Raw genomic sequence first — 57,671 nt, 5'->3', positions numbered from 1 at the left:
GTCCGAAAACACGTAGCTGGGATTGATGGTGTAGGTGAACTGGTTGCCGAACTGGCTGTGAAGGGTGTACCGCCCGCCGAGCTCCATGTTGAAGCCATGCAGGTCCTTGAGGAACAGGGCTACGTACGGACTGGTGGAATGCTGCTCCCGGGTACGGTATTTCACGTCTTTGAAGTTGGCGGTATCGGTGAGCTCGGACTTCCGGTATTCCGCGCCGGCCATCACCTGGAACCAGCTGGTAATGTCGTAATGACCGTACAGGTCGCCATAATAGGCGCGGCCGTCCGTAAAGGTCTTGCCCCAATCAGTTTCGTCGTCGCGGGTCACTTTCTGGTACGCGAAATTCCCGAAGATGGCGCCTTTCGAAAGGTCATATTGCGCACGGACGCCGGAATGCAGCGCGTTGGATTTGTTCTTGTTGAGCTTGCTGTCCACGAACGGGCCGCCGTCGAAACTGCTTTTATAATCGCTGAAGAACAGGAATGGCTGCAGGCGGAGGTTTTCGGTGGCCTGGATACCTACGGTGGCATTGAGGCCGTTGGATGTGTACCCGTCGCGGTCGAAATCGCCTGTGCCGGTCGTATCTGCCGCTTCGGAAATACCGTCGGTCGTGAAGTGGGTGAAGCTGATGTTGTAGTCTACATTGTCCTGCTTGCCGCGGAGGCCTGCGGAGCCTTTGAGGCTGCGGTTGGAGCCGTATACCAGGTCGCCGTAAACATTAACGGGCTTGGTGCCGCCTTTTTTGGTGATGATGTTGATCACGCCGGCGATGGCATCCGAGCCGTACAGGGTGGTAGACGTTCCCCTGAGGATCTCGATACGTTCTACCTGGTCGATGGGCAGGAAGCGCAGGTCGATGGCGTTCCCAGTAAGCCCGGTAGCGTCCGCTACGGGGATGCCGTCCATGAGGATGGTGGTGTACTGGGAGGTAGCGCCGCGGAAATAGACTTCGCGGTTTTTGCCGGGGTTGGAGAAAGCCCCGCCGATCACGATGCCGGCCTGCTCATTGAGCACGTCTGCCACGGTGCGGCCCGTGTTGTGACCGATGGTCTGGGGCCCGATGACGGTGAGCACTTTACCGGTTTCGGATTGTTTCTTGTTGAACTTGGTGGCGGTTACCACAACCGTGTTGAGTTGGGAAACCTGTGTGGAGTCTTGCGACTGCGCGGTGTGCCCGGCGGCGAGGATGCCGGCGGTCAGGACCAGGTGTGTTTTTTTCATGTAGGCCATAGATTGTAAAAAAATCAGTGGCGCCGGGGAGAATTGAAAAGTACGTATGATGGCAGCAATGCCGCATATGCCCTCCGCTTTTCACCCGAAAGCGCGGATTAAAAATGGTATGCGGCAGGTCTTCTGGCTTCGCCCGCTTCCCGGGAGGCCTTCCCGTTCCGATGTGCCGGAACAGTGGCTGGGGTCCTGGAAAACGTTAAATGCGGGCTTACAGCTACGGGGATAGCTCCGGATTTTCACCGGATTCCCTATTAATGCCGGCCCCGGAAAGGGACCTGGCAACCGTGTACCGGCCGCAAACCTACGCATATTTTGGTAAATACAGCGTTAATCGGTTATCTTGTATATCATGAGCATCAAACCGAAACTCGGGCCGTTCGACCTTACCATGATCGTAGTCGGACTGGTCATCGGGATGGGAATATTCCGCACGCCGGTCAGCGTGGCCCGCGAAACGGGCACGCCGCAATTATTCTATATGGTTTGGGTGCTGGGAGGGCTCGTTACGCTCTGCGGCGCCCTCACCTATGCCGAGATCGGCTCCCGGTTCCCCGTGGCAGGCGGGTTTTATAAAGTACTTTCGGTCGGTTTCCATCCCGCATATTCTTTCATGATCAACTGGACCCTCGTCATTTCAAACGCCGCTTCCATCGCGGCGGTTTGCATCGTGGGAGCGGAATACATCGGCCCCGTCATCCTCCCCGGACCGATGCAGCACGAAGGCGGGCGCAAAACCATCGCCATCACGGCCGTGCTCGTGCTATACATCATTAATATGCTCGGCATCCGTATGAGCGCCAGCTGGCAGAACGTGCTGACGGTTTTTAAAATGACCCTCGTGCTGCTGCTCTGCCTGGCGGCCTTCAGCAGCCATGTGGCGCCACCGGCCATAGCAGGCGTTCCGGTGGCGGAACACAGCTGGGCTTACATTTTCGGGGCCGCGCTCGTGCCGGTTTTCTTCACCTATGGCGGTTACCAGCAAACGATCAACTTCGGGTCAGACGTCCGCGAGCCGTCGAAAAACATGCCGCGCTCCATCCTGCTGGGGATCGGGATCATTTTGCTGTTGTACCTCACGGTCAATTACGCCTATGTGAAAGTGATCGGGTTCGAGCAGCTGAAAACCACCGAAGCCCTCGCCGCCCGGATGGCCGAAGCATTTTTCGGGGAATATGGCTTCAAGGTAACTTCGGTACTGCTGTTCTTGTCGGTACTGGGATACGCCAACGTCAACCTCATGTCGAACCCCCGGATGTATTACGCCATGGCCGAAGATGGCGTGCTGCCGGGCGTTTTCAGGCGGGTCAATGCCAAAACCCAGGTGCAGGAAGTGGCGCTCACCACCTTCGCGCTGCTCATCGTCGGCATGCTGTATTTCCTCAGCAACTTCGACAATATTATCCAATATGTCATGCTTTTTGACTCAATTGGCCTTGCTTCAGCCGCAGCCACGATATTTGTGCTCCGGAAGAAAACGGCGCACCTCGACGGAACGGGCATCTACAAAATGAAGTTCTACCCCGTCGTTCCCGCCATTTTCATCACCGTGTATTTATTCGTCACCGTCAATATTTTTATAAAAGATCTAAACCAGGCGCTCGGAGGGATGTTTTGGTTTGTAGCGGGGCTACCCATTTATTTTTTCATGCGCTATGCCGTACGGCGGCGTAGTTAGCGCTATCAGTTTGACATATGGACCTTTCATTTATAATAAACCAACTGGGTGAAGACCGGGAGCAGTATTTCAATGCCATTGCACCACCCATCATGCAAAGCAGCAACTTTGCGTTCAAATCGGTGGGTGAGATGCGGGATTTGTTGCGGGATGAATACAAAGGATTCCTGTACACGAGGGGCAACAACCCTACCATCGATATTCTGCGGAAGAAGCTGGCGGCGCTGGATGGCGCGGAAGACGCGCTGATCTTCGGCAGCGGTGCGGCGGCCATTTTCGCGGCGGTGCTGTCGCAGGTTCAGCAGGGCGATCATATCGTGTCTGTCCGCGATCCCTACAACTGGGCCGGCCAGCTGTTCACGAGCATCCTGCCCAGGTTCGGGGTTACGACCACGTTCGTGGACGGAACGGATACCGCCAATTTCCGCAACGCCCTCCAGCCCAATACCCGCCTCATCTATCTCGAATCCCCCAATTCCTTCACTTTCGAGCTGCAGGATATTGCCGCCGTTGCCGCGATGGCGAAGGAAAAGGGGATCGTGACCATGATCGACAACAGTTACTGCACGCCCATTTTCCAGCGGCCGCACGAACTGGGCATCGATCTGTGCCTGCAATCGGCCACGAAGTTCATCAGCGGGCATAGCGATACCATGGCCGGGGTGCTCACGGGGCGGGAGGAAATGATCCGGAAGATATTCATGTCGGAACTGCTCAATATCGGCAGCGGTATCGCGCCGTTCAACGCGTGGCTGCTGCTGCGGGGGCTCCGCACGCTGGAAATCCGGCTGGAGCGCAGCGCGGCGAGCACGAAAACGATCTGCGAATGGCTGAAGGAACAGCCTGAAATTGAAAGGGTTATTTTCCCGATGGACCCCGGCTTCCCGCAATATGACCTGGCGAAAAAGCAGATGCACGGCGCCGCCGGGCTCATCACCATCCAGCTGAAAGTGGAAAGGCGGGAGCAGGTGGAGGCGTTCTGTAACGGGCTGCAACGCTTCCTCATGGCGGTTTCCTGGGGCGGCCACGAGTCGCTGGCGTTCCCGGCCTGCGCTTCCCTGGCGGAAAACGAATTCGACCCCGCCATACCGAAACACCGGATGGTAAGGTTGTACATCGGACTGGAAGAGCCGGGCGTCCTCATCAGCGATCTCGCCCAGGCGCTCGGCGCCATCAACTGACATATAAGACCGCTTTTAACGAAAAAGGCCCGGAATGTTCCGGGCCTTTTTATATCGACAGATCGGCTTATGCTTTACGCGTACACTTTGGCAGCTTGAACGTTACTTCAAACGTGCCTTTCACGAGAATGCGGAACGTCCACCGCGGGTTTACGTTGTATTTCTGCTCGTCGGTCGGCGCCACACCGGGGTCCAGCTTTACGAACTGGCTGGGGATACGGTAATACATGAGGTAGCCGTAGCCGGGGTATTCCTTCAGGGGGAACGGCGTTACTTCGTAATTGCAGACCATCGTAGTATCGGTGTATTCCACGGGATGGAACTTCGCGTAGGATTCGAACAGCGGGCGGTCGCCACGCTTGATCAGTTCGCCGGCTTTGGGATTGAATGCGTTACCGTTCTTGTCGGTGATCTTGATCCGCACCTGGTAACCTTCGTCGGAAATCTTTTTAACGGTCATCGAGGGAGAGCCCATGTCGCCGCTGGTAGTGGTGCCGTCGATGAAGTATGCGCAACCGGGGGCGCCTTCCTGCCGGTAAGCCTGGTCGAGCAGCTGGATCACGGAGATGCCTTTAAACGTTTTGGTGCCGCTCTGGTTGGTGACAGACACATCAAAGGCATAGTTGCCCGCGGGAATATTACCGGTCCCTTCGTTGAACATCAGCTGCCCGGATTTTTCCATGAGCTGGAGCGCCGGGATTTCCAGCAACTCGCGTTTCTTGTTCAGCATCGCCACCGTTGTATCGTTCGCAGGATCGAAAAGGGCCGTCCAGACATACACCTTGTTCTTTTTGCTGAACACATCGGTCGCCTTCCCGGTAGCCAGGTCGCGGATCTCCGTCAGCTTTACGGATATCGGATAGTTGGAGCCGTCCAGCTCGAATGCTTTCGGATCGGAGTTCCAGTTGGTGCCGCGCAATACGCGGAAGGTGTCGTTCACGTAACGGATCTGCTCGCTGATGTAGCCTTCCGGGATTTTTTTACAGGAAGATACCATGCCCGTCGTCGCAACGGCGGCAATAGCACATCCCATGATCGTATATTGAAGAATTTTTTTAGCCATGTGGAAAAATTAATTGAGTTCAGCAAAAGTGAAATTGTGATAGTTCGCCAGTACATGCACGACGCCGTTGTTGGTAATCACGCCGGACGTCTGTACCACCACGCGTTTGTCCCGCTCTTCGGTAGGTACGTCGTCGTTGATCAGCGGGTCGAGCGTGCCGATGACTTTCGTGAAGTAGATGTACTGCGGAATGAGAGTGAGGCCGTCGTTGATATATGCACCGCTGGGGTCGTCCCACAGGGTGATGTGACGTTTTTCACCGTCTTTGGACGTGTAATACTGTCCGGTTTTCGTCAATGCTGCGCGCTCGATCCGTTGCGGGAAGAGGTAGGCGCGGAGGGAATCCTTGTATTTGGGGAAATCCAGCTCACCGAATTCGAATTTCAGGTTTTCGTCGTTGGCTTCGAGTTGTTTCCGAACCTGTACCACTTTCTTCACGTAATTCTGGATGGCGTAGTCGGTAGGCGCGAAGAAGGTCCCCGCGGCGTTGACTTCATCCTTCAGCCCGGTTTTATCGATCAGCAGCACGAGCGTGTCGAACAGCGGGTTCGTTTTCAGGAATTCGTATGTGGTACCGTTGAATTTGGGATCGTGGGTGCTGCCGCCGATGAAATAATCGGTTTTCTTGCAGGAAGCGAAAGTGGCTGCCAGCAACAACATCCATATCCATTTTATGTTTGATTGCATGATTGTCGGTTTTGGATTTGAAATTAAAGTCTGCCGTTCCAGTAAGGCGTCTGTTTCATCAGCATGTTGTCTTTGAACAGCACGCGGGGAATGGGCCAGTAGTTTTTGCCGTACCTGTCTGATCCCGGCTCCGTGGCGTTGGCGAATTGGGCGTTGAAATCGTTGACGAACCCTGTGCGAAGGAGGTCCCAGAAAGCATGGCCTTCCGCGAACAGCTCGCGCTGGCGCTCGGTGATGATGAAATAATAAAGGTCATCGCCGGCGGTAGTGCCGTCGAGGGCTTCGAGGCGGGCGCGGGTGCGCACCTTGTTCACCAGGTCGCGCGCTTCGGCTTCCTTGCCGGTTTTGAACAGGGCTTCGGCACGGAGGAGGATAATGTCGGAAAGGCGGAAGACGAGCAGGTTGTTCGACTGCCGGGGGTCTTTCCTTACATCGCCGTCGCGGTAAGTGATGTTGGCATATTTTTTCACCATGTAATTGCCTTCCATGTAGCTGTTGGGATCTTTTTCGAACCAGAGCTGGGCGCGCAGGTCGTTATCTTCCCAGTACACGTTTTCGTAGGTCGTTTTATGCGCCATCCAGGGAACGTTGTCCGGATTGCGGGGCTCGCGGGTGGCGAGGTAGGGAACATACAGCGTTTTGGAACCGATGCCCTGGAACGAACCGTAGATGTCGGGCCCGGAACCTTCGTTCTGTTTTTCGTCGATATTGATTTCGAAAACTGCTTCCATGGAGCGTCCGATGGTGAGGCGGCTGTATTCTGCGGAGTCGGTGATGAATTTCAGTCCATATTTGCCGGGGCTGGCTACGAGGTCGCGGGTGGCTTCTTCGCACTTGGTGAAATCTTTCATCCAGGCGTAGATATGCGCTTTCAGGGCGAGTGCGGAAGCGCGGGAGGCGCGGACGCCGCGGTCGTTGGTCTGAATGGGCGTTTCAGGCAGCAGCTGGATAGCGGATTCCACGTCTTTGAGGCACTGGGCCAGCACTACGCTTTGTTTTTCACGCCCGATGTTTTTGGCCTGGGAGAGGTCTTCAACAGGCTCCAGGATCATTGGAACGTCGCCCCAAACACGGGAGATGTAAAAGTAGAGGAACGCGCGGAGGAAATGGGCCTCCCCGGTATAATAAGCCTTGTTCGCACCAATGGCGAAAGCGTTATCCGGAATGGTAGGGATTTTCTGGACGAGGAGGTTCGCCTGGGCGATGGCTTTGTAGTACAGCGACCAGTTCTGGAGGTTCTCCAGGTAGCCGTAATACACGCCGTCCAGTTCCCCGTTGGCGATCTGGTGGATGGAATAGTCGGAAGAATACGTGACGCGGAACGTGTTGGCGGTAATATCGCCGTACACGAAGAAACGGTTCTCGTCCATAAGTGCTTCGCGGGTGAGGGCGTATCCTCCCATCAAACCGGCCAGCGCATCTTTATCGTTTTTCCAGAAAGAGATGCTGGTAGGCCCGGTTTTGGGCTCCAGCTCCAGGATTCTCTTACAGCTGCCGAATACGATTGCACAGAGCAGTACGGCGGCGATTACATATCTTGATTGTTTCATAATGTCATTTTTAAAGTGGAGCCTAGAATCCGACGTCAATGCCAAGGGTGAATTTCATCGGGATCGGATAACCGTCGCCGGTATATACACCGTAAGCATTTACGGCTTCCGCATCGGGAATATTATTCCGCTGGAAAGTGTACATGTTGTCGATCACCCCGTACAGCCGCAGCCTGCTCAGCTTCAGCCGCTCGATAATGGGCTTCTGGAAATTGTAGCCGAACGTTACGGTTTTGATGCGGACATACGAGCCGTCTTCAATATACATCGTGTTCTTGTCCAGGAAACGGTAGGGAGAACGCTGGTCTCTCACGAGCGAAAGGGTCGGGTATTCCGCAATGTCGCCGGAACGTTTCCAGTAATTGAGTTTGTCCACGTCGAAGATGGCCCTCCGCGAAAATGAGGTCTCACCACCATCGCCGGAACCTTCGAACAGGTACTCCAGCCTGCGGTTCAGGTAGCTGTTCATGATCGAACGGCCGAACGTATAGCTGAGGAACACGCCGAACGTAAAGCCCTTGTACTCGAAGTTGTTGTTCAAACCGCCGTAATACCGCGGGTTGGGATCGCCGCCGATGATCTGGTCCATCGGTTCCTTGATGTCGAAGTTACCATCCTGGTCCACGAGGATCGGGTCGCCGGGATGATATTCATACCCCACGAAGTTGGTCAGCAACCGGCCGGTCAGCAGGTTGAAGGGAATGTCTTTCTGGGTAGAATAAATCCCTCTCGACTCAAACACATAATACTGGTTCGCCGGCCTGCCCACGGTGAGCAGATAATCCAGCCCGTAAACACCGGTGTTGTAGTTGAAAACGATGGAGCGGCCGCCGTTCGGGAGCGACGTGATCGTGTTCTGGTTGTGGGAGAACACGAAGTCAGTATACCATTGCAGTTTGCTTTTCGGATTGAGGTTCCGGGTATTGATCGTCAGTTCCACGCCGGCATTGCGGAGGCCGATGGCGTTCGTCTGCGCTTCGGAATAGCCGCTGGAGTTGGGAAGCAGGTAGCTGAAGAAGCCTTTGGACGTGCTCCGGTTGTACAGGTCTGCGATAATGCGGATGCGGTCTTTGAAGAACCCTGCTTCCAGGCCTACGTTGCCCTGGTGAGATTCTTCCCAGGAAAGGTCTTTCTGCGCGATCCCGTCGAAATAGTTCGGGCGGATAACCGGTACCCCGTTGTAGGAAGTTGCGCCTATACTGCCCTGGAAGGCGGCCTGGTTTACGACATACGTATTGTAGCCAAGGTAGTTCCGCTGCGGCTGGGTGCCCGTAACGCCGTAACTGCCGCGAACTTTCAGGAAGCTCAGCCAACTGAGGTCTTTCATGAAAGGCTCGTCGCTCACGATCCAGCCGGCAGATACCGAGGGGAAGAAGCCCCAGCGGCTGTCTTTACCGAATTTGGACGATGCGTCGAAATTGAATACGGCCGACAACAGGTAGCGGTCGTTGAAAGAATAGTTGATACGGCTGAACAGGCTTTGCATGCCCTCTTCAGTGGTGAGGGAGCTCGTGGTGGAATAGTTCTTGTTCGCTACGTTCACTACCCAGATATAGTCGTTCGGGATGAGGTCCGCGCTGGCGAAGGTGTTCTGGTACTGGGTATATTCCGCGTTTTGGCCGATGATCCCGTTCAGGTCATGCTTGCCGAATTTCTTGGAATATTCGAGGGTGTTATACATGATGATGCCTTCCGTTTTGCTGGAGAAGGCCGCCCCGAACCCGAATGTATTGTTGCGGACCAGGCCCGGCTGGTAGAAGTTGCGCGCCTGGCTTTCGTTGGAATAGGTCAGCGTGGTGTTGAACCGCAGGTTTTTCATGAGGCTGACGTTGAACACGGTGCTGAGTTCCAGCTGGTTGTTGATGTTCTTGTTCTGCCCGCGGTCGTTCCCCAGGAGGTAGTCTCTCGACGCGTCCGTCAGCCCGAAAAACGAAGAAGGCATGGAGTACGTGTCGAATGCGAAGAAGCTGCCGGTGCGTTCGTTAGACGAGCGTGGCCGGTCGGTACGGTTGATCCGGACGCGGGTCTGGTTTTCCAGCCAGGGCGTGAACTTGGCGCCGAGGCGGGCCATCACGGTATAGCGCTTGAACCCGGTCTTTTTGATGATCCCGTCTTCTTTGTAATGGCCGAGGCTTACGCGGTAATTGAAAACGTCGCTGGCGCCAGACATGCTGACATCGTAGTTGTCGATCTGCCCGTTCTGGTAAAACATGCCCTGCCAGTCGGTAGCGTTATTGAAAGCCGGGTTGAGGCTGTCTGTCAGCATCATCGGCAGCGTTTCGTTGTCGATATACCCGTTATAGAGATTGAGGAGTTTCATTTTGAGGCGGCGTTCTTCCGCTCCGCCTACTACTTCGGCGAGTTGCGGCCTGCGGGTGAAGCCGTGGTAGGTGCTGAAGTTGAACTGGGGCTTGCCGAGTTTGGGGGTTTTCGTTTTGATGATGATGATGCCGTTGGAGCCGCGGGAGCCGTAGATGGCGGCGGCGGAGGCGTCTTTGAGGATGTCGATGGACTCGATATCGTTCGGGTTGAGGCCTGCAATGGCGTTGGTGCCTGTGCCGTTGGATTCCATTTCACCCAGTTCCGAGGCGGAGGTGGGGATACCGTCGATCACATACAGCGGGCGGGAAAGGGCGCGGGCTTCGTCGTAACCGCGGAGCACCGAGGTGTTACCGCGTACCACGAGGGTGTTGCGGACACCGGGCTCACCGGTGAAGTTCTGTACGTTCACGCCGCTCACGCGGCCCTGCAGCATCATGTCTACGCTCACGGCGGGGAGGTTCTCGATCGTTTCGCCTTTCACGGTGGCGATGGAGGCGGTGTTTTTGCGGCGGGATACTTCCTGGTAGCCGATCACGACGTAATCGCCGAGGGTTTTGGAGCCCACCTGCAATACGATGTCTACGGCATCTTTTCCGGTGACGTTCACTTCCTGGGGGTCGAAGCCGATGAGGCTGACGATGATCACGTTGCCGGTGCCCTTGAGCGTGAGTGCGAAAGAGCCGTCGGCCGAAGCAACCGTGCCGTTGGTGCGATGGCTCTTTTCAATGATGGTGGCGCCGGGGAGCGGACTGCCGTCTTTTTCCCGGACCTTGCCGGTGATGCGGCGCTCCTGGGCGTATGCGCTCACGCATAGCAGCAACAGCAGGAACTCCAGTAAGAAGATACGCTTGAACATAAAGGTGTTTTTGAGAGTAGTGCCTCTATCTGTCTTTGGACGGCAACTGCGGAATATTTGGGGCATACCTTTCCCTGCCTCGCCTGGCCGGCATGGTGCGCGCTTGAGCGCGAAAGAAAATGTCATGTCCTGTAGCAGGTTCTGATAGCCTGGCGGCGCGAATGAAGTGCTGCTGATGATAATTCCGTAGCGACTAAAATGCGTGTAATTTCCGCTGGCCGGTGGCCATTTGGTTATGAGACGAATGCTGCTGTCCTGATGAATAATTAGCTTACATCAGCTCCAATCTCCGCAGTTTGCAGTGTTTTGACAGAATTTAGCTGGTTATGAATTTTGGTTGAAAGAATAATGCTCTTTTAGAATGTGGTGGCGTTGCAGCGGCATGGCTGTCTCTCTCGATTCTTCAGACAGCGATGCCGGAATTGTCTTTTTTTGATTAGCGACTTAGATATTTTTCCCGTTTCGTTACTACATACATTTTCCCCTTACAAATTCGATTTAGCAATGGGGAATTCACTTTTAACACGCTTTAAATTTAACAAAACTTTTGGTTTTGTCAAGGTCGTTTGTGTTATTTTTTTACGGGGAGCTGACATGTGATTGTAAAAGCCAGACCGTTTAAGTCTGGCGTCATTCATAAAGTTATCGAGTGGTAAGAAGTAGGTTGCATTCATCGTAACCCGCAAGCGCCATTCAACCCGACTCACCTAATCCGGGATCGGGTTGCGGATACATTGTTTTGATGGATGGATTGAATTATATTTAATATATGCTATTTCGATTCGCAGCCAGTTTCTACCAGTATTTCCTATACAAAAAATTAGATGCCCCATACTTCAGGACACTTGTATTATTGTCTTTCTCGGTGTTCATGCATATTGCGGAAATCGGGATTGTGTTTCACATACCCCCAGACACGCTGTTTTTCTGGGGGCCTATCAAATACAGGTTTTTACAGAAAATTTGTGCGGGCGTTTACTTCCTGGTAATCGGCTTACTGCTGTCTTTGGTCTTCAGCAAAAGCCGGCTTGCAGCCATTACGTTCACCGAAGCGCAGACGAAAAAATGGCGGTTGATTATAGCATGGTATGTCATCATCAATTTTATCTTATTGTTCACTTTGATATTTAAATCCGGCGTCGATAGAGGATTAATCAGGATATAATCCCATCGTGTCGGCAATTCCAAAACCCAATTACAACATAACTATATCGACATTCATATGATATACAGGTTCGCTGCCGGGTTTTACCAGTATTTCCTTCACCTTAACAAAGGTATCCCTTATACCAGGACCATTGTGACTTTATCTTTTTTGCTTTTTATGCACGTGGTTCAAATTGGTATCGTGTTTAGTATCTCGCCGGATGTACTGATCTTCTGGGGACCAATCAAAAACAAGTTATTCAAGCGAATCATGGCAACCGTCTATTTCCTGGGGATAATGGGTATGATATCAATCATCTTTAGTAAAAGCCGGCTTGAAGAGGAGGAATTCACGGAAGCTCAATTGAAAAAGTGGCGCAGAATTGTTCCATGGTACTTCATCATTCACTTCGTTTTGTTAATAGCGTTACTTATAAAGTCTGGCATCGATAAGGGATTAATAAAGATTTAATAACGTAGCGTGTAATTCGAAATGCCAGATAGAACATTCGTTCATTGATGATGCCATAAAAAAAAGCCAGACCTGAACGGTCTGGCTTTTTCCATAATAATATAAGCTGATCAACCGGGCATGCGGCTGATGTATTTATCCATTTCCTTGATCTGGCTCACGATCTGTTCGGTCGTGGGTTTTTGCGCTTTCGCACGGCGGAAGTAATCTTTCGCGGTTTTGAAATCGCGGCGGCTCATGGCGATGGAGCAGAGCATCAGCAGGGCACCGGCGGTGTTCTCTTTATCGGGAAGACCGAGGCGCACGGCTTTTTTCAGGTTCGCATCGGCCGATTTGATGTCGTTTTTCTGATAGGCGATGGTGCCCAGCTGGAAGAACTGCATCCCTTCGTATTCCTTCATCGGGCTACCGGTTTTGATGCTGGCCTTTACGGCAGCTTCGGCTTTGTCGAGATCCTGGTTTTGCATGGCCAGGTTGCTCTGCATGAAGTAGTATACGGAACGGATGGGCTTGATGAGCAGTTTCGGGAATTTTACCATGTTCATATATCGCATGGCGCCGTCTACGTCCCCCATTTCCACGGCTTCCTGCACCAGCCGCATAGGGCCAAAGAGAAAATGGGTCACAATGCAAACCAGGGCCAGCACGAGCACGATCGTAGCTTCCCACCAGCCCACGCCAAGGCCGAGGGCGATACCGCCTACGAGAAGTACCAGTCCAAGCGGCAAGCGGTATTTGATAAATAAGTTAAATGCTTTCATATGAATTTGAAACGAAGGGCAAAGATACAATAACTAAAAACGAAAAAGCGGAGCAAATTTTGCCCCGCTTTTTCCTGTTATTCCGATCGCAGTCAGGCAATTACTGTCTACTGAATGAATAAACTATATAAGCTGTTTTTCCGTCATGTGTTACCGGCGCCCGCCATACCATGCTGCTCCCGTCTGCCTGCGCAAGCTCTACCCGGTAACCGTCCAGCACGTTTTTCGCCTTCTCGCCGGTCATCACTTCCTTGAACTGCAACATAATGGAACCACCCTGGTTGATGGTGCTCCAAACGATGTTCTGCGTGCCAGGCGCGCAGCCGGCAGCCGAACTGTTTACGGTATATGAGCCCTTGCTGTTGGAAGGCAACACCCACCTGCTGCCCTTCAGGCAATCGGGCGGGATATTGGAAAATACGGAGGAGATTTTCGCATCAGAAGGAAGGCCTTCATAAGTGATGCTGTTGAGGGACCAGCTGCCGGTGGCCGCCTTGCGCAAGCCGCCAGCGGTTACCGTTGTGCCTTTTTGCGACGCACAGGCGCTGAACAGCAGCGTAGCCGCTCCTAAAACCGTGAAAAGGCGGGTCAATTGCTTTGTCATTGTTGGGATGTTTTTGTTGCTATGCTAACAAATTTCCGGCCAAAAGTGTTGAAAGGGAAAGGGCACACGGTGTGTGTGCCCTTTGGGGAACAATGAATGTTTGAGGGGGAATTCGTTCAGGCGTCTACCTATTGTAAGCGTATGTAACTGTTGTTCTGTTGATTGCATGGCCGTCGGGATTTTTGGACAGCACGGCTTTTTCCGCCGGGTAACCCGCTTCATTGAACCGGTAACCATACTCCGTCGTCCATTCTTCGAAGCCTTGTCCATCGTACCATTGCTCTTTCGTATACAAACGGGGCACCACCTGCGTGCCGGGCACCTGCCGCTGGACCGCCAGCTGTTCCACAGGGTCCGGGTGATCTAGGTAACCGCTGTATTCCACATAATGGACTTTATGGAAATTGCCGCTATGGTTATCGTCGGTAAAGAATTCCCTTTTCGCCAGGTCCCCCCGCGCATCGTACGTCAACACCCGCCGGGCATTGGCCTTCCATCCACCGTTCACCTTTTCGAATCCCGTTTCCTGTACCAGCCGGCCGCTTTCGTATTGGTACTCCCAGTAATACTGCATCCCTTCCGCCACCGTATGCACTTCCATCTTCGCCAGGCGGCCGCTGGCATAGAAATAACGCGTCTCTTCCCCGCCGACCGACATTTTTTCCGGCATCCCGTCTTTATAGCTGAACGTCATGTATGCCGAATCGGCGGTGGTAAATCCTGCATAATATACCTGCTTGCTGAGCTGGCCGCTCTGCGTATACTCGTAACGGTTCACTTTGCCGGCGCCTTCGGTGGTGCGCATGAGCAGGTGGCCCGGCGAGTTCTGCCCGCGTTGGGGCCGGTCTTTCCGGCACGCCGCTGCGGCGAAAATCATGGCTGCCGCAAGCCCGGTGTATTTGAAAAATGGTGTCATGATGGGGTTAAATGGCGCTGGTTCAATTCCGTTTTCAGCTTTCACGATGCAAAATTGAAAAACGGTTCCCCTTCCCGCAACCACATAAGGATGTGATCCGGGCGTCATGACATGTTGGCGATATGTGAATTACACGAGTTTGTCGCGGAAAGCCTTGGCTACGGCCTCCGACTTGGAGTTTACATGCAGTTTTTCATAGATTTTCTTGATATGGGAACGCACGGTATCGATCGAAATGAAGATCTCCGACGCGATCATTTTGTAACTGTACCCGTTAACGAGCAGCTGTAGCACTTCCTTTTCCCGTTCGGAAAGGTTGTACATCTCGTTGCGGTCGGAAGGCTGGCGGGCGAACAGGTGCAACACCTGCCGCGCGATGCTCGACGTCATGGGCGCGCCGCCGTCGTATACGTCCTGGATATATTCGAGAAGCTTGTCTGGCGGGGTCTTTTTCAGCAGATACCCGTCTGCACCTGCTTTGATGGCCTCGAATACGTGCTGGTTGTCGTCGAACACGGTGAGCATGAGAATGGGCATTTGCGGGAAACGGGAGCGGACGATGCGCAGGCCTTCGATGCCGTTGACGCCGGGCATGTCGATGTCCATTAACAGTACGTCAGGGAGCAGATCGTCCATCTGCTGCAGGATGTTGTCGCAATTACGGAATGCGCCGCATACTACAAAATTATGTGCTCCGTCGATCAGTAATGTCAGGTTCTCTCGCAATTTGGTGTTATCCTCGTATAACACGATTCGGATCATATCCAGGGTTTGGGTAGTTGATAACTGAAGTAAAGGTAACGATCGGCGGGGTAAGCGCCAATCACATGCTTATGTGGTAGGGAACATGAGCGTCACCACGGTGCCTTTGCCCATCTGGCTCTGGATGCTGAACTGCCCGTTCATCCGGTAGGCGCGGCGCTGCATGTTCATGAGCCCGTCCCCGTCCCCGGCTTCCTTCACATCGAACCCCACGCCGTTATCCTGCACCCGCAGTACCAGCTGGCCTTTCCGGAGCTGGATGCGGACGTCGGCAAAGGTGCATTGCGCGTACTTGGCGATGTTGGTGATGGACTCCTTGTAGATCATGAAGAAGTCGTGCCGGTTTTCCAGCCGGAGCTTCCGGCTGTAGATCTTTTCGTCGATGTTGAAGGAAAACCCGATCCCCCGGGCTTCCAGCACGCCGGTGGTGAATTCCCGCATCCGGGCGATGACGCGCGGCGTGCTGTCGTTATGCGGGTTGATGCTCCAGACGATGTCGTCCATGCTTTCCATCATGCGGGTGGTGCTATCGCCGATCTTGGCGAGGAACTCCCGCGTTTTCTCCAGTTCGCCGCGCCCGGCGCTCTTCTGGGCCATGGCGCTCATGATGTTGATGGAGGTGAGGGTACTGCCCATATCGTCGTGCAGGTCCCTGGCGATGCGGCTCCTCACTTTTTCGGTAGCCAGGATGTGATTGACGCGCAGGCGGTGGATGGCGTACACGACGGCCGCGAGCGCCAGTGCGAGAACGGCGTAAAACCATCCGGCGGGCAAGACGGCAGCAGCGGGAGCAGGCTGATGCGCATGCGCCGGTAACTGGAGCAAAATAACCGGAACCGTGACCGGCAGGAGGCGAATGGGACGGGGCGTTCGCATAGTTTGGGGGAAAATCAGGCAAAAATAACCGCTTTATACCATGATTTGTGCGTTCCGTCTGCCGAAACCGCCATTTCACATGTTTATGTGGTGGAGGATATTGTTGAGCTGTTTACCTTTGCCAATACGAGAAACGATGCAATGCACAACCCCATGTACTGACTCCAGGACCTGAGAATCTTTCAGTTACATCGCGGATGCCCCTTTCCGACCGCAATACGTGGAAGGGATTGTTATGCAACTGCATTTACATTATAAAAACGCCTTATAGGAATATGCTGCTAATATAACGGGCGCAAGCTTCTGCTTGTGCCTTTTTTATTTTCCCGAAAAATTCCCGATTTGAAAAACCTTTCCCGCTACGATTCCCGTCCTTTGCGGCAATCCGGCATGCCGGCACTGATAAAGAAGCACATTTTATGAAGATTTTTTTCCGGAATATTCACCTTTACCTCAGCCTGGCCGCGGGCCTCGTCATCATGGTCACCTGCTTTACCGGGGCCGTGCTCGTTTTCGAAGAAGAGCTCAATCATACTTTTTCAAAAGAAAGATATTACGTTGAACCTCAGGGCGAAAGACTACCGCTGGCCCAACTGGTCAACAACCTCAACGAAAAGGTGCCCGGCGCGAAAGTGAGTGCTTTCAGGATTTACAACGATCCGGCGCGAAGCGTGGAACTGACTTTTTCGCCCGCTGAAAAGAAAGGCGAAAAGAAAGAAGGCGCCGGCGAAAAGAAGAAAGACGCCAAACCTGCAGCCGGCCGCCCGGGCGGTGGCGGAGGAAAGAAGGCTTTCATGAACCCGTACACCGGCGAAGTGATCGAAATATACGTGTACCAGGACACGTTTTTCTATACCATGTTCGCGCTGCACCGCTGGATGCTGGGCGGCGCCGTGGGCAAGATGATCGTGGGGATCTGCACCCTGGTTTTCCTGTTCATTATTTTGACGGGGATCATCCTGTGGTGGCCCAAAACGCGGAACATTCTCAGGCAGCGCCTGAAAGTGAAGTGGGATGCGGGCTGGAAGCGCCTGAACCACGATCTGCACATTGTACTGGGCTTCTACGCGGCCATCTTCCTGTTCATCTTTGCATTTACGGGGCTGGCCTGGTCGTTCGAATGGTTCAACGACGGGATCTACAAAGTGACGAACTCCTCGCCCAAAGGCACGCCCCCGCCCGCATCGCACTATGTTGCGGAGGCGAAGCCCGTTGCCTTCGATGTGGTGTATCAAAAAGCGAAAGCCACCGTTCCGGATGCGCATTTCTACAACATCGCCAAACCGAAAGACTCCGCGGCCGCCTACAGTGTCAGCATGATCACGCCGCGATCGGCGCACGAATCCGCATCGGATAACCTGTTCATCGACCAGTATTCAGGAGAGGTGCTGCAGTTGCAGGCGTTCGGGGACAGAAACCTGGGGCAGCGGGTACGCAGTACTTTCAAGCCGGTGCATATCGCTTCTATCTGGGGCACGCCTTCGAAAATCATCGGGCTCATCGTTTGCCTGCTGGGCGTCACCTTCCCCATCACCGGCATCATCATGTGGATCAACCGTTTGCGCAAACAAAAGAAAACAGGGAAATCGAAAGCCCGGTCGCCGCGCGAAAGCAATCTTGTCGGCTAAAAAAGCATGCTGTTTTTATTATCAAACTGATCGATATTGAATCGTCGCGAAAGCAATCTTGTCAGCTAATAAAACGTGCTGGTTTTTTAAATCAAGCTGATTGATATTAAATCTTTGCGAAAACAATCTAGTCGGCTAATAAAACGTGCTGGTTTTTATATCAAACTGATTGATATTAAATCCTCGCGAAAGCATCTTGTCGGTTAAAAAGCATGTTGATGCTTTTATCAAACTGATTGATGAGGAATCGTCGCGACAACAATGATGTTAGTTGAAAAAGCACAATTATCCTTGCCAATCGAACAAGGGACATATCCCTCAAAACAGTTTCAACTGGTTCGTAGGCCGGGCGAACAGGCTCGTATTGAACTCGAATTTTTCCTGGTTCATGCCCAGGCGTTTCGTTTGCACTCTGAACTGCTGGCGGATGATGTCTGCCAGGTTCCCGTCGCCACGCATCCTGCGGCCAAACTGGCTATCATTCACTTCGCCGCCGTGCAGCCCTTCGATCATGTGCCACACCTTTTCTGACCGGTCGGGGAAATTCTTCTGCAGCCAATCTTTGAAAATGATCTTCACCGCATCGTTCAGGCGGACCACCGTGTACCCCGCGTACTTCGCGCCGTTCTCCGCCGCCTGTTCCAGCAACCGGGGGATTTCGTGATCGTTCAGCCCCGGGATGATGGGCGCCGTCATCACACCCACCGGAACTCCCAGTTCCGACAACTCCCGGATCACCTTCAGGCGCTGCACGGCCGTGGCCGTCCGCGGCTCCATCTTTTGGCGAAGGTCTTCCTGCAATGTCGTCAGGCTTACATACACACAGATGAGCTGATGCTCCGCCATCTTCTGCAGGATGTACTTATCCCGCAACACCAGCGCATTTTTCGTGATGATCCCCACCGGCTGGCGATACTCCCAGGCCACTTCGAGGCACTGCCGCGTCAGCCACATTTTGCGCTCCAGCGGCTGGTAACAGTCCGTATTGCCAGAAAGGGACACCGGCCTGGGGACCCAGTTCTTATTATTGAGGAACTTGCGGAGCAACTCCGGCGCATTCGTCTTGGCGACGATCTTCCGCTCGAAATCCAGGCCGGCACTGAAACCCCAGAACTGGTGCGAGTTCCGGGCATAACAATAAATACAGCCGTGCTCGCAGCCCTGGTATGGGTTCATGGAGTACCACATGCCCACATCCGGACTGTCGACCTTATTCACGAGCGTTTTCGCGTTTTCTTCGAAGATCTGCGTGGGAACGTCCGCCTGCCACCATTCGTCGATGCCTTCGGGATGTTCCTGCGCGTACTCTTCCGCCAGGTATTTGTTCTTAGGGTTCACCTGGGCGCCGCGGCCTTTATAGTATGGGAATGAAGCGGGTGTATCGCTGAACGGGAGCGTCATATACACTAATAATTTTAGTAAAAATACTAATTTTATTAGTACGACAAAAATTTATATAATCCCCATCTGCCGCATGAGAAAAGTCGCGTTTTTATTCCGCGCGATGCCGGGGCGCATCGTGTAATCGAAATGCAGTTTTCCATTATCGAGACTGCTTTCGAAACAGTAGTTGCGCACCTGCCCGGGGCACTCCGCTTCCAGCGCCCCCAGCTCCAGGTCGTGCGTGGCGATCATCCCCGCGCAGCGGAACTGCAGGAAATGCTTCACCAGCTCGCGGGAGCCCGTCAGTTTATCTTCAGAATTCGTGCCTTTGAGGATTTCGTCGAGGATGATGAACACTTCCTCCCCGCTTTTCAATACATCGATGATGCGCTGCAGCCGCTGCAGCTCCGCCTGGAAATACGACGTATGCCGTGCAATGGAATCCCTGATCCGCATCGACGTCATGATGCGCACCGGGTGGCACCGGAATTCCACCGCACACACCGGCGCGCCGGTCATCGCCAGCAGCCAGTTCACGCCCACGCTCCGCAGGAAAGTACTTTTCCCGCTCATGTTCGACCCCGTCACGATGTGGCATTGTTCCTTCCCGGCGATGCGCCAGTCGTTTTTCACGCATTCGCTTTCGGGGATCAGCGGATGGCCGATCCCTTCTCCGCCGGTACCACTCATTCCACCGCCCACTTCCGGGAAAATATAGTCGGGATGATTGAAAGTAAATGTGGCAAGACTGTTGGCCGTTTCCATGAGCGCGATCGCATCCAGCCACTCGTCCATATCCCCGCGATGCCTTTCCTTCCAGCGTTCCAGGCGGAACATGCAGTGAATGTCGTACAACATGACCGAATTCAGCACGATCCCCACCAGCAGGTTCATCCGCTGGTCGAGCGCGTTGCTCACGCGCGCCAGTGCGTGGAGCGAGCGGTCGGCATCCGTAGCGGTACGCTTGCGCGCTTCCAGCCAAGGCACGCCTTTCCAGTTTTCCGCTCCGATCATCCGCAGCAGCACCGCGAATTTCGCCAGCACCTTTTCTTTATTGGACACCAGGATGTGCTGGGCATTCACTTTCTTGACGTTCATCCCCAAAATCCCCCAGTTCACGAACAGCGCCAGTAACATCCAGATATATACACCGGTGATCCCATAATAAACAATTCCACCCAATACGAGCGCAGGCATCACATACGCAGCGATCCGCAAACCTTTCCGGTGCACAAACTCCATGGGCGCGGATTTCCACAGGCGGATCTCCTCCATGTCGCGCGGAGACTCGTTCGCCAGCCGGGCATGCGCCGCAAAATCCTGCCGGAACCCGATCCTGGGGCTCAATTCCTGCACCGCGGCCTGCACTTCGCGGACTGCTTCGGCGGATTGCAGGGGCGATTTCAGCCAGTTGGCCAGCCGTGTTTTGCCCGACAGCGTGCCGGTGCGGTTGATATGCTGATACAGCGACGAAGGCCCGAACACATCCAGGTCGCCGGAAAAATCATGCTGATCGTCGATAAACGCTTCGCCATCTTCAAAATCAGCGCCGCCGCCGGTCACCAGTTTCAATTCTTTTTCATTGAGGGAAAGCAGCTCTCTCAGATAAGCCCGATGGTCTTTCCCTTTCTGATACCGCGCCAGGCTCCAGATGAAACCGCAAACGAGCACGAACGCGCCCAGCAGCCAGGGCCAGTGAAAATCCTGCCGGAAATACTGTATCCCGGTGTAAAGGATGCCTACGAAAGCCAGCAGCCGTATGAAACTGAGCTGTTTGAGCCGGGCGTCGGTCTGGCGGAACTGAAGGGTGATTTCGTCGATCCGTTGCTGGTATGTGGTAGCCGTTTGCATGCCGGAAAGATACGATAGAAGCGAATCAAATAACAAAACGGCCCCAATAAAAAAGCACGACCTTACCGGTCGTGCTTTTTATGATGAATTTTGATGCTGTCTACATATTCCTTCTATATTGCCCGCCCACTTCGTACAGCGCGTGGGTGATCTGCCCGAGGGTACAGTATTTCACGGTTTCCATGAGCTGCGCGAACAAGTTGCCGTTCTGCACCGCCACTTCCTGCAGCTTCTTCAGCTGCGCTTCACCATCGGCCGCATGCCTTTCCTGGAAAGCGTTCAGCGCATTGATCTGGTATTCCTTTTCCTCCGTAGTGGAACGGATCACTTCCGCCGGAATGATCGTGGGCGAGCCGTTTTTATTTAAGAAGGTATTTACACCGATGATGGGAAACTCGCCGGAATGTTTCAACGATTCGTAATACAGGCTTTCTTCCTGGATTTTGTTGCGCTGGTACATCCTTTCCATGGCGCCCAATACGCCGCCGCGCTCCGTGATGCGGTTGAATTCCGCCAGCACGGCCTCTTCCACGAGATCTGTCAGTTCTTCCACGAAGAAGCTGCCCTGGTTGGGGTTTTCGTTCTTCGCCGTTCCCAGTTCGCGGTTGATGATGAGCTGAATGGCCATGGCCCGGCGCACGCTTTCTTCGGTGGGCGTGGTAATGGCTTCGTCGTACGCGTTGGTGTGGAGGGAATTGCAGTTGTCGTAAATGGCATAGAGCGCCTGCAGCGTAGTACGGATGTCGTTGAAGTCGATCTCCTGCGCGTGCAGACTGCGGCCCGATGTCTGGATATGATATTTCAGTTTCTGCGAGCGGTCGTTCCCCTTGTATTTATACTTGATGGCCTTCGCCCAGATGCGCCGGGCCACACGGCCGATCACGGCATATTCGGGGTCCATGCCGTTGCTGAAGAAGAAAGACAGGTTGGGCGCGAAATCGTCGATGTTCATGCCGCGGCTCAGGTAATATTCCACGTACGTGAAACCGTTGGCCAGCGTGAACGCGAGTTGCGTAATAGGATTGGCGCCGGCTTCGGCGATGTGGTACCCTGAAATGCTCACCGAATAGAAGTTGCGGACTTTCTCGCGGATGAAATATTCCTGCACGTCGCCCATGAGCTTCAGGGCAAACTCCGTGGAGAAGATGCAGGTATTCTGCGCCTGGTCTTCCTTCAGAATATCGGCCTGCACCGTACCGCGAACGGTACTGAGCGCATACGCTTTGATCTTTGCATATACTTCCGGCTCCAGCACATCGCTGCCGGAAATCCCCAGCAAACGCAGGCCCAGCCCATCGTTGCCGTGGGGCAGTTCGCCATTGTATTTGGGAAGCGGATGATCTTTGAATTTCTTCTTGATGATGGCCTCCACTTTTTCCTGGAGCCCTTCTTTCACGATGTATTTCTCACACTCCTGGTCGATGGCGGCGTTCATGAAAAACGCGAGCAGAATCGGGGCAGGACCATTGATCGTCATGGACACGGAGGTCTTGGGATCGCAGAGGTCGAAGCCGGAGTAGAGTTTCTTGGCATCATCTACGGAAGCGATGCTCACGCCGCTGTTCCCGATCTTCCCGTAAATATCCGGGCGATAGGCGGGGTCTTCGCCGTAGAGCGTTACGCTGTCGAACGCGGTAGACAGGCGTTTGGCCGGCTGGTCTACCGAAACGTAGTGGAACCTTTTATTGGTGCGCTCGGGCCCGCCTTCGCCGGCGAACATCCGCGTGGGATCTTCCCCTTCGCGTTTCAGCGGGAACACGCCCGCTGCGTAAGGGAATTCTCCGGGAAGGTTTTCGGTGAGCTGCCAGCGGAGGATATCTCCCCAGTCGTTGTAATTCGGCAGCGACACTTTCGGGATGCGCGTATGGCTGAGGCTTTCGCTGAAAAGCGGCAGCTTGATGACTTTGTCGCGCACCTGGAATTCATAATAATCGGCTTTGAACTTCGCTACCAGCGCGGGCCAGCCGCTGATGAGGGCTTTGCATTCCGGTGCGATCTTCTGCTCAACATGCCGGCTGATTTCTTCCAGTTCGGCGGCATGTTTGAGGCCGGGTGTTTTGAGCACGCCGTCCAGCTGGTACCATTGTGTGGCAAGGGCGCATTGTTCGGCCACCCATTCGTTATACTCCGTGTTCGCCGTCGCGATTTCGGACAGGTAGCGGACGCGGGCGGGCGGGATGATGAGGGATTTGGTGGATGTGGCGGTCACGGGTTTATCGGGCTTGTCTTCGCCGAAGTGCGTCCCGGTCTTTTCCACGATCCGGTGCATGAGCCGGCCGAATAGCTGGTTCACGCCGGGATCGTTGAACTGCGAAGCGATGGTGCCTATTACCGGGAGGTCTTCGTCTTTCGCGTCCCACAAACCGTTGTTGCGCTTATATTGCTTGCGCACGTCGTGCAGGGCATCGAGCGCGCCGGCCTTATCGAATTTATTGATGCAGATGAGATCGGCGTAATCCAGCATGTTGATCTTTTCCAGCTGGGAAGCGGCGCCGTATTCGGGGGTCATCACATATAACGCTACGTCGCAGTAATCGACGATGGCGGTATCGCTCTGGCCGATGCCGGAGGTTTCGAGGATGATAAAATCGAATGCGGCGGCTTTGCATATATCGATGGCTTCCTGGATATGGAGGCTGATGGCTTTATCGCTTTCGCGCGTGGCGAGCGACCGCATGTAGGCGCGGGGGTGATGGATGGAGTTCATCCGGATGCGGTCTCCCAGCAGTGCGCCGCCCGTTTTCTTTTTGGACGGGTCTACGGAAATAACGGCGATGGTTTTGTCGGTGTACGTCCGCAGGAAGCGGCGGACCAGTTCATCCGTCACGCTGGATTTCCCTGCGCCGCCCGTTCCGGTGATGCCGAGCACGGGCACGGTGCGGCTGGCCATGATCTTGAGGTCTTCCTGCTGGCCGTTGAGCGCGAAATTTTCGGCGTAAGTGATGGCTTTTGCGATTTCCGGGGAGTCGAAATGCCGGAGTTTCGCGGCGTCCAGCTTCCATTTTCCTTTTTCCACCGTTTCGAAATCACATTGGCGGATGACGTCTTCGATCATGCCGGCGAGCCCGAACTTCCGGCCATCGTCCGGACTGTAGATCCTGGCGATGCCATAAGCGTGCAGCTCTTCGATTTCGGAGGGGAGGATGGTGCCGCCGCCGCCGCCGAAGATCCGGATATGGCCGCAGCCTTTTTCCTTGAGCAGGTCGTACATGTACTTGAAGAACTCGATATGCCCGCCCTGGTACGACGTTACCGCGATGCCCTGCGCATCTTCCTGGATGGCGCAGTCCACGATTTCGGCGGCGGAGCGGTTATGCCCCAGGTGGATCACTTCGGCGCCGGTGCCCTGCATGATGCGGCGCATAATGTTGATGGCCGCGTCGTGCCCGTCGAACAGGGCCGCTGCGGTTACAATCCTGATTTTGTTGTTCGGTGTATAAGTCATGTTTGACAAATCTTCTTGTGCCTGGCGCGGCTTGCGCCCGGGGAAACATGCAAGTTACGAAAATAGCGGCTGAGGCTGCGACGGAGAAGGAATTTGGAACATTGAAAGGCATATCCACCTTTCATTAAAAAATATTCAACTGCAACCCCTTGCAACTGAATTTTTCACAGCGTTTAACGCCGGCCGGCAACACACAAACGAGTGGGTAAAATGAAAACAGGCTGTCCGGGATGGAACAGCCTGTTTAATGAAAGACATATTTGTCCTGCATCACAACGTGGAATTTGATAAAATGCAATATAATCAGATGACAAACGCCCCATGAAGGCGCTGAATGGCTTGATGGCTTTCGCTCGGGTTCTCCTGAAATATCGTCTGTTGATTAAATATCTGGATTCAGAAATTGGTCGCTATTTGCTTCGATTACACCCCTCTCCGTTATAGTGTGTATATCGTACACAATCTTAATTAAAACTTTGTTAAAAAACAATTTTTTCGCCCGAATTCTGAAAAATATACACATTTAAGGGAGTCCTGAGGGCATGGGAATACCTATATCAAACCCTTTACCATAAAGGATTTGAAGGTAGCTAAATTTTTTACCTGGAAGGTTAAAATCCTATCAAAAACCGAGATTCTTTTTGTGGTGCAGGTTGTATTTGTCGTGGTTGAACTTGTAGAGCCTCGCCGGGCGGTGACGCACGTCCTTTTCCTCCTCGTTCAAATCCACCAGGTAATCCATCGCGAAGAACTTTTTCCGGAAATTCCGGCGGTCGAGCTTCACGTCGAGGATGGCTTCGTACAGGTTCTGCAGATCGCGGAGGGAGAATTTTTTGGGTAACAGGTTGAAGCCAACCGGCTGATCGATCACCTTGGCCTGGAGGCGCTGATAACAGGTATCGAGGATGTCTTTATGATCGAAAGCCATGTCCGTTATATCTTTCATGGAATGCCAGTGGAGCTCGTTTTCCTGCGTCTTCAGTTCCGAATGCTGGATGTTGACGAGCGAGTAAAACGCAATGGTAACCACGCGCCCCGCAGGGTGGCGGTTAATCCCCCCGAAAGCCTGCACCTGCTCCATATACACGTTCTCCAGCCCGGTACGGTCGCGCAATACGCGGTACGCCGCGGTCTCAAGGTCTTCGTCGGGATGCACGATGTCGCCCAGCAAAGACGGTTTGCCTTTGTACTCCTTCAGGTCAGATTTGATGAGCAATACTTTTAACTCGTTTTCGTCGAACCCGAAAATCACGCAATCCACCGAAATGGCCGCCATGAAATAATCCCGGATCTCGATGCGATGGGTGTTGATGTTTTTGGTGTGCATACTTACATAATCGTGGAATGGTCAATAATCGCGGCGCCATCACTGCGGCGCCTTGTAACGTGGCTTACCATTGATAAATGTAGCTAAAATCCTCGTGGTGAGTATCTGGTCTTCTTTTGCTTTCATTATATCCTGGCTGAGGATGACGAAATCCGCCACTTTTCCCGGGGTCAGGCTCCCTTTCGTCCCTTCTTCGAAAGAGCCCTGCGCCGCCCAGAGGGTCATGCCTCTCAGGGCTTCCTGCCGGCTGAGCGCGTTCTCCACCTGGAACCCTCCGGCCGGGTAACCCGCCGTATCTTTCCGCGCCACCGCCGCATAAAACGTCCGCAACGGATCGATCTTTTCTACGGGGAAATCCGTCCCCAGCGGCATCCAGCTCACCTGGCCCAGCAAATCCTTGAACGCGTAAGCCGTTTTCACCCGCGTTGCCCCCAACCTCGCCTCCGCCCAATACATGTCTGACGTGGCATGGGTCGGCTGCACCGACGGAATAATACTGTAATCCCCGAAATACCGCCGGTCGATGGAATCCACTACCTGCGCGTGCTCGATGCGCCAACGCTTGTCGTTCCGCCCTTTCAGCACGTTCGCATATACCTGCAAAATCACTTTGTTCGCGGAATCCCCGATCGCGTGCGTACACATCTGGATATCCGACCCCGCCAGCAATCCGGCCATGGCAGCGAAATACGCGGAATCTTTCCGTAAAAATCCCTTCCATCCCGGCTTGTCGGCATAATCGTGTTTCAGGCAGGCGCCCCGCGAGCCGAGCGCACCGTCTCCATAGAACTTCACGCTGCGCACGAGGAGGTTGCCCTTTTCGTACGGACCATATTTCAGAATCCAGTCGATATTTTCTTCGGAATCGCTCAGCATCACGTTCAGTTTGAGGCTCAGGCGATTGGTGGTGATAAGCTTTTCAAGGAGGCGCATTTCCGGGAGCGACAATCCGCAGTCGGTAATACTGGTGATCCCCGCGGCCAGGCAATTCCGCTCCGCCGCCAGTATCGATGCGATCACGGCCGCAGTATCGGCTTCCGGGATCACTTTCGACACGCCGGATATGGCATTGTCGATGAGGATGCCCGTCATGGCGCCGTTCTTCACTTCCACGGAACCACCGCCGTCGGTAGACGCGGGCGTGATGCCGGAAAGCTTGATGGCGGCCTGGTTCACCAGCACGGCGTGGCCGTCTACCCGTTCCAGGAACACCGGGCGGTCGGGGAACATGCGGTCGAGGGCCGATTTATCGGGATAAATTTTCACGGGCCAGTCGTTCTGGTCCCATCCCCGGCCGATGATCCAGCCTTTGGGATTTTTGGCGGCGAAGTCGCGCACCCGCGCCAGGGCTTCGTCCCAGCTTTTGGCGCCGGTCAGGTCTACCGTCCGCAACGAAGACGCATATCCGAGGAAATGGGCATGTGCGTCGTTGAACCCGGGAACGATGGTACCGCCTTTGGCATCGAGCTCTTCTTTCGCGGAGAATCTTGCCATCAGTTCCTTTTCCGGCCCGGTGGCCACGATTTTGCCATCGGTAACGGCCATGGCCTGCATCACGCGGAAACCGGTATCCACCGTGTAGATCACGGCGTTGCGGACGAGGAGGTCTGCCGGTTCCTTACTTTTACAGGCAAAAAGGATAAAGGCCAGTGCTACAAGACTGCTGTGTTTCATGGCAAGAATTTATTCGCGCGTGGTAACTAAAGTTTAAATTTACGGCAGACTTTTGATTTATCCAGATACATCATGTACGCGAAAGACATTGAAATAGCCCTCGCCTCGGAAGCGAAGGCACTGTTGTCCGGTAAAACGGGCACTCCCCAGGAACTGGCCGACGCGCTGCGGCAAGTGATCCGCCATAGCGACTGGCGATATTATGTGCAGGACGATCCCGTGTTGAGCGACGAAGAATACGACCGCCTGTTTTCCCTGCTTAAAAAGCTGGAAAGTGAAAACCCGGAACTGCAAACCCCGGATTCCCCCACGCAGCGCGTGGCCCAGGGGCTTACGAAAAACTTCCCCACGGTGCAGCACCTCGTACCCATGCTCAGTCTGGAGAATTCCTACAATGCAGACGACCTGCTGGACTGGGACCGCAAGAACCGCGAAGCTTCGGGGCTGCAGGAGATCGAATATTGCGTGGAACCGAAGTTCGACGGCGCCAGCATTTCCCTCATTTATGAAAACGATATGCTGGCACGCGGCGCCACGCGGGGCGACGGCGTACAGGGCGACGAAATCACGGTCAACATCCGCCAGATCCGTTCCATCCCGCTTTCCGCCAACTTTTCGCGGTTCGGCATCCAGCAGATAGAACTGCGGGGCGAAGTGCTCATCAATAAAAAGACGTTCGCGCGGCTGAACGAACAGCGTGCCGCAGACAACCTCCCGCCGCTGGCCAACCCGCGCAACGCCGCGTCCGGCTCCCTGCGCATCGTAGACCCCAATGAAGTGGCGAAACGCGGCCTGGAAGCGTTCCTCTATCATATGAGCTTCCATACGATGCAGGACGGGATGGAAGAACCTCCCGCCATCCAGACCCATAGCAATACCCTCGATATGCTCTGGCAGCTGGGATTCCGGAGCCCGGCGAAGGAAATGAAAGCCGTGAAAGGGATAGATGCCGTCATCGCGTATTGCGCCGAATTCGAAGCGCACCGCGACGATCTGCCTTATGAGATCGACGGGATGGTGATCAAGGTGAATGATTACCAGTTGCAGGACAAACTGGGCATGACCACGCACCATCCGCGCTGGGCTATGGCGTATAAATTCAAGGCGCGGCAGGCAACGAGCATCCTGCGGGACGTGGAGTTCCAGGTGGGCAGAACGGGCTCTATCACGCCCGTGGCCAAGATCGACCCCGTGCCTATCGGTGGCGTAACCGTGGCTTCCGTGAGCCTTTTCAACGAAGACGTCATCCGCGAAAAAGACCTTAAGATCGGTGACCGCGTGCTGGTGGAAAGAGCCGGCGACGTGATCCCGTACATCGTGAAATCCGTGGCCGACCTGCGCGACGGCTCCGAAACCGATATCGTGTTCCCCAAGGAATGCCCCGTGTGCCACGATCCGCTGTTCAAGCCGGAAGGCGAAAGCGTGTGGCGCTGCGTGAACATCAATTGCGAAGCACAGGTGGTGGAACGGATGATCCATTTCGTGAGCAAAGACGCGATGGACATCCGCAGCCTCGGCGAAAGCAACGTGCGCAAGTTTTATGGCCTTGGCCTGCTTAAAGACGTGCCCGGTATTTACACGCTCGATTTCGACGCCATCGGCAAGCTGGAAGGCTTCGGGCCGAAGTCTGTCTCCAACCTGCAAACGGCCATCGAAGCCTCGAGGGCGCAGCCGCTGCACCGGTTGATCTTCGGGCTGGGGATCCGTTACGTCGGCGAAACCACGGCCAAAACCCTCGCCAACGCCGTGTCTCACCTGCTCGACCTCGCATCTTATACGGAAGAGCAGCTCCTGGCGCTGGAAGACATCGGGCCGAAAGTGGCCGGCAGCGTACGGCAGTTTTTCCTCAACGAGGACAATATCCACATGCTGGAAAAACTCGGGGCGCTGGGCCTGAACCTCGCCAGCAGTAAGGGTTCGCGCTCGGAAGAAGGGACCCTCAGCGGACAAACCTTCCTCTTCACCGGTACGCTTCATAAATTGAAGCGCAGCGATGCCGAGGCCATGGTGGAAGCCCAGGGCGGGAAAATCCTCAGCGGCGTGAGCAGTAAGCTCAATTACCTGATCGTGGGCGAAGATGCCGGCAGCAAACTGGAAAAAGCGAAAAAGATCAATACCGTCAAGATCCTGACGGAAGATGAATTTATAAATATGGTACAATGACCGACGAGCATTTCATGCGCCAGGCCCTGAAAGAAGCGCGCCTGGCCGAAGAGAAGGGAGAAGTGCCGATTGGCGCTGTGGTGGTGATGAACGGGCAGGTGATCGGCCGGGGGCATAACCAGGTGGAGATGCTGACCGATTGTACGGCGCACGCGGAAATGATCGCGCTGACGTCGGCCTTCAATTACCTCGGCGCCAAATACCTCATGGAAGCCACGCTCTATGTGACGTTGGAACCTTGCGTGATGTGCGCCGGCGCGCTGTACTGGAGCAAGATCGGGCGCATCGTGTACGCAGCGCCTGATGAAAAGAACGGCTATCGCCGGGTGACGGACGGCAAATCGCCCTTTCATCCGAAAACGAAAGTGGAAACGGGTTTGCTGGGGGAAGAGAGTTTACGGATGGTGAAAGAGTTCTTCCAGAAACGCAGAAAATAAGTAACGGCGGCCTTTGCGGGCCGCCGTTTTTTCATCATCAAACGCGCGCCTGACCATAGCCGGCGCACTTTCCTGGCGCGGAACTTGCCTTCCGCGTTTTTCGTTTATGGGTACCGGTTGTATTCCGGGATGAAAATTATGCCTGCAAAGGCGGGAATTCAACGGGAAACCGGTGAAGCACAGGAACGGGAAGCCGGAATGGCGGAGCGGCGGGATGTAGTGAAAAAGCGAAAGCGGCCCGCCGGGGGCCGCTTTCGCGCTATAAAAAAAATATGTCGTTATTTTTTGAACTGCATGTTTTCGGGGCCCATCATCTGGTTGAGGCCCATGAGCTGCTTCATGGTTTTTTCCATGCCTTCGGAGGAGCCGTCGAGGAAGATGACGTTGCCTTTGCCGTTTTCGGCGAAGTTCTTGATGCCTTCTACCCACATGGAGAACAGGATCACGGAGGTGTCCATGTTGGCCTGTTGCATTTCACGGGCGGCGAGGCTCATACCTTTGGCCACTTCTTCCCGGAAGAGGGCTACGCCTTTACCGCGGAGTTGTGCGGCCTGGCGCTCGGCTTCCGCGGCGATCTTGATGGCGTTACCATCGGCTTCGGCGGCTTTGGTTTTGGTGATGAGGAGGGCCTGGCCTTCGTTTTCGGCGGCGGCCTTCAGGTTGTTGGACGCTACTACCTGCGCCATGGAGCGCATGATCGCTTCGTCGAACGTGATATCGTTCATCTGGAGGTCTTGCAGGTGGTAACCCCATTGCTCCAGGGTTTGATCGATCTGGTCTTTCACGTGCTCGGTAATGTCCCGCCGGAGGCCGAGCACTTCAGACTGGCGCTTGGTGGCCACGAACCCGCGGATGGAGCCTTCGATGGTGCGTACCAGCGCCTGCATGAAAGAGCGTTCGTCCATGAATTTGAACGCTACGTTCTTGATGGTCTCTTCTTCCTGGTTATATACAGAATACAGGAGCATGGCCTTGAAGTACACATTGGCCTGGTCTACGGTAATGGCCTGGAATTCCAGTTCCACGGAGCGGTTCTGGATGGAGATGCGCTTGAAGACCTTTTCGATGATGGGGATCTTGAAATTGAGGCCTGGGGTGAGGAGGCGGTTGTACTTGCCGAAAATGGTGGTGACGCCCACCGTTCCCTGCTGCACCGTTACGAACGATGACAGCACGACGATGACCGCCAGGGCAATGAGCACATACAAAATAATGTTATCCATAGTATAAAGAAATTGAGGACCTGAAGGTAATCAAATTCCTTTACCGGAACATCATGATGCTGCATAAGTGGGTTTCCAAACAGGAGGATGCAAGACCGGGTGTCAGGGCTTTTGTAAGCTAACAAACAATGAATGCGCCCACAACGCCGGGCTTTCGGCGATGCAGGAATATATATCTTGATTATATTTTTTGAACGTTCCGGAAAAATATGAACACGTCATCCAGTTCTATCTGCTTAAGCTGGTATGCCAACTGGGTTTTCAGGTCGGCCGTCTCTTCTTTGATTTTCCTGTACTGGTCCTTTAATGTCTGATATCTGGCAATTATCTCCTCGGGTGTGGCGGAATTGTCCAGGGCCAGGATATCATACGCCTTCTCTTCGGTTATCATAGCGATAAGTATTACCTCTCAAAAACTATCCAAATGAACTCCGGTATCTCTGAATCTCTCTTTTCAGGCTACTAAATTAGTGGAGTTTGCAACGCCGGAAAATACCCAAGCTTGGGTATTTTTATCCGCCGAAGCCCAGTCCGCTCCTGCATTGTAGCGATTTTATAAATTACGAATTGAACTTATGTAAGTTGATAATCATGTATGGGTCAGGGGGTTATTGTACGCCGATTTGCCTGGCGAGGGCCACGAGCTCGGGGGTATTCCTGACTTTTAATTTTAACCGGATATTTTTCCGGTGGGTTTCAACGGTATACCGGCTCAGGTTCAGCCGTTCCGCAATTTCCTTGTTATTGAAGCCGCGCGCGGCTAGCATGAAAATATCCTTCTCCCGGGCGGTCAGCTTGTTCAATACGTCTTCGTTCCGGCGGCGCAGCACTACGCGGAGCGCCTCCGAAATCTGGTTCCCCGTGTCCAAAGCGTTCGAAAAATCGAGGAATACGCAAATCACGTCCACCACATTCCCCTGCGCGTCGAACGTGAACGGCAAGCCCAGGCCTACTACCCAAAACCAGTCGGGATCGTGCTTCCGGCGCACGCGCATCACCCCGCCGAACATCGTTTTCTTCTCCGAAAACTTCTGCTGCGAAATGGCCAGGATGCTCATATCGTCCGGGTGGGTTACCTGCCGGAAGAATTCTGTGCCCAGCGCTAAAATTTCGTCACGACTATACCCCAGCGTGTCTGTCAGTTGAACGTTGCACCAGTTCACTGCCTTTTTGGAGTTGTTGGACGTGTACAGCATCGCCGGAACCTTGTCTATAATGGCTTCCAGATGCTCCAGCCGGCTCCTCAATTGCGCATTCTCCGATAACAGTGCATCATGAGAATCGCGACTTTCTGTACCCATGTCCTGCATTATGAATGTTTTAAACAAACAATAGTGAAAACTAACGATGAATACTATACGAATATAAAAATTCGCACTGCAAATGTTATAACACCTTTATGTAAATATAAAATAAAAAGCCATATATCCAAACGCAACTCCACATGGTCTCCCAGGGCTTAACAAAGGGTATAACAACAAGAGCGATAAAGGGTTTGACAATTCCGGAATCCGGCCGTAAATTTGGTGCTCTATTACAACTCAATTTCTTCACCCATAAAAATTGGATTATGGCTTTTACCCTTCCTGCATTACCGTATGCGTCCGATGCGCTGGAACCGCACTTCGATAAAATGACGATGGAAATCCATCACGGTAAGCACCACCAGGCTTATGTAGACAATCTGAACAAGGCTATCGCTGGCACCGAGAACGAAAATAAATCCCTCGAAGAGCTGGTTGCCAAAGCCGGCAGCATCAGCCCCGCAGTACGCAACAACGGCGGCGGCCACTGGAACCACTCCTTCTTCTGGGAATCCCTCGCCCCCAACGCCGGCGGCACGCCCAGCGGCGCCCTGGCAGACGCGATCAACAGCACTTTCGGTTCTTTCGACGCTTTCAAGGAGAAATTCAACGCCGCAGGCGTTTCCCGCTTCGGCTCCGGCTGGGCCTGGCTGCTCCTCAAAGACGGAAAGCTCGAAATCTCTTCCACCCCCAACCAGGACAATCCCCTGATGGACGTGGCAGAAGTGAAAGGCACTCCCATCCTGGGCGTAGACGTGTGGGAACACGCTTACTACCTCAAATACCAGAACCGTCGCGCCGAGTACCTCGCCGCTTTCTGGAACGTGGTAAACTGGGACGCAGTGAGCAAACGCTTCAAATAAGCGGGCCCTCCGCATAAAAAAAGCCGGTCGTCGACAGACAACCGGCTTTTTTATTTCGTTAGCCATCCTTACAGCGGCTTGATCTTCACGTTCCTGAACCAGATTTCGCTGCCGTGGTCCTGCAGGCAGATATGGCCCTTTTTCGCAGTGCCATATCCCTTGTAGTCTTTCCACTTGCCGGTAGCTTTCTCCTTTTCCCATTCCGGCGTCCACATCTGCGTATCCACCACCTTTTCGCCGTTCAGCCAGTGTTCCACGTGGCCTTTGTTCACGACGATCCGGGTGTGGTTCCATTCGCCGATGGGCTTTGCCGCCAGTTTCGAGGGCGGGTTCATGGCGTAGTTGGCACCGGATTTCTGCCAGTCTTCGAGCTTTTCGGGAAAGTTGTTGTCGTCGATGATCTGGTATTCCGGGCCGCTCATATACGGCGCGTCGAACTCCTCGGTCACCAGGTAGAGGATACCGCTATTGCCCTGGGGCGCCAGCTTCCAGTCTGCCTCCAACTCGAAATTTTCGTACTGGTCGGTGGTGATAAGGTCTCCGCGCATATCGCTTTTGTCGGTAGTGCTGCCGGTACAATGAAGCGTACCGTCGAGAGCGCTCCACGTTTTGCCGTCTTTTCCTTTATAAACGCGCCATCCGTCGAGGTCCTTGCCGTTGAACAGCAGTTTCCAGCCGGCGGCTTTCTCGTCGTCAGACAACGCATTCGCCGCAACGGGAGCCGCGTCCACGTTTTCGTTGCCTGCCGTTACCGGGTCTTTCTTTTCCCCTTCAGCAGCGCCGCTGCCGCAGGAAGCAAGTCCCAGCAGGGCTACCGCAAACACGGGTACGATCCCTCTCTTCAACATACCGGTACGATTTTATTTGTTAACGACTTTGAGCGCCTTCGGGTCCCAATGCATGATCTTGTTCTGGAAGTAGCTGTCGTTGCACAGCAGCGCAGGCGCCGCGGCACGGAAGCCGAACATGGCATCTTCCGCCACTTTACCTTTGGTGCGCATGGCATTGAACAGGTTGTAGAAGTGGTCGAAATGCGCGCCTTTGTAGCCTTCTTCCGCTTCGTAGACCAGCTTGTCGGGGTCCATCATGTGCTTTCTTTCGTATACGAACTGCTTGCCATTGTCGCGGGCGTTTTTGCCGGCAGTCAGCGGGTCGGAAGCATCGGACGCGTTTTTGTTGCGGTATACGGTCACGCGGTCCCACTCAACGGTCATGGAGCCTTCGCTACCCACCATGCGGAGGTAGTTGGTGCCGCCGGTTCCGTCTACGAAGTTTACGCGGAGCGACAGGTTGAATGCGGGATGGATCTCGGTTTGCGGATAGTCGAACATGCCGAGCATCACGTCGGGCACTTCGCGGCCGTCTTTCCAGTAACGGAGACCACCGGTGGCCATGATTTTCTCGGGCCCGATGGAGCCGGTCACCAGGTGAAGGCTGCTGAACAGGTGCACGAACAGGTCTCCGGAAACGCCGGTACCATAGTCGCGGTAGTTCCTCCAGCGGAAGAAGCGCAGCGGATCGAAGTCGCGTTTTTTGTTATTGGCAAGGAACGCGTCCCAACCCACGGTAGCGGGGGAAGCATCTGCCGGGATGGGGTATTGCCATGCACCGAAGGCAGACATACGCGCCCAGAAGCCTTCTGCGTAGTTGAGCTCGCCGATGGCGCCGTCCTTCAGCAGCTGGCGGGCTTTTTCGTTGCCGAGCGAGCTAACGCCCTGGCTGCCTACCTGGTAAACCACGCCTTTGTTGCGGTTTTGCGCGTCCACTACGGCGGAACCTTCGCTCACGTCGTGTACCATGGGTTTTTCGCAATACACGCTCTTGCCGGCGTTCATGGCGGCAACGGAGATGTCTTTGTGCCAGGAATCGGGCGTGGCGATGATCACGGCATCGATATCTTTCCTTTGCAGGATTTCCTTATAATCACGGGTAGTATAAATGTCGCTGCCCCATTTCTTCTTCGCGTCTGCCAGGCGGCCGTCGTACAGGTCGCAGGCGGCTACCAGTTTCACACCGGGCACTTTGATGGCTGTGTTCGCGTCTTCGGTACCCATGCCGCCGGCACCGATGAGGGCGATCTGGATATTGTCGTTGGCGCTGTAATGATCTTTCTGACGCGCCAGCTGCTGGAGGCTTTTCTGGCGGTCGGCAGCGGTGATGATATTCGGGATCAGCGAAGCTCCCACAACTCCTTTCGCCAGCTTGTTGATAAAGCCACGGCGGGAATTGTTTTTGTTGTTGTCGGTCATGAGTTGATACTTTTATAGATTTTACGTGTACGTGTGGTTGCTCGATTGGTCAATTTAGTTAATTATTTTAGCAAATACAATTGCAACTAGAATGCAGGTTGCAGGATGGATTTGACGGGAAGATGGTCGGAAGCGTAAGTCTCCCGGATCACTTCATGGCTGATCACCGAAAATTTCCCTTTCGAATAGGCGATGAAATCGATACAGCGGCGCGGTTTCTCCACGGGGATCGTAGGGGCGCAATCGCTGCAGGTACGGCTGAAATGCGCGTCCAGCTGCTGGATGACGGGCCCACCGGCCGAGGCGTTCATATCTCCCGCCACAATTACCGGGTAAGGTTGTTTCGACAAAATCTCCGTCACTTCGCGCATCTGTACGATGCGGTTGCTGTCGTTCCGCTGTGCGTCGAGATGCGTGCAGGCCATCAACACCCTTTTCCCGCCGGGCAATTCCACCAGCACGGTCGCCAGCGCGCGGGGCTCGCCGCCCGTTCCCGCCAGTGTCGTCAATGCATAACGCCTGGTCTCGATCACCGGGTATTTCGACAACACGGCGATGCCGTATTCCCCGCCCGCATAATCGATCCCCTTCGCGAAGAACGCCTTCATCCCCGCCCGTTCCGCCAGTTCTTCCGCCTGGTGCAATCCGCTGCCGGAGCGCGTTGTATGAACGTCCACCTCCTGCAAAGCCACCAGGTCGGGCTTCGCATCGGCGATCACCCGGGCAATGGCGTCGATGTCGATTTTATCTGCTGCCGAAGGCGGATTTGCGTGATGGATATTGTAGCTCAGTACGCTGACTGGCGTTGCTGTTGCAGTGCGGGACTGCTTTCCGGCCGTACAGGCCGCGAACGAAAATAAGGCGATCAATGCTGCGGAATACCGATGGTTACTCATATGTGGAGGGTGCAATTGCGTCGCTATAAAAGAACGAAAAACAATTTAGCCATGCAACAAATCGTGCATGGCTAAACTATTTTTATGATAAACGGCTGGTGGACCGTCACTTACGGGTCAGCAGCTGTTGGTATTTCTGCGGGCTTTGCAACAGGGTCACGGCTTCTTCCACGTCCTTGTCCCACGCCAGCGACCGCTCGATGCGCCCGGCCTGGGGGAAGTACCTGTTGGCGATTTCTTCTTCGAGCAGCTGGCGGATTTCGTCTTTGTTACGGAGCAGGTCCTGCTTTTTGTCGTGCTTCATTTTTGCCTGGAGCGCCTCGAATTCTTTGGTGAGGCCGTCATAATATTTTTCGCGGGCAGCGGTGGTCCTGAAATTGTCCAACGCTTCTTCACTGCGGGTTTTGTAGCTGTAATCCTTACCGTCCAGGAACTTCAGGAATTCATCGAAAATGCCGTCGGTTACGAAATCCGCGCTGGTGGCGGGCGTTTGGGGATGTGCGTAATAATAACGGGTGGCGTAGTCGAAGATGAACTGTTTGCGCAGGAGGGTAATGGCGATCTGGCTGAGCACCGTGCTTTCCACGCGCGCATCCGGTTCGATGCCGCCACCGTCTTTCACGGGCCTTCCGGCTGCGGTGGTGAACGATTTTCGGAGAGAATCCGGCACATAATCCGCTTCGCCTTCTTCATTCCTGTGCGAATAGTCGATCGCCTGGATGCAACGGCCGCTGGGCGTGTAATAGCGCGCGGTCGTCACTTTCAGCTTGGCGTTATAGGGAAGCGGACGGGTGGTTTGCACGAGCCCTTTGCCGTAGGAGCGCTGTCCCACCACAAGCCCCCGGTCCAGGTCCTGCACCGCGCCCGCCACGATCTCCGATGCGGAGGCGGAAGAGCGGCTGGTGAGCACCACGAGGGGAATATGGTTATCGATGGGCGAGAGGCTGGTCTTATATTCCCGGTCCCAGCTCTTCACTTTCCCGCGGGTGGAAACGATGAGCTTGCCTTTGTCGATAAAGATGTTGGAGAGGGAAACGGCTTCTTCAAGGAGGCCGCCGGGGTTGCCGCGCAGGTCGAGCACCACGCCGGCGAGGCCGGGATGCTGTTTCCTGAGCGATTCGAAGGCCTGTTGCACCTGTTCGGCGCTGCCTTCGGTGAACTGGGTCATTTTGATGTACCCGATATTTTTACGGATCACCCCGCTGAAGCTCACCGGTTTCACGTTGATGTCTTCCCGGATGATGCGGTATGTTTTTTCGGTGTTGTTGAGGGGATGTCGGAGCACGATGTTGAGCGGGGTGCCGGCCGTGCCCTTGAGGTAGCGGCTGACAACGTCCTGCTCCATGTGTTTGGCGCTTTTGCCATCGAGCGAAACGATGATATCCCCGGCTTTTACGCCGGCTTTGTCCATGGGACTGCCTTCGTACACGTCGGTGATGGAGGTCCAGTCTCCTTCAGTGTAAATGGAAGCGCCAACGCCGCCGTATTTGCCGGTGGCCATGAACCGGAGCTCGTCGAGCTCTTCTTCGGGGACGAAGTCGGTGTAGGGGTCCGTTTCTTCGAGCATGGCTTCGATGCCGGTTTGCATGAGTTTATCGGGCGGGAGGTCTTCTACATAATAGGTATTGAGCTCGCGGTAGAACGCGGCGAAGATGTCTAGGTTTTTGGCGATGAGGAAGTATTTGTCGCTGCTGCGGAAGGCGAGTGCCAGACCGGCGATGCCTATGAGCGCGAACAACATGATTTTCCTGGATTTCCGCATGGGAGTCAGTGTTTCGGGATGATTGAATCAGGGCACGGGGTCGTAACCGTGACCGCCCCAGGGGGTGCAACTGAGGATTCTTTTGGCGGCGAGCCATCCTCCTTTGAAAAGGCCGTGTTTCTTCAGTGCTTCGAGGCCGTACTGCGAGCAAGTGGGGGTGTACCTGCACTTGGCGCCCAGCAGCGGGCTGATGCACCACTGATAGATCTTGATCAACAAAATAAACGGGATACTCAAAATTTGCATCAATCGCTTCATGGCTGTTCTTTTCTACCGGCTTCCCTGGCGAGTTTCTCTAAAATTACCGAAAATTTGGGCTGGAGGGAAGCGAAATCGGGGATTTTTTTGTCGACGTAGATAAAAAAAACGGCCATCTGGCGGGAGTTGGCGAGGAGTGCGTCGTACAATACCTGTTTTTGGAGGCGGTACGTTTCGCGGCCGAGACGTTTGATGCGGTTGCGGTCTACCGCATGGGGGAATTTGCGTGCCGACACGCTGAAGCCGGCCTGAACGGGGAATTTGTCCGTTGTAAGGCGGGCGGGCATGTAGATCACGCGCCAGGGGAAAATAGAAAACGCTTTTCCTTCACGAAAAAGCGTTTCAATCATTTTCCTGCTCTTTAACTTCTCTTCTCTGTTAAAAGAATAAGTTTTTATGGCAATATGAGTTAATGACGGAATTATTTCAGCTTGCGCTCGTCAGATACGGTCAGTTTTTTGCGACCTTTAGCTCTGCGGGATGCCAATACTTTACGGCCGTTGGCAGTTTCCATTCTCTTTCTGAAACCGTGTACGCTCTTTCTGCGTCTGTTGTGCGGTTGAAAAGTACGTTTCATCGTTTTTAATATTTTCTACTTGTACTTAAAACTGTTTACCCATCCGTTTTTCGGGCGGGCAGACTGTGATCAGCCCCGTTTAAAACGGAAGGCAAAGGTAGGTTTTTTTATCTAAAAATGAAATGGAAAGGATAGAAAAATCTATGCACTGAAAGCATGATCGATTAATCGATTGATTTTCAGTAAAGTATAATCCTGAAAAACTTGGAAAAATCTGAAGTATTCGTCCTTAACGTTCATTTTTTCATCTGATATTCAATGCATTAAAAAGGCCCGGCAAGATACCGGGCCTTTTCTATAATAGCTTAACGCTTATTTGGCGGCTGCGGGAGCTGCGGTAGCGGGTACGCCCAGTTTGGTTTTCACCGGGGCGAGGATGTCGTCGGCAGCGGGGGAAACCAGGAGGGATCCGCCGGAGTTGTCGATCACATAAGCATAACCTTTCTCCTTGGCAACGTCTTCGATCGCTTTGCGGGCTTTATCGTATACGGGCTTCAGCAGTTCGTTCTGTTTGTTCTGGATTCTTTCGCGGGCGATTTGCTCGTAATCCTGGATTCTCTTCTGGATATCCTGGATATCTTTGATCTGAGCGGCTTTCATGACTTCGCTCTGGTCTTTGGGCGCTTTTTCGAGGGCAGCAACCTTGTTGTTGTACTCGGCGATCAGTGCCTGGCTTTCTTTCTCGAGGGTACCTGCGTAGGTCTCGATTTCAGTTTGTGCTTTTTTATAATCGGGCATCGCTTCGATCAAAGCCTGGGTGTTGATGTGCGCGATTTTGGTCTGTGCATTGGCCTTCACGCTGCAAAACCCGGTGAACGCGACAATAGCGATGATTACTAACTTCTTCATGATGATGTTGTCTTGTTGATTAAAAGAATGTAGAATGTTTAATTTTTATAGGTCTGATGTCTCAAGGGATCATTGTTTCACGCCCAATGCTTTCAGGATCTCTTCGCTTTTGTCCAGTTTCGGATCGGCGAAGATCACCGTGATCCCGCCGGACTTATCCAGCACGAAGTCGTACATCCTGCTGGCGGCCAGCTTCTGAACGGCGTTGTAGATCTTGTCCTGGATAGGTTTCACCAGTTCTTCGCGTTTCTTGAACAGGTCGCCCTCATAACCGAATCTTTTCTTCTGCAGGTCTTTCGCTTCTTTCTCCCGGGCGATGATCTCATCTTCCCGCTTTCTTTTCAGATCGTCTGTCAACATCACCGATTCGGCCTGGTAGGATTTGTACATTTTGTCTACCTCCTGGAATTTGGCGTCGATTTCCTTCTGCCACTGTTCCGCTACGGCGTCGAGCTTCTTTTGCGCGTCTTTATAGTCGGGAACGCTTTCCAGGATATATTTCGTATCAATTACACAATACCGCTGTGCGAAAGCGCCACCGAAGGCACCGAGCACCAAAATCATGGTAATTAAGATTCTTTTCATCGGTCGTAATTTTTTTATGCGAAAATCAGGCTTCGCAATATATAATAATTTTCTTATTCCGGCTCAAAGCCCAGCATGAAGGTGAATTTACCTGCATTTTTGAGCCCGCCTCCGGGCGTTAATCTATCCAAACCTATGCCATAGTCGAAACCGAGCAGACCGAACATGGGGAGATAGAACCGCGCACCCAGGCCAACGGAGCGGCGCAGGCGGAACGGATCGTATTCCTTGATATCGCGGTAACCGTTCGCTGCTTCCAGGAACATGAGGCCGAAGATCGTGGAGCTCGGGTTCAGGCTGAAGGGATAGCGCAGTTCCACGACATATTTATTAAACATCGTGAAGCCGGAGTACCCATTCGGCGGCGAACCGCTTTCGGGATTGAGCTTCGGGTTAGAGGTATAATATACCGGATAACCGCGCTGCGAAATGATGTCACGGTCATACACCGCAAAGTTGCTCAGACCGTCGCCACCCAGCTCGAAGCGGCCGAAAGGCGAAAGCGTGGTGCGGCCGTTGTAGGCAGCTACGTAACCGAACTTGGCGGCCACTTTCAATACCAGCGACTTGTTGTCGGTACCGCGCGGGCGCGACAGCGGCACGTACCATTCGGCGTTCATACGGTATTTCTGGTACTCGATAAATTTGAACTGGTCTGCGATCGGCTCGGATTTGTAATCCTTTTCGGGATTGAAAACGGAATACGGCGGCGTGAACTGGCCGAACAGCATGAAGCTGGAACCACTGCGCGGGAAGATCTGCTGGTCTACCGAAGAACGCGCGAGGGTGATACGGAGCGACAGGTTATTGGCCGTACCGTTATCGAAGCCGGCGAGCCCGAAGTAGTTAAAATCTTTCAGTTTATAACGCTGATAGTTCACAGCGTACATAATGGAGAAGAAGTCGTCCGGCCATTTCAGCTGTTTACCGATGGAAACGGAGCCGCCGAGTACCCGGAAGTATGCGCCTTTGTTGGTAACGGGCATATTATAATATTCCGCGAAGGCGTTCGGGTTCTGGTAAGTGCTGTAGAAGTTTACGGAGAAGGGGTTCCGTTTCTTCCCGCCGAGCCAGGGCTCGGTGAAGGAGAAGTTGTAGGAACGGTAGGCCTTACCGTTGGAGGATATACGAACGCTGAGTTTCTGTCCGTCGCCGGAAGGTAACGGGTCCCAGGTTTCCTTTTTGAAGATGTTGCGCAGCGAGAAGTTGTTGAACGTTACGCCGAGGGTACCGGTGAGGCCGATGTACCCGCCCCAGCCTGCAGACAGTTCCAGCTGGTCGTTCGCTCTTTCTTCCACTTTATAATCGATGTCCACGGTCCCTTCCTGTACGTTGGGAACGGGGTTGATGCCGATGGTTTCGGGGTTGAAGAAGCCGAGCTGGGAAATTTCGCGCTGGGAGCGGATGAGGTTCTGGCGGCTGAATTTATCGCCGGGCATGGTCCGCAGTTCGCGGCGGATCACGTGTTCGTTTGTTTTTTCGTTACCGGCGATGCGGATGTCTTTGATCGTAGCCTGGGGCCCTTCCTGCATGCGGATCTCGAAGTCGATGGTGTCTCCCCGGATGCCGATCTCCACGGGGTCGATCTGGAAGAAAAGGTAACCGTCGTCCATATACAGCGAGCTGATGTCTCCGCCTTCGGGGCCGGGAGGCGTTCCGAGCCGTTTGTTCAGCAGTTCGAGGTTATACACGTCCCCTTTCTGGATGCCCATGGCGCGGGAAAGGATGGTGTCGCTATAGACGGTGTTCCCTCTCCAGGTGATGTTCCCGAAATAATATTTCTTGCCTTCGTCCACCTTCATTTCGATGTTCAGGTTTCCTTTGGCGTTGTTATACAGCGTATCGTCCACGATCTGGAAATCGCGGTGGCCTTTGGAGTTGTAGTAGGCGATGATCTTTTCCTTGTCTTCCTCGTATTTGGCGTCGTTGAACTTCGCGGAGGCGAAGAGCTTGAAGCGGAAGTAGGGGTCCAGCTGCTGGAGGGTGCGGGTCGGCGAGAGCCATCCCATGTCCTGCCAGTAGGTGTCGGTGGTGGCCATGCTGTCGATCCAGGCGTTGGCCATATCGGGGTACAGGGTGAAGTGGCTCAATTCCTTGGTGCCCTTCATTTTCTTTTTGATCGTGTTTTCGGCGACGTTATAATTGCCGACCACGTTGATATCGTTCACTTTTACCTTGTGGCCCTTGTCCACGAAGAAATACACGGTAGCAGAATTCACGGCCGGAGGGGGGTCCTTGCGGATGTCCATTCTCATGGACACGTTGCGGAAACCTTTATCGGCGTAGTATTTACGGATAACGTTGTAGGTGTTTTGCTGCATGGCTTCGGTTACCACGCTACCCTTGCGGATGCCGGCCTTGGTGGTCAGCTCGTCGCCATCCGATTTTTTGATCCCTTTCCAGAAGAAGTTGGACATACGGGGTTTTTCCACGAGGGAAATTTCCAGCCAGATTTTTTCTCCTTCGATTTTAGTGATATAGATGGCGATGTTGGAAAAAAGTCGTTGTCCCCAGAGTGCCTGGATGGCCTTGGCGAAATGGTCGCCGGGCAGCACTACTTTATCGCCCACGTTAAGGCCGGAGAGGGACATGAGGAGGGATTTGTCGAGGAACTCGGTGCCAGAAACGGCGATATCGGCTATCTCGTACTGTTGTGGGTTGCCCAGGGACCAGGGGCTGATGCCTGCCGGTGGATTTGGCAGGGGTACCGTATCCCTTTGTTGGGCACGCACAGTTAATCCCGCGCTGCAACATAAAACTACGGCCAGTAGGCTTTTAGGAAACAATTTCTTCATTCTGCTGTATTTGTTCGCTTGTTTTGCCGAATCTACGTTCTCTGTTTTGATAATTGAGGATGGCTTCGTAAAGGTTTTCCTTGCGGAAGTCGGGCCAGCGGGTATTGGTGAAATACAGTTCCGCGTAGGCGATCTGGTATAAAAGGAAATTGCTGATGCGGTGTTCCCCTGAGGTCCTGATCATCAGCTCGGGATCGGGCAGTTGGGAAGTACTGAGATATTTTGACCAGCTTTCGTGGTTGATATCTTCCGGATTGATTTTTCCTTCTTTCGCGTCCCGCGCGATGGCGCGCACGGCTTCGAGAATTTCCCAGCGGGAGCTGTAGCTGAGGGCCATCACGAGGTTCAGGCCTCCGTTATGGGAGGTGATTTCCCGTGCTTCCTCCAGTTCGCGCTGGCAATGGGGGGGCAACATGTTCATGTCTCCAATCACATGCAGCCGGATATTATTTCGGTTGAGGGTGTCTACTTCCTTGCGGATGGTAGTCACCAGCAGCTCCATAATGCCGTTGACTTCATAAACCGGGCGGTCCCAGTTTTCGGTAGAAAAGGCGTACAGCGTCAGGTATTCCACGCCCAGTTCGGCGCAACCTTCCACTATATCCCGCACACTTTCCACTCCCTGATGATGCCCGTACAGCCGGTCCTGACCCCGCTCCTTGGCCCATCGGCCATTACCGTCCATGATGATGGCGATGTGTCGGGGCAGTCGTTGCAGGTCTAATTGATCCTTCAAACTCATGACTAGTTCAGGCGTATTAATACAGATTTACTAAAAGTGTGCAAAGATACAAAAATAACTTTATGGCCTTTCCTGCAAAGGGGGGCGGGCCGTTTTAACGTAGTTTTAACGGGAATGGCCGTCCGCAGCGGCTTAGCGGGTTAAAATTTACAGCGGTAGGAAGTGAAAAGGATGCCCAAAGTGATCTCGATAGTGGCAAACTGGTCTTTGTCGCGGCTATTGCCCCGCTGGCGGCCCGCCTCGCCGATGGGCGGGTTGGAGGTAACGGTAGACCGGTCCTGCAAAATTGCAGCAATGGTACTGCTGCCGTCCGGCTTGTTGGGGAAGGCGGAAAGCCCCGCGTAGGTGGTACTTACGTCATCCAGGTAGTCTGTCTGCGCAAAACGGTACAACACCTCCAGCCCCAGGTTCAAACGCCGGTTCAGGCTGTATTTCAGCCCTCCGCCGATCAAAAACGCGAAATTATAGAGAGAATATGGCTTCCTGTCGGGGAAAAGACCGGAATGCTGCCCCTCCGTCCCCAAAGGCTGCAGGTAATACTTACGGTCCTGGTAATACGCGTACGGGTTAAAATGGAACGCCGAAGCCCCCACCGTCAGATACGGCGAAAAACGATAATCCTGGCTCCCCGGCTCAAACCGGAAAAAGTTAAAATCCCCCTGCACCGCCAACTCATATATGTTTGAGTTGAAGCTCAGGTTCCGGCGGCGCTGGAAGTCGTTGGAGCTGTATACGTCCGAATATCCCACGTTCATGAACCGGAAATGCGCACGGGCGCCGATATAATCGTTGAAATACTTCCGGTAGAAAATGCCGACCGACGGCTTGGGCGCCTTCAGCCCGCCGTGCGTATTGAGATCGCCGAAATAATGGGCTGCCCCGGCCGTAAAGCCCAACTCCCCCACATAGCTCAGCTCGTTCTGCGCCATGGCGGGGTTGAGCCACCCGGCACAAAAAAGCGCCGCTATCCCGGCTGTCTTGCATAAAATTCGCGTAATCAGCATAAATATGACTAAAACGTAATTTAGGGCATTTTCGTATGACAAAAAAAGCGCGCCGCGGTTATTTCCCCCGCGCATTCCGCGTGTCGATCCCCCACAACAGCTTGTCTCTCAACGTATGCAGGAAATTACTTTCGTTCAGGCGCAAGAGTTGAATGGTAAAATCCTCCTTCTTCACGGCCAGCTGCACCCGGTTGTCGATCACCTCCATCCGCGAATCGAGCGTACAGATGAACTGGTCCGACCGGCCTTCCACTTCGAACGAGATGACATTGTCGTCGGGCACCACGATGGGCCTTACGTTCAGGTTATGTGGCGCCACGGGCGTGATGACGAAGCTCGCGGCTTCGGGGAACACGATCGGCCCGCCACAGCTGAGGGAATAGCCGGTAGAACCGGTGGGCGTGGCCACGATGAGCCCGTCAGCCCAATAAGTATTCAGGAACTCGCCGTTCAGGTAGGTGTGGATCTTCACCATGGCGGAGGTATCTTTCTTGTGGATCGTGAATTCGTTGAGGGCATAGGGCACATCGCCGAAAAGGGGTGTGCTGGCATCCAGATGGAGGAGGGTCCGCTTATCGACCACGTAGCTCCGGCTCACGAGCGAATCCACCACTTCATGCACGGCGTTGCGGCCGATGCCGGCGAGGAACCCCAGGCGGCCGAAGTTAACGCCCATCACGGGGATGTTTTTATCGCGGATGAAGCTCACCGTGTCGAGCAGGGTGCCGTCTCCCCCGAGGCTCACGAGGAATTCGATGCGGCCGTCGAGGTCTTCGGCGCAGGAGAACGTATCGGTTTGAGGGAAAAACTGGATGTGCGCGCAGAGCTCCTTGTAGAGGGGCTCATACACGACGGGCACTATTTCCTGCCTTGCCAGTTCGTTCAGCAACAGTTGTATATCTTCCAGGTCTTCCTTGACAAAGCCGCGGCTGTAAAGGGCTACATGCATTTTACATATCCAGTTTAGCGTGTAAAAATAGTCCTTTTTCTCCCATTTGGTTGATACTGTATTCGAAGCGGACACAGGTGTCGTAAAAAGATACCACGTCGATCCCCACGCCGGCGGTATACAGCATGCGGTTGCTCAGCTGCCCGTTGAGGCCGTGCTTCGAGTACCCATATCCCATATCGCCATAAGCCTTCGCCAGCACGCGGATGGGCAGGTTGCTGAATTTTTTCGGGACGATGGGGAGCTTCATCTTGAAGTTAAGCAATTCCCGCCGCAGGGTATTTTTCAGGATAAAGAACGCCGTTCCGTCCACCACATAATATTCCAGCCCGCGGAGGTAATCTTCCTGGTACCCCATGGCCCGGGAAGCCGCGTACGGCAGCTCGTCCGTGAATTTCGCCTGGCCCAGCAGGCTTACGGCGCCGTATGTTTTCGGGGCATATTGCCAGTATTTGGCCCCCTTCAACCGGATTTTCACGTAATGAATGTCGTTCACCGGCCCAAAACCGGCTTTGGATATCTCGCCGCGGAACGACTGCCCGACCAGCGGATATTGCCAGCTGTCTGCCTGGATATAATCCAGCCGGTACAAAAGCTCCGCGTAATGCACGCCGTTCCGCCCCTTGCCGAGATAATCCGGGTTGAGGACGGCCACGGAATCGGCCACTTTCTCGCTGAAATAGGTGAGAAAAGCCTGGTGGCGGGTGGAAATTGCTTTGCGATAGGTATAACTTACGCCGAAAGCCATCTGCCGGCGGAGGAAATCATCCTGCCGGAAAAATTGCTGCTTGTTGTTTTCAGATATATAATTGATCTCGCGGTTCCGGCTGAAAGAGGCCGAAAACCCGATGCCATGGCGCAATTTGCGGTCGATGTAGGGAAGGGTGTACCCGAGCACGAACTTCTGCGTGTACCCGAAAGATATATCGGTATACAGCTCGTCGTTGCGCCCTGTCAAATTATCCTGCCAGGCTTTTACGCCTACGTTCACGCGGCGGAGGCTTTTTTTCTGTTCCACCCACCATTGGTTGAAGTTCCGGTCTGCCAGTTTGAAAACGGGGAACGCGAGGAGGTACCATCGTTCCCAGACGTCGAACACGATATTGGCTTCATTTCCCTGCCAGTCTTTGACATTGTACAAGACATTGAGGAACAGCGAAGTGTTGAGCAATTGTTTCCGGTTGGCCTCGAGGATGGTGTTGAGATTACGGAGGCGGATGGTGTCTCCGGGCTTGATGCCGATTTCGCGGAGGATGATGGAGCGGCGGGTGCGTTTGTTGCCGGCCACAACGATGTCGCGTACGACAATGTACGACGTGTCCTGCAAAACGGTCAACTGCTGCGGCGCGGGACTGGCGGCGGAGTCAACGACCTGTGCGCGGGCGGGCAGTGCGGCGAGGAGGCAGAGCCACAGGCCGGATATGTTAAAAACAGTGCGCAAACAGTTGCATTTTCGAAAACTACATGCTGATGTAGTTCATGAGCAGATCATAGTTCTTTTTGAGGAGATCTTCTTCCTGCTCTTCACTGAACATGTATTTGATGGTGTAATTAAATCTTTCGAAGGTGGCGATGAGCCCCTGCATTTCCTGGCGGTTCGTTTTGAGCACCACTTCCAGTTTGGCGGTGGCGGGATTGGTGAGGGTATTTACGCTCAGGAGGGTGACTTCGTTGCTTTCGGCGATCCGCGCGATTTCGCTGAGGCTATAGTCGCGGGGCTCCATTTCGAGCACTACCACGCCGCCGGGCTCTTTGACGCCGTTGTACATGGCGAGGGCGGCGAGGAGGTTTTCGCGGGTGATGACGCCGAGATATTCGCCTTCCCGGGAAATTACGGGGAGGGCAGACAGTTTGAAATCGTAAAACACTTTCAGTGCTTCATAAAAGTGCGCGCCTTCGGGTACTGCGGGCCTGAGGGGGCCGGGCGGAGCGGTTTCCAGCAGCTGGTCGGGGTCTTCCCAATCCAGCACCTGGTCTTCTTCCACGAGGTAGGTGTACTTGTTATCCACCACCAACGGCAAATGCGTCAGATGAAATTCATTCATGAGCCGCAGCGCCTTGGCACCGGTATCCTGCGGCAGCAGCACCGGTACAACGGTCGATATAAGTTCCTGCACCAACATAGAGATCGTGTTTCTTTCACAATAATAGCAAAGAATATTCCAATAGCCAGCGGATGCGCTATTAAAAATTACGGAATCGCGGAGCAATGGTGCAGCAGCGATGACGGGCGGTTGCTAGGCTCCGGCTACGGTTTTGTTGTTGAGGCGCTGGAGATAGTCGTGCATGATCCGGTTGAATTCGTCGGGCACTTCCATCATGGGCGCATGGCCGCATTTGTCGATGAAATGCAGTTCGGAATTGGGGATCAGCTTATGGAACTCCTCGCCTACCATGGGTGGCGTCACCGTATCGTTGAGGCCCCAGATGAGGAGCGTCGGGGTTTTGATGGTGGTGAGCTCTTCGCCGAGATTGTGGCGGATGGCGGATTTGGCGAGGGTGATGATCTTGATGACTTTCAGCCGGTTGCTGGTAATTTCGAATACTTCGTCTACCAGTTCCTTCGTTGCCATAGCCGGATCATAGAACGTGAGCGCGGTTTTGTTGCGGATGTATTCGTAATCGCCGCGTTTGGGATATGTTTCGCCCATCCCGTTCTCGAACAGCCCGGAGCTGCCGGTAAGAATGAGGGATTTGACCCTTTCGGGGTGTTTGAGGATATAAACGAGGGCCACATGACCACCCAGGGAGTTGCCCATGAGGTGGAAATTTTTATAGTCGAGGGCTTCGATGAATTTATGTACGTATTTGGCCAGGCCGCCTACGGAGGTTTCCAGGATATTCAGGTCAAACAAGGGCAGCATGGGGATCACCACTTTATTGAACTGCTTGAAATACTCGATCGTTCCACTGAAATTACTCAGGGCACCGAACAGTCCGTGCAAAAGTATTACCGGTTCTCCTTCCCCTTCTTCGATGAACTTGAATTTGCCCTGTGTTTTGATTTCGTAATTCATTACCGTTGCTTGAGTCAATTTTGCGCTAAAATAATTCTTTTTCTTAATTCAAATAACCTCCGTTATCAGGGGTTTTGTGCGGGTATTTTGCCGGCGGCCCGTTCAAAAAAGGCTTCCAGTTCCGCAAAAACGTCCCTGAAGAGGGGGATTATCTTCCCGAGGCGGTCCATCACCCACGGTCCCACGGGCTCAATATAGGGATACACAACGGATTGGAGCTTCGTCTCCGGATTCAGCAGGTACAGTTGATTGGCGAGCCATAGGAGCACGCTGTAAACGATGGTGAAGATGACAGCGTACAGCAGGATGCCTGCCAGTTTGTTGGCCCATCCCAGCATCGACCATTCCACCACCTTTTCGAGTGCCGCCGCGCCCAGGCGTATCAGCACCACCACGGCCAGGAATATGACGATGAAGCACACAACAGGCCACCAGCGGCCGTCCATCCCCGATTTCCCCAGCCATGCGGCCAGTACGGCAGACAGTTTCAAAGCGGCCGCCAGCCCTATCACACAGGCTACCAGCGAGAAAACCGCGGCGATGCATCCCCGCACGAATCCCCGGTACAGCGCGAACGCCATGAGGATGGCGAAAACGACATCTATCGCCAATTTGGATTATTTGGTCAGTAATTCCTTCACCAGTGCGGAAATCGCCTTCCCGTCGGCCTTACCGGCCAGCTGCTTGGTAGCGGCGCCCATCACCTTGCCCATATCGGCAGGCCCGGAAGCGCCAACGGCAGTGATGATCGCCGAAACTTCGGCGCGCAGTTCCGCTTCAGACAGCTGTTTGGGCAGATAACGCTCGATCACGGCCAGTTCTTCTTCTTCTTTCACGGCCAGGTCTAACCGGTTTTGCTGCCGGAAGATCTCGATGGAGTCTTTCCGTTGCTTGGCGAGTTTCTGTAACATCTTCTGCTCGTCGGCCTCGGTCAGCTCACCAGTGGCGCCTTCCGCGGTTTTAGCCACCAGCACGGCGGCCTTGATGGCGCGCAGGGCACGGAGCTCGGCTTCAGCTTTGGCCAGCATGGCGGTTTTCATGGCGGTATTGATCGTTTGCTCTAAAGACATATGGGGAGTGTTACTGGTTTTGATTTTTGAGTTTTTCTTCGAATTTCTTGTAGAAATCGGCGGCAAAGGCACGCATATCGTCCGCCTGGTCCGCCCAGGGCGTAGCGCGCTGGTAAGTATCGGCCATGGTCATGAGGGTCTGGTAGAAGAAATCTGCCATCTCGTCCACCATCATTTCCTTTGTCCACAGGTCGATGCGGAGCGCCGTACGGTCCGTTCCGTCCCAAAATGCAACCATCATGGCTTTGGCTTTGTTCATACGGTCGGCCGTGCTGTCGGTAGCCGTCCATTCGATCGATTCCGGCACTTTCTGCTCATCGAGCGCCACCTGTATCTGGATGGTAGATTTTTTCGTCATGTATCTTTTTGGTGTTTGAGTCGCAAAAATAAGCAATTACCCGGCAAAGTCAGGAAGTGACGATCTGCCCGAGGGTTTCGGCCGCATCGTCCCAGCTGGGAACGCGGGCCATATGGTTGAGGAGCCTGCTGCGCAGCATTTCATCCTTATAGAGGGCGCTCATCTTTTCAGACAGGTCGGTCACATCGTCCGGCACGGCATTCAGCGCCGCGTCGCGCCCCGCTTCGGGAGACGCACCGGCATAAAGCGCCACGGCCGGCACCTGGCACTTCTGTCCCGCCAGGATCGGCACCGCCAGCCCGTCGGCCCCCGCGGTGTGCACGATCGCATAAGCCCCGCCCGTCAGCCGGGCCAGCGAAGCCTCGTCCGCATCCTGCACCCAGATCACGTCTTGCCGGAATTTGTATGTCTGCAAAGCCTGCACGATGTCTTCCCCTTCCGGCGTTGCCCGCCCCGCCAGTACCAGCTTGATGCTCGACCGGAGGCGCTTCTTCAGCATGGAAAAAGCCTTCAGCAGGGGGATGATGTTATTGGCAGGATCGATACTGCCCACGGCGAGGTAATATTCCATCCCGTCGGCGTATTCCCGCTTCACTTCTTCCCTTTCTTCCCAATTGAGCGGTATATAAGCCTCGCTCCCCCCTGGCGTGAGGAACTCGATCCGGTCTGCCAGCCGCGGGAAGCGGTTGGTCAGCTGCTCTTTCACGAAATCGGAGAAGACGAATACTTTTTTGAACCGGCGGATGTTTTCGTCTGTCGTAGCGCCAAAAGGCAAAATACCCGTCCGCGACATGACGAGATAAGACTCGACATCGAAGGGAATTGGCAATATATCGTTGAAATACAATACCTTATCAGCTTTCAACTTTTTCACCATTTTCGGCCATTGGTACCTGCGCCAGATGAACCGGCCGGTTTTCCCTTTGATGAAAGGTTTTAATACCGCCACCTGTACATTCAGCGGCAGGGGATCGGCGGGCAGCCAGGCCTGGTTGGCGATGAGCACAAATTCCACGTCGGGGTGCAGCCTGGCCAGGCGGACCAGCATTTCTGTAGACACATTCCCGGTATCGGCTGGAGAATCCTCGATAAGGGGAAGCGCATTCACGGCTATTCGCATGAAAATCTATTGAATCAGTGTACAAACCTAAATAAAAAAAGGGTGTTCCCGGCCGGGAATCGCCCTTTTACTTTATGGCAGCGGATTTTAAACGGTTTTGTTCATGACGCCGAAGCGGTAGGTTTTCGTGTTGCCCGGCTTGTTGTTGGAAGTAACGGTCACCACGATATCTGCCACCTGGCGTTTCGGTAAACCTATGAGCGTCAATTGAATAGTACCTTCTTTCGTCGTTACTTTCGCGTTTTGCGGGATCGCTTCGCCGGCGGGATTGGTGGCGGTAACGGTAATGGTCACGCCATCCGGCGGCAAAGGATTGGAAATCAATTTGATAGTAAATTCCAGCGTAGCGCCCTGCGCGGCGTTATCGTCGCGGTTGAGGTGAATGCCGGGGATATCCACCTGCAATTCCGCTTCCTCCCCGGGCTTGGGCACGGGATCGCCGCTTTTTTTCTTTTTACAGCCCGGGGCTACCAGTGCGAAGGCGCAGAGCAGCAGGAGCAGGGTTTTCTTCAGATACATCGGTGATCTTATTAAATATCTTAAAATTAAAAATAAATCTAATGCCCGTCAAATTTTTCCGCGAACGTCGAGCGCGTCGCGGAGCCCGTTGCCCAGGAGGTTGAACGCCAGTACGAGCAACATGATGGCGAGGCCTGGGGCAAGCGCCAGCAAGGGGTTGTGGGTGATGATGAAATTATAGTTCTCCTTGATCATGAGGCCCCACGACGGCTGCGGCGGCTGAACCCCCACGCCCAGGAAACTCAGTCCCGCCTCTACCACAATGGCCGTGGCGAAATTACCGGCCGCCACCACCATCACGGGCCCGAGGATATTGGGCAGGATGTGCCTGACGATGGTGCGGGCATGCCCGTACCCCAGCGCCCGCGTGGCTTCCACGAACTGCAGCTCCCGCAATCCCATGACCTGCCCGCGGATGATGCGCGCCACGCTCACCCACATCGTAAGCCCGACAGCGATGAAAACCTGCCAGAAACCTTTTCCCAGCGCCAGCGTGATGGCGAAAACGAGCAGCAGGGTAGGCATGCTCCAGATCACGTTGATGAGCCACATCACGGCTTCATCGGCCACGCCGCGGAAATACCCGGCGATGGCGCCGAGCAGGATCCCGATCGTCAGCGAGATCAGCACCGCGATGCAGCCTACGCTGAGGCTCACGCGAGTGCCCACCAGCAGGCGGCTTAAAATATCCCGCCCGAATTTATCGGTACCGAGCCGGAAAGTTTTCCGGCGGAGATGCTCTTTTTCCACCAGGGCCTGTGCGGCGCGGGGGTCCGCGATCGTGGAATCCTTTCCGTACAGCACTTCGGCCAGCGAATAACGCTCCGGGGCCGTAGTGGCTTCGTCCACATACTTATCAACGAAAATGGAATCGTTGGAAAAACGCCAGCTTTTCACGGGGACCATGACGTCGGCCGCCGTTTCACCATAAATAAGGCGATGGAAGAAACCTTCCTTTTCCGGTGCATGCGATTGTTGCAGGGAGAGCATATGCACGGAGAAACCCGGCCTTTGCCCGCCGATCTCCAGTACCATGCGGTTGGCGAACGATGTACCGTCGGGCGCGAGAACGTACGCGAACACGGCAATGACCAGCGCCATCGAAATGACAGCCAATCCGGCTACGGCGCCCTTGTTCCGGCGCAGCCGCTTCCAGGCCTGTTGGGTAAATGCGTCCATGCGGTTCCCAAAATAGCGCAAATACGAGACATTTCGGAAGAATTGCGTGTACGTTTTTTTCCATTTATCGCGATCGTCCATATATAATCCCATCGGCGTCACGACCTCTTTTGAGATCACACGAAAATCAACATGCGGGCTTCGGTCCGTACAATAGCAGGGGACGCAAATTGCGTAATTTCTTTGTTGAGATGCCAACGTTTACATGCATGCCAACGTAATCTTAGCTGATAGACAAACAGTGATTTTTATGGCTTAAGACGAGACACAGAAATAATACATATCCACTCAAAACTTAACGCACATCAAGGAACTATACCCTGATACGAGATCGATTTAGCTATACATCCCGTCAGTAACCGATTTATCATTCATTATTAAACGACACAGTTTATGCAAACACTCCAATTACCGCAGATTTTCTGCCCGTTCCCTTCTATGCTCAATCCCTTCGCCAAAGAAGCCGAAAAACACACCGCAGAATGGGCCGCACGATACGGCCTCGTAAAATCCGAAAAAGCCCGCGAACGCTTTAACCGCGCGCGTTTTGCCATGCTTTCCTCCCGGGCGTTCCCGACGGCAGGCCGTTTCGAATTATGCATCGCCGCGGAATTTAACACCTGGCTGTTTTTGCTGGACGACAAGAACGACGAGTCCATGTTCGGCAAGGTCGACTACCTCCAGATGGTGCATTCGTTCGTGAGCCAGATCCTGCGCAACAGCACGGTGGTGGCGCCGGAAGAAGGGATGGCCCTGGCCGGCGGGTTCGCCGATCTCTGGAAGCGGATGCGCCGCCTCGGCAGCCCCTCATGGCAGCAGCGTTTCGTGAAAAGCATGACCGATTACCTGGACGCATGCCTCTGGGAAGTGGAAAACAGGATCGCCCACAAAGCCCCGTCCGTTGCCGATTACATCGAGAAACGCCCTTACACCGGCGCGCTGTACGCCGACATCGAGCTCATCGAGATCCTGGAAAACATTTACCTGCCCGACGAAGTGCGCAACCACGACGTCGTGCAGCAGCTTTCCCTCGCCTGCAATAACGTAGTGTGCTGGGCCAACGATCTTTTTTCGTTCGACAAGGAGCGCCGCCAGGGCGATGTCCACAACCTGGTGGTGGTTCTGAAGGAAGAGCGTTCCCTTACGCTGGAATCCGCCGTGGCAGAGGCTGCGAGGATGCACGACGAGGAAGTCCGCCGGTTCATCATGTTAAGCGAGTCCATTCCGAATTTCGGGGAAGAGGTGAACGACGAGCTCCAACGCTACGTGGGCGTCCTCAAAGCCTGGATGCGCGCCAATCTCGACTGGAGCTTCGGCGACACGGCCCGCTACCGCATGCACATCCGCGAAACCGCCAGCGGGAACTGGCTTATCTCACGGATATGACAACACGAAAAAGAAAGGGCGGCTATTGTACCTGCCGCCCTTTCCATTCGTAAGACCCGAATTTGCCCAGCCATCCGGCGAGCACTACATAAATAATATGGAACGGCTGCCCGGGAATGAACCACGGGAGCAGGGAACGTTTGCCGAAAAACGACGCCACCGGCAGGAGGAACAACAGCTCCAGCACGATCTTGTACGCCATGAGCCACACCAGCCACATGCGCAGCGCCGGCGTGAAAATGGCCACGATGCCCATGAGCAACAGCATGACGTTCCAGAGGTAAACGATCACCAGCACGCGGGTAATGCGCTTGTCTTCGTATTTATCGGCTTTGGACGACCAGCGGATGCGCTGGTTCATGAAGCCTTTCACGGTATCTACCGGTAACGTGCGCACGATGGCCTCGCGCGATTTGAGATAATGGATGCTGCCGGGATAGGCGTGGTAAATTTTGTACATGAGCAGCATATCGTCTCCCGAAGCGATCATGTCGATGCCCGTGAAGCCGCCCACTTCTTCGAAGGCCTGCTTTTCGTAGGCGAGGTTGGCGCCGTTGCACATGGTGCCCGATTGCAGGTAGGCCACGGCACCGGTGATGCCTTGCATGGTCATGAAATCGAGGGACTGGAGTTTCTTGAAGAAGGAATTTTCCTTATGGTACGATACGGGAGCGGCGATGAACCTGGGCTTGTGGGTTTCGTAGCATTTCACGATGGCTTCCAGCCACTTGGGGCCCATGACGCAATCGGCGTCGGTGGTCACGATGAGCTGGCCGGTGGCCGAGCCGATGGCCGTTTCGATCGCTTTTTTCTTGTAGGAATTGAGGCGCTCTTCCGGGCTGACAAAATCGGCCATGCGAAGGAGACGGACGTTGGTGGCGGGAAAATAGCGCACGGCATCCGCCGTTCCATCCGTCGAGAAATCGTCTACCACGATCACTTCGAACAGGTTGGCGGGGTAGCTTTGCTGCTGGAGGGCTTCCAGGAGCTGGGGGATGTTACTTTCCTCGTTCCGTGCGGGTATGATGACAGATACCTTCGTGTCGAAAGTGTAGGCGTGGGCGGCAGGGTCGAAACTTTTCAACCGGGCCCAACCATAAAGATACGACAGCATTAAAATACCGTACAGTAAAGCAAGTCCGAGCGTGATGATCAATAAGGCAGTCATTTCCTACTTTGTCGAAATGTTATTTCTGATGATAAAACCCAAAGATTCCGTGATGAGCTGATGTCCTTTATCGATGACCAGCAGCTTGCACGGAAAAGAGCCGTCGTCGAACCATTCGCCGATGACGGGGGGGATAACGCGATCGTACCTGCCGAAAACCAGCAGGGTGTCTATCCCGTATTGCGCCATGAGGCGCTTGCACATTTGCTTGCGGGGCAGCATCCGCCGCATGATTGTCCATACATTATAGACCAGCTGCCGCTTATCAAGCCGGTCCATCCGGTGGAGGGCAAATTTGTAGACGCTTTCGTTCAAAAGGCCGAATCGCCGCCAGAGTTTCAGCAGCCGGAAGAATAGCGCGGGATTGCGGGTATTGTACGAAAAGATCCGGTTTCCCAATATGGTCCTGGTGGCAAACATATGCCATGGGTTGTTCTTCAACCCGTCGGGCGCCGCCAATATCAGGTGCCTGATCCGGTCCGCCAATCGCTCTACGATACAAAGGGCCAATCTTCCGCCCATACTATAACCCAGGAGGGAGAAGGTTTGTTTGCCGGTGCGTTCCAATATTTTTTCCGTCAATGCCACAAGGTCCCGTTTTTCCATAGGCCGGCCTTCTTTCCAGACCGTATTCCCGTGAAAGGGCATATCTAACGCAACGATAGTGAAGATATTGCCCAAACCCGCTTCCATACAACGAAAGTGCGAGGCGCTCTCCCCGAATCCGTGGAAACAGATCAGCAGATCCGGCCCGTCGCCGGTTTTTATACCGGTGAAAGTACTGTCGAGATATGTAAGATTGAACTCCATGGGGCGTTTTCCGGGATTGCGAATTTATAACATTATGCTACGTAATCATAATTTGTCAATTGCCATAAACTCGGTAAATTACGAGTAGACTAAAAAATCATGCAAAATGGATACCGCGGTAAATAGCAAAGCAGCCCTGAAAGGGGCGGAGTTTTTGGTGAAAGACGCATCCCCCGCAGACGTTTTCATCCCTGAAGATTTTTCGGAAGAGCAGCTGATGATCAAGGAAATGGCCGAAACCTTCATTGCCAGGGAGGTTACGCCGGTGCTGGACAGGCTGGACAAGCTGGAGGAAGGCCTTATGCCTTCGCTGCTGGACAAGGCCGGCGAGCAGGGCTTGCTGGGAGCGGCGTTCCCGGAAGAACTGGGAGGCCTCGGCAAGGATTTCATTACCGCAACCCTTATCAACGAAGCCCTCGGCGCAGGGCACTCCTTCTCCGTAGCCATGGCCGCCCACACCGGGATCGGCTCGCTGCCCATCCTTTACTTCGGCACCGAAGCACAAAAACAGAAATACATCCCCAAGCTCGCCACCGGCGAAATGAAAGGCGCATACGCCCTCACCGAGCCTAACTCCGGTTCGGACGCGCTGAGCGCCAAAACCACCGCAAAACTGACGGACGACGGGAAGCATTATATCCTGAACGGCCAGAAAATCTGGATCACCAACTCCGGGTTCGCCGATGTATTCACCGTTTTCGCGAAAGTCGACGGCGAGCAGTTCACCGCCTTCATCGTGGAAAAAGGCACTCCTGGCTTCACGCTCGGGCCGGAAGAACATAAAATGGGCATCAAAGGCTCCTCCACTCGGCAGATTTATTTCCAGGACGCCAAAATCCCCGCTGAAAACGTGCTGGGGCAAATCGGCAAAGGCCACCTCATCGCCTTCAATATCCTCAACATCGGCCGCCTTAAACTCTGCGCCGCCACCCAGGGAGGCGCCAAAGGCAGCATCAACATCGCCATCCAGTACGCCAAA

50 protein-coding genes and 1 riboswitch (2 of these 51 only partly in view) are annotated in these 57,671 nt (G+C 54.1%); of the genes, 8 read left to right on the top strand and 42 right to left on the bottom strand.

Annotated elements, in window-relative coordinates:
- Window positions 1-1,221, bottom strand: the 5' portion of a protein-coding gene (locus tag ACQKLP_RS02625) for a TonB-dependent receptor plug domain-containing protein (protein WP_427319781.1). 672 nt of this gene lie to the left of the window's left edge; 1,221 of the gene's 1,893 nt are visible here — the first part of the coding sequence; its start codon is at window positions 1,219-1,221; the stop codon falls past the left edge of the window.
- 105 nt (window positions 1,222-1,326) lie between these two features.
- A riboswitch (cobalamin riboswitch) is annotated at window positions 1,327-1,532 on the bottom strand.
- Window positions 1,533-1,579: 47 nt separating this feature from the next.
- On the opposite strand from ACQKLP_RS02625, the gene ACQKLP_RS02620 reads away from it, so the two are divergent.
- Complete coding sequence (locus ACQKLP_RS02620; RefSeq protein ID WP_427319779.1) at window positions 1,580-2,905, top strand: APC family permease; 1,326 nt, start codon at window positions 1,580-1,582, stop codon at window positions 2,903-2,905.
- Window positions 2,906-2,922: 17 nt separating this feature from the next.
- On the top strand, window positions 2,923-4,086 hold the full coding sequence (locus ACQKLP_RS02615) for a trans-sulfuration enzyme family protein (protein ID WP_427319777.1): 1,164 nt from the start codon (window positions 2,923-2,925) through the stop codon (window positions 4,084-4,086).
- A 67-nt stretch (window positions 4,087-4,153) separates the two neighbouring features.
- Here ACQKLP_RS02615 and ACQKLP_RS02610 read toward each other — a convergent pair whose 3' ends face one another.
- From ACQKLP_RS02610 to ACQKLP_RS02570, 9 genes are all read right to left on the bottom strand, one after another.
- On the bottom strand, window positions 4,154-5,149 hold the full coding sequence (locus ACQKLP_RS02610; RefSeq protein WP_427319775.1) for a DUF5007 domain-containing protein: 996 nt from the start codon (window positions 5,147-5,149) through the stop codon (window positions 4,154-4,156).
- A 9-nt stretch (window positions 5,150-5,158) separates the two neighbouring features.
- Window positions 5,159-5,836 carry a fasciclin domain-containing protein gene (locus tag ACQKLP_RS02605; RefSeq protein WP_427319773.1) on the bottom strand — a complete coding sequence of 226 codons (678 nt, stop codon included), beginning with the start codon at window positions 5,834-5,836 and terminating at the stop codon, window positions 5,159-5,161.
- A gap of 23 nt (window positions 5,837-5,859) precedes the next feature.
- Window positions 5,860-7,386: a RagB/SusD family nutrient uptake outer membrane protein gene (locus ACQKLP_RS02600; protein ID WP_427319771.1), complete on the bottom strand. Its 1,527-nt coding sequence runs from the start codon at window positions 7,384-7,386 to the stop codon at window positions 5,860-5,862.
- 22 nt (window positions 7,387-7,408) lie between these two features.
- A complete protein-coding gene (locus tag ACQKLP_RS02595) occupies window positions 7,409-10,564 on the bottom strand; it encodes a SusC/RagA family TonB-linked outer membrane protein (protein ID WP_427319769.1) in 3,156 nt (1,051 codons plus the stop codon).
- A 1,728-nt stretch (window positions 10,565-12,292) separates the two neighbouring features.
- A complete protein-coding gene (locus tag ACQKLP_RS02590; protein ID WP_427319767.1) occupies window positions 12,293-12,943 on the bottom strand; it encodes a tetratricopeptide repeat protein in 651 nt (216 codons plus the stop codon).
- Window positions 12,944-13,043: 100 nt separating this feature from the next.
- Window positions 13,044-13,547: a hypothetical protein gene (locus ACQKLP_RS02585; RefSeq protein ID WP_427319765.1), complete on the bottom strand. Its 504-nt coding sequence runs from the start codon at window positions 13,545-13,547 to the stop codon at window positions 13,044-13,046.
- Window positions 13,548-13,671: 124 nt separating this feature from the next.
- Window positions 13,672-14,463 (bottom strand): hypothetical protein, encoded by a 792-nt coding sequence (locus tag ACQKLP_RS02580; protein WP_427319763.1) that lies wholly within the window; start codon window positions 14,461-14,463, stop codon window positions 13,672-13,674.
- A gap of 129 nt (window positions 14,464-14,592) precedes the next feature.
- The gene (locus ACQKLP_RS02575) at window positions 14,593-15,225 is read right to left on the bottom strand and encodes a response regulator (protein WP_427319761.1); all 633 of its coding nucleotides are present in this window, start codon (window positions 15,223-15,225) and stop codon (window positions 14,593-14,595) included.
- A gap of 69 nt (window positions 15,226-15,294) precedes the next feature.
- Window positions 15,295-16,101, bottom strand: coding sequence for a sensor histidine kinase (locus ACQKLP_RS02570; RefSeq protein WP_427319759.1), 807 nt, complete (start codon window positions 16,099-16,101; stop codon window positions 15,295-15,297).
- A 419-nt stretch (window positions 16,102-16,520) separates the two neighbouring features.
- On the opposite strand from ACQKLP_RS02570, the gene ACQKLP_RS02565 reads away from it, so the two are divergent.
- On the top strand, window positions 16,521-17,729 hold the full coding sequence (locus ACQKLP_RS02565) for a PepSY-associated TM helix domain-containing protein (protein ID WP_427319757.1): 1,209 nt from the start codon (window positions 16,521-16,523) through the stop codon (window positions 17,727-17,729).
- Between the two features lie 318 nt (window positions 17,730-18,047).
- Here the strand turns inward: ACQKLP_RS02565 and ACQKLP_RS02560 are convergent, their stop codons facing one another.
- The 5 genes from ACQKLP_RS02560 to ACQKLP_RS02540 all read right to left on the bottom strand — a co-directional run bounded on the left by ACQKLP_RS02560 (window position 18,048) and on the right by ACQKLP_RS02540 (window position 27,409).
- Entirely contained in the window at window positions 18,048-19,130 is a 1,083-nt protein-coding gene (locus ACQKLP_RS02560; protein ID WP_427319755.1) for a PA0069 family radical SAM protein, read from the bottom strand.
- Window positions 19,131-19,181: 51 nt separating this feature from the next.
- Entirely contained in the window at window positions 19,182-20,963 is a 1,782-nt protein-coding gene (locus tag ACQKLP_RS02555) for a MutS-related protein (RefSeq protein ID WP_427319753.1), read from the bottom strand.
- Window positions 20,964-21,063: 100 nt separating this feature from the next.
- The gene (locus tag ACQKLP_RS02550) at window positions 21,064-24,408 is read right to left on the bottom strand and encodes a methylmalonyl-CoA mutase family protein (protein WP_427319751.1); all 3,345 of its coding nucleotides are present in this window, start codon (window positions 24,406-24,408) and stop codon (window positions 21,064-21,066) included.
- A gap of 622 nt (window positions 24,409-25,030) precedes the next feature.
- Window positions 25,031-25,735: an NUDIX hydrolase gene (locus tag ACQKLP_RS02545; protein WP_341842485.1), complete on the bottom strand. Its 705-nt coding sequence runs from the start codon at window positions 25,733-25,735 to the stop codon at window positions 25,031-25,033.
- A 39-nt stretch (window positions 25,736-25,774) separates the two neighbouring features.
- Window positions 25,775-27,409 (bottom strand): amidohydrolase, encoded by a 1,635-nt coding sequence (locus ACQKLP_RS02540; protein WP_427319749.1) that lies wholly within the window; start codon window positions 27,407-27,409, stop codon window positions 25,775-25,777.
- Between the two features lie 72 nt (window positions 27,410-27,481).
- Between ACQKLP_RS02540 and ligA the strand changes: the two genes are divergently transcribed.
- Both ligA and ACQKLP_RS02530 read left to right on the top strand, forming a co-directional pair.
- Window positions 27,482-29,572: an NAD-dependent DNA ligase LigA gene (gene ligA / locus ACQKLP_RS02535; RefSeq protein WP_427319747.1), complete on the top strand. Its 2,091-nt coding sequence runs from the start codon at window positions 27,482-27,484 to the stop codon at window positions 29,570-29,572.
- Window positions 29,569-30,009: a nucleoside deaminase gene (locus tag ACQKLP_RS02530; protein ID WP_427319745.1), complete on the top strand. Its 441-nt coding sequence runs from the start codon at window positions 29,569-29,571 to the stop codon at window positions 30,007-30,009. The genes ligA and ACQKLP_RS02530 overlap by 4 nt, the downstream gene beginning before the upstream one ends.
- A 278-nt stretch (window positions 30,010-30,287) precedes the next feature.
- Here ACQKLP_RS02530 and ACQKLP_RS02525 read toward each other — a convergent pair whose 3' ends face one another.
- The 3 genes from ACQKLP_RS02525 to ACQKLP_RS02515 form a co-directional block, all read right to left on the bottom strand.
- Window positions 30,288-31,232 carry an SPFH domain-containing protein gene (locus ACQKLP_RS02525; RefSeq protein WP_427319743.1) on the bottom strand — a complete coding sequence of 315 codons (945 nt, stop codon included), beginning with the start codon at window positions 31,230-31,232 and terminating at the stop codon, window positions 30,288-30,290.
- Between the two features lie 181 nt (window positions 31,233-31,413).
- A complete protein-coding gene (locus ACQKLP_RS02520; RefSeq protein WP_126245731.1) occupies window positions 31,414-31,623 on the bottom strand; it encodes a hypothetical protein in 210 nt (69 codons plus the stop codon).
- 217 nt (window positions 31,624-31,840) lie between these two features.
- The gene (locus tag ACQKLP_RS02515; protein ID WP_427319740.1) at window positions 31,841-32,533 is read right to left on the bottom strand and encodes a LuxR C-terminal-related transcriptional regulator; all 693 of its coding nucleotides are present in this window, start codon (window positions 32,531-32,533) and stop codon (window positions 31,841-31,843) included.
- 269 nt (window positions 32,534-32,802) lie between these two features.
- On the opposite strand from ACQKLP_RS02515, the gene ACQKLP_RS02510 reads away from it, so the two are divergent.
- A complete protein-coding gene (locus ACQKLP_RS02510; RefSeq protein WP_341842480.1) occupies window positions 32,803-33,399 on the top strand; it encodes a superoxide dismutase in 597 nt (198 codons plus the stop codon).
- A gap of 68 nt (window positions 33,400-33,467) precedes the next feature.
- Here ACQKLP_RS02510 and ACQKLP_RS02505 read toward each other — a convergent pair whose 3' ends face one another.
- From ACQKLP_RS02505 to ACQKLP_RS02400, 22 genes are all read right to left on the bottom strand, one after another.
- Complete coding sequence (locus ACQKLP_RS02505) at window positions 33,468-34,247, bottom strand: 3-keto-disaccharide hydrolase (RefSeq protein WP_427319738.1); 780 nt, start codon at window positions 34,245-34,247, stop codon at window positions 33,468-33,470.
- A 12-nt stretch (window positions 34,248-34,259) separates the two neighbouring features.
- Window positions 34,260-35,648 (bottom strand): Gfo/Idh/MocA family protein, encoded by a 1,389-nt coding sequence (locus tag ACQKLP_RS02500; protein WP_427319736.1) that lies wholly within the window; start codon window positions 35,646-35,648, stop codon window positions 34,260-34,262.
- A gap of 86 nt (window positions 35,649-35,734) precedes the next feature.
- Complete coding sequence (locus ACQKLP_RS02495; protein ID WP_427319734.1) at window positions 35,735-36,544, bottom strand: endonuclease/exonuclease/phosphatase family protein; 810 nt, start codon at window positions 36,542-36,544, stop codon at window positions 35,735-35,737.
- Between the two features lie 106 nt (window positions 36,545-36,650).
- Window positions 36,651-38,285 (bottom strand): S41 family peptidase, encoded by a 1,635-nt coding sequence (locus tag ACQKLP_RS02490; RefSeq protein WP_427319732.1) that lies wholly within the window; start codon window positions 38,283-38,285, stop codon window positions 36,651-36,653.
- A 48-nt stretch (window positions 38,286-38,333) separates the two neighbouring features.
- Window positions 38,334-38,522 carry a membrane protein insertion efficiency factor YidD gene (gene yidD / locus ACQKLP_RS02485; protein WP_427319730.1) on the bottom strand — a complete coding sequence of 63 codons (189 nt, stop codon included), beginning with the start codon at window positions 38,520-38,522 and terminating at the stop codon, window positions 38,334-38,336.
- Window positions 38,523-38,560: 38 nt separating this feature from the next.
- A complete protein-coding gene (locus tag ACQKLP_RS02480; protein WP_427324354.1) occupies window positions 38,561-38,962 on the bottom strand; it encodes a ribonuclease P protein component in 402 nt (133 codons plus the stop codon).
- 23 nt (window positions 38,963-38,985) lie between these two features.
- Entirely contained in the window at window positions 38,986-39,141 is a 156-nt protein-coding gene (gene rpmH, locus ACQKLP_RS02475; protein WP_012788729.1) for a 50S ribosomal protein L34, read from the bottom strand.
- A 312-nt stretch (window positions 39,142-39,453) separates the two neighbouring features.
- A complete protein-coding gene (locus ACQKLP_RS02470) occupies window positions 39,454-39,990 on the bottom strand; it encodes an OmpH family outer membrane protein (protein ID WP_126245740.1) in 537 nt (178 codons plus the stop codon).
- 69 nt (window positions 39,991-40,059) lie between these two features.
- Window positions 40,060-40,575, bottom strand: a complete 516-nt coding sequence (locus ACQKLP_RS02465; RefSeq protein ID WP_341842474.1) for an OmpH family outer membrane protein — start codon at window positions 40,573-40,575, stop codon at window positions 40,060-40,062.
- A 53-nt stretch (window positions 40,576-40,628) separates the two neighbouring features.
- On the bottom strand, window positions 40,629-43,307 hold the full coding sequence (locus ACQKLP_RS02460) for a BamA/OMP85 family outer membrane protein (RefSeq protein ID WP_427319726.1): 2,679 nt from the start codon (window positions 43,305-43,307) through the stop codon (window positions 40,629-40,631).
- Between the two features lie 43 nt (window positions 43,308-43,350).
- Window positions 43,351-44,112, bottom strand: a complete 762-nt coding sequence (locus ACQKLP_RS02455) for an isoprenyl transferase (protein WP_126245743.1) — start codon at window positions 44,110-44,112, stop codon at window positions 43,351-43,353.
- Between the two features lie 140 nt (window positions 44,113-44,252).
- Window positions 44,253-45,041 carry a DUF6089 family protein gene (locus ACQKLP_RS02450; protein ID WP_427319723.1) on the bottom strand — a complete coding sequence of 263 codons (789 nt, stop codon included), beginning with the start codon at window positions 45,039-45,041 and terminating at the stop codon, window positions 44,253-44,255.
- Between the two features lie 133 nt (window positions 45,042-45,174).
- Window positions 45,175-46,065, bottom strand: coding sequence for an NAD kinase (locus ACQKLP_RS02445; protein WP_427319721.1), 891 nt, complete (start codon window positions 46,063-46,065; stop codon window positions 45,175-45,177).
- A gap of 1 nt (window position 46,066) precedes the next feature.
- Window positions 46,067-47,506 (bottom strand): POTRA domain-containing protein, encoded by a 1,440-nt coding sequence (locus ACQKLP_RS02440; protein ID WP_427319719.1) that lies wholly within the window; start codon window positions 47,504-47,506, stop codon window positions 46,067-46,069.
- A 19-nt stretch (window positions 47,507-47,525) separates the two neighbouring features.
- Window positions 47,526-48,188 carry a CBS domain-containing protein gene (locus ACQKLP_RS02435; RefSeq protein ID WP_427319717.1) on the bottom strand — a complete coding sequence of 221 codons (663 nt, stop codon included), beginning with the start codon at window positions 48,186-48,188 and terminating at the stop codon, window positions 47,526-47,528.
- A 114-nt stretch (window positions 48,189-48,302) separates the two neighbouring features.
- Window positions 48,303-49,082, bottom strand: coding sequence for an alpha/beta hydrolase (locus ACQKLP_RS02430; protein ID WP_341842468.1), 780 nt, complete (start codon window positions 49,080-49,082; stop codon window positions 48,303-48,305).
- A gap of 65 nt (window positions 49,083-49,147) precedes the next feature.
- The gene (locus tag ACQKLP_RS02425; protein WP_427319715.1) at window positions 49,148-49,693 is read right to left on the bottom strand and encodes a CvpA family protein; all 546 of its coding nucleotides are present in this window, start codon (window positions 49,691-49,693) and stop codon (window positions 49,148-49,150) included.
- Between the two features lie 6 nt (window positions 49,694-49,699).
- On the bottom strand, window positions 49,700-50,152 hold the full coding sequence (locus ACQKLP_RS02420; protein ID WP_427319713.1) for a GatB/YqeY domain-containing protein: 453 nt from the start codon (window positions 50,150-50,152) through the stop codon (window positions 49,700-49,702).
- Between the two features lie 10 nt (window positions 50,153-50,162).
- Window positions 50,163-50,510, bottom strand: coding sequence for a gliding motility protein GldC (gene gldC, locus ACQKLP_RS02415; RefSeq protein WP_427319711.1), 348 nt, complete (start codon window positions 50,508-50,510; stop codon window positions 50,163-50,165).
- A 49-nt stretch (window positions 50,511-50,559) separates the two neighbouring features.
- On the bottom strand, window positions 50,560-51,630 hold the full coding sequence (locus tag ACQKLP_RS02410) for a glycosyltransferase (protein WP_427319709.1): 1,071 nt from the start codon (window positions 51,628-51,630) through the stop codon (window positions 50,560-50,562).
- An 87-nt stretch (window positions 51,631-51,717) separates the two neighbouring features.
- The gene (locus ACQKLP_RS02405; protein WP_427319707.1) at window positions 51,718-52,149 is read right to left on the bottom strand and encodes a hypothetical protein; all 432 of its coding nucleotides are present in this window, start codon (window positions 52,147-52,149) and stop codon (window positions 51,718-51,720) included.
- Window positions 52,150-52,197: 48 nt separating this feature from the next.
- On the bottom strand, window positions 52,198-53,328 hold the full coding sequence (locus ACQKLP_RS02400; protein WP_427319705.1) for an ABC transporter permease: 1,131 nt from the start codon (window positions 53,326-53,328) through the stop codon (window positions 52,198-52,200).
- Window positions 53,329-53,721: 393 nt separating this feature from the next.
- Between ACQKLP_RS02400 and ACQKLP_RS02395 the strand changes: the two genes are divergently transcribed.
- On the top strand, window positions 53,722-54,714 hold the full coding sequence (locus ACQKLP_RS02395; protein ID WP_427319703.1) for a terpene synthase family protein: 993 nt from the start codon (window positions 53,722-53,724) through the stop codon (window positions 54,712-54,714).
- Window positions 54,715-54,736: 22 nt separating this feature from the next.
- Here the strand turns inward: ACQKLP_RS02395 and ACQKLP_RS02390 are convergent, their stop codons facing one another.
- Window positions 54,737-55,882 carry a glycosyltransferase gene (locus tag ACQKLP_RS02390; RefSeq protein WP_427319701.1) on the bottom strand — a complete coding sequence of 382 codons (1,146 nt, stop codon included), beginning with the start codon at window positions 55,880-55,882 and terminating at the stop codon, window positions 54,737-54,739.
- 3 nt (window positions 55,883-55,885) lie between these two features.
- Complete coding sequence (locus ACQKLP_RS02385) at window positions 55,886-56,692, bottom strand: alpha/beta fold hydrolase (RefSeq protein WP_427319699.1); 807 nt, start codon at window positions 56,690-56,692, stop codon at window positions 55,886-55,888.
- Window positions 56,693-56,798: 106 nt separating this feature from the next.
- Here ACQKLP_RS02385 and ACQKLP_RS02380 point away from each other — a divergent pair, with 106 nt between their 5' ends.
- Window positions 56,799-57,671, top strand: the start of a protein-coding gene (locus tag ACQKLP_RS02380; RefSeq protein WP_427319697.1) for an acyl-CoA dehydrogenase family protein. 921 nt of this gene lie beyond the right edge of the window; 873 of the gene's 1,794 nt are visible here — the first part of the coding sequence; the start codon lies at window positions 56,799-56,801; its stop codon lies off the right edge, out of view.

The organism is Chitinophaga sp. NPDC101104, assembly GCF_050277495.1.
Taxonomy (GTDB): Bacteria; Bacteroidota; Bacteroidia; order Chitinophagales; family Chitinophagaceae; genus Chitinophaga.
The sequence above is the reverse complement of the archived record's forward strand: the minus strand, read 5'-3'. Positions and strand labels throughout refer to the sequence as shown.

Excerpts from the sequence above, each read along its gene's own strand:
- ACQKLP_RS02620 (WP_427319779.1), top strand. The coding sequence starts at position 1,580 with ATGAGCATCAAACCGAAACTCGGGCCGTTCGACCTTACCATGATCGTA.
- ACQKLP_RS02615 (WP_427319777.1), top strand. The coding sequence starts at position 2,923 with ATGGACCTTTCATTTATAATAAACCAACTGGGTGAAGACCGGGAGCAG.
- ACQKLP_RS02610 (WP_427319775.1), bottom strand. The coding sequence starts at position 5,149 with ATGGCTAAAAAAATTCTTCAATATACGATCATGGGATGTGCTATTGCC.
- ACQKLP_RS02605 (WP_427319773.1), bottom strand. The coding sequence starts at position 5,836 with ATGCAATCAAACATAAAATGGATATGGATGTTGTTGCTGGCAGCCACT.
- ACQKLP_RS02600 (WP_427319771.1), bottom strand. The coding sequence starts at position 7,386 with ATGAAACAATCAAGATATGTAATCGCCGCCGTACTGCTCTGTGCAATC.
- ACQKLP_RS02595 (WP_427319769.1), bottom strand. The coding sequence starts at position 10,564 with ATGTTCAAGCGTATCTTCTTACTGGAGTTCCTGCTGTTGCTGCTATGC.
- ACQKLP_RS02590 (WP_427319767.1), bottom strand. The coding sequence starts at position 12,943 with ATGAAAGCATTTAACTTATTTATCAAATACCGCTTGCCGCTTGGACTG.
- ACQKLP_RS02585 (WP_427319765.1), bottom strand. The coding sequence starts at position 13,547 with ATGACAAAGCAATTGACCCGCCTTTTCACGGTTTTAGGAGCGGCTACG.
- ACQKLP_RS02580 (WP_427319763.1), bottom strand. The coding sequence starts at position 14,463 with ATGACACCATTTTTCAAATACACCGGGCTTGCGGCAGCCATGATTTTC.
- ACQKLP_RS02575 (WP_427319761.1), bottom strand. The coding sequence starts at position 15,225 with ATGATCCGAATCGTGTTATACGAGGATAACACCAAATTGCGAGAGAAC.
- ACQKLP_RS02570 (WP_427319759.1), bottom strand. The coding sequence starts at position 16,101 with ATGCGAACGCCCCGTCCCATTCGCCTCCTGCCGGTCACGGTTCCGGTT.
- ACQKLP_RS02565 (WP_427319757.1), top strand. The coding sequence starts at position 16,521 with ATGAAGATTTTTTTCCGGAATATTCACCTTTACCTCAGCCTGGCCGCG.
- ACQKLP_RS02560 (WP_427319755.1), bottom strand. The coding sequence starts at position 19,130 with ATGACGCTCCCGTTCAGCGATACACCCGCTTCATTCCCATACTATAAA.
- ACQKLP_RS02555 (WP_427319753.1), bottom strand. The coding sequence starts at position 20,963 with ATGCAAACGGCTACCACATACCAGCAACGGATCGACGAAATCACCCTT.
- ACQKLP_RS02550 (WP_427319751.1), bottom strand. The coding sequence starts at position 24,408 with ATGACTTATACACCGAACAACAAAATCAGGATTGTAACCGCAGCGGCC.
- ACQKLP_RS02545 (WP_341842485.1), bottom strand. The coding sequence starts at position 25,735 with ATGCACACCAAAAACATCAACACCCATCGCATCGAGATCCGGGATTAT.
- ACQKLP_RS02540 (WP_427319749.1), bottom strand. The coding sequence starts at position 27,409 with ATGAAACACAGCAGTCTTGTAGCACTGGCCTTTATCCTTTTTGCCTGT.
- ligA (WP_427319747.1), top strand. The coding sequence starts at position 27,482 with ATGTACGCGAAAGACATTGAAATAGCCCTCGCCTCGGAAGCGAAGGCA.
- ACQKLP_RS02530 (WP_427319745.1), top strand. The coding sequence starts at position 29,569 with ATGACCGACGAGCATTTCATGCGCCAGGCCCTGAAAGAAGCGCGCCTG.
- ACQKLP_RS02525 (WP_427319743.1), bottom strand. The coding sequence starts at position 31,232 with ATGGATAACATTATTTTGTATGTGCTCATTGCCCTGGCGGTCATCGTC.
- ACQKLP_RS02520 (WP_126245731.1), bottom strand. The coding sequence starts at position 31,623 with ATGATAACCGAAGAGAAGGCGTATGATATCCTGGCCCTGGACAATTCC.
- ACQKLP_RS02515 (WP_427319740.1), bottom strand. The coding sequence starts at position 32,533 with ATGGGTACAGAAAGTCGCGATTCTCATGATGCACTGTTATCGGAGAAT.
- ACQKLP_RS02510 (WP_341842480.1), top strand. The coding sequence starts at position 32,803 with ATGGCTTTTACCCTTCCTGCATTACCGTATGCGTCCGATGCGCTGGAA.
- ACQKLP_RS02505 (WP_427319738.1), bottom strand. The coding sequence starts at position 34,247 with ATGTTGAAGAGAGGGATCGTACCCGTGTTTGCGGTAGCCCTGCTGGGA.
- ACQKLP_RS02500 (WP_427319736.1), bottom strand. The coding sequence starts at position 35,648 with ATGACCGACAACAACAAAAACAATTCCCGCCGTGGCTTTATCAACAAG.
- ACQKLP_RS02495 (WP_427319734.1), bottom strand. The coding sequence starts at position 36,544 with ATGAGTAACCATCGGTATTCCGCAGCATTGATCGCCTTATTTTCGTTC.
- ACQKLP_RS02490 (WP_427319732.1), bottom strand. The coding sequence starts at position 38,285 with ATGTTGTTCGCGCTCATAGGCATCGCCGGTCTGGCACTCGCCTTCCGC.
- rpmH (WP_012788729.1), bottom strand. The coding sequence starts at position 39,141 with ATGAAACGTACTTTTCAACCGCACAACAGACGCAGAAAGAGCGTACAC.
- ACQKLP_RS02470 (WP_126245740.1), bottom strand. The coding sequence starts at position 39,990 with ATGAAGAAGTTAGTAATCATCGCTATTGTCGCGTTCACCGGGTTTTGC.
- ACQKLP_RS02465 (WP_341842474.1), bottom strand. The coding sequence starts at position 40,575 with ATGAAAAGAATCTTAATTACCATGATTTTGGTGCTCGGTGCCTTCGGT.
- ACQKLP_RS02455 (WP_126245743.1), bottom strand. The coding sequence starts at position 44,112 with ATGAGTTTGAAGGATCAATTAGACCTGCAACGACTGCCCCGACACATC.
- ACQKLP_RS02450 (WP_427319723.1), bottom strand. The coding sequence starts at position 45,041 with ATGGCGCAGAACGAGCTGAGCTATGTGGGGGAGTTGGGCTTTACGGCC.
- ACQKLP_RS02445 (WP_427319721.1), bottom strand. The coding sequence starts at position 46,065 with ATGCATGTAGCCCTTTACAGCCGCGGCTTTGTCAAGGAAGACCTGGAA.
- ACQKLP_RS02435 (WP_427319717.1), bottom strand. The coding sequence starts at position 48,188 with ATGTTGGTGCAGGAACTTATATCGACCGTTGTACCGGTGCTGCTGCCG.
- ACQKLP_RS02430 (WP_341842468.1), bottom strand. The coding sequence starts at position 49,082 with ATGAATTACGAAATCAAAACACAGGGCAAATTCAAGTTCATCGAAGAA.
- ACQKLP_RS02420 (WP_427319713.1), bottom strand. The coding sequence starts at position 50,152 with ATGTCTTTAGAGCAAACGATCAATACCGCCATGAAAACCGCCATGCTG.
- gldC (WP_427319711.1), bottom strand. The coding sequence starts at position 50,510 with ATGACGAAAAAATCTACCATCCAGATACAGGTGGCGCTCGATGAGCAG.
- ACQKLP_RS02410 (WP_427319709.1), bottom strand. The coding sequence starts at position 51,630 with ATGCGAATAGCCGTGAATGCGCTTCCCCTTATCGAGGATTCTCCAGCC.
- ACQKLP_RS02405 (WP_427319707.1), bottom strand. The coding sequence starts at position 52,149 with ATGTATCTGAAGAAAACCCTGCTCCTGCTGCTCTGCGCCTTCGCACTG.
- ACQKLP_RS02400 (WP_427319705.1), bottom strand. The coding sequence starts at position 53,328 with ATGGACGCATTTACCCAACAGGCCTGGAAGCGGCTGCGCCGGAACAAG.
- ACQKLP_RS02395 (WP_427319703.1), top strand. The coding sequence starts at position 53,722 with ATGCAAACACTCCAATTACCGCAGATTTTCTGCCCGTTCCCTTCTATG.
- ACQKLP_RS02390 (WP_427319701.1), bottom strand. The coding sequence starts at position 55,882 with ATGACTGCCTTATTGATCATCACGCTCGGACTTGCTTTACTGTACGGT.
- ACQKLP_RS02385 (WP_427319699.1), bottom strand. The coding sequence starts at position 56,692 with ATGGAGTTCAATCTTACATATCTCGACAGTACTTTCACCGGTATAAAA.